The organism is Streptomyces sp. bgisy159 (assembly GCF_965341775.1).
Classification (GTDB): Bacteria; Actinomycetota; Actinomycetes; order Streptomycetales; family Streptomycetaceae; genus Streptomyces.
Genome location: NZ_CBDQZH010000013.1, coordinates 1 through 57671 on the forward strand (window position 1 = coordinate 1; position 57671 = coordinate 57671).

Annotated in this window: 48 protein-coding genes and 1 pseudogene; 18 read left to right on the plus strand and 31 right to left on the minus strand. The window is 73.2% G+C overall.

Features of this window, described 5'->3' with window-relative positions; translation table 11 throughout:
• Positions 1–3775 (minus strand): type I polyketide synthase (locus ACSLTV_RS15115; protein ID WP_435612300.1); only part of this gene is annotated, 3775 nt, incomplete at its 3' end.
• Positions 3776–4134: 359 nt separating this feature from the next.
• Here ACSLTV_RS15115 and ACSLTV_RS15120 point away from each other — a divergent pair.
• From ACSLTV_RS15120 to ACSLTV_RS15135, 4 genes are all read left to right on the plus strand, one after another.
• Positions 4135–5511: an NDP-hexose 2,3-dehydratase family protein gene (locus ACSLTV_RS15120; RefSeq protein ID WP_435612301.1), complete on the plus strand. Its 1377-nt coding sequence runs from the start codon at positions 4135–4137 to the stop codon at positions 5509–5511.
• Positions 5508–6506, plus strand: a complete 999-nt coding sequence (locus ACSLTV_RS15125) for a Gfo/Idh/MocA family protein (RefSeq protein ID WP_435612302.1) — start codon at positions 5508–5510, stop codon at positions 6504–6506. Before ACSLTV_RS15120 ends, ACSLTV_RS15125 begins: the two co-directional genes overlap by 4 nt.
• Before the next feature lie 100 nt (positions 6507–6606).
• Positions 6607–7227: a TetR/AcrR family transcriptional regulator gene (locus ACSLTV_RS15130; RefSeq protein ID WP_432136529.1), complete on the plus strand. Its 621-nt coding sequence runs from the start codon at positions 6607–6609 to the stop codon at positions 7225–7227.
• Between the two features lie 46 nt (positions 7228–7273).
• Positions 7274–8026, plus strand: coding sequence for a VC0807 family protein (locus ACSLTV_RS15135; RefSeq protein ID WP_432136528.1), 753 nt, complete (start codon positions 7274–7276; stop codon positions 8024–8026).
• Between the two features lie 137 nt (positions 8027–8163).
• Here ACSLTV_RS15135 and ACSLTV_RS15140 read toward each other — a convergent pair whose 3' ends face one another.
• The 11 genes from ACSLTV_RS15140 to ACSLTV_RS15190 form a co-directional block, all read right to left on the minus strand.
• The gene (locus ACSLTV_RS15140) at positions 8164–8928 is read right to left on the minus strand and encodes a class I SAM-dependent methyltransferase (RefSeq protein WP_432136527.1); all 765 of its coding nucleotides are present in this window, start codon (positions 8926–8928) and stop codon (positions 8164–8166) included.
• Positions 8929–9020: 92 nt separating this feature from the next.
• Entirely contained in the window at positions 9021–10235 is a 1215-nt protein-coding gene (locus tag ACSLTV_RS15145; protein ID WP_435612303.1) for an aminotransferase class V-fold PLP-dependent enzyme, read from the minus strand.
• A 6-nt stretch (positions 10236–10241) separates the two neighbouring features.
• Positions 10242–11561, minus strand: coding sequence for a pyridoxal-phosphate dependent enzyme (locus ACSLTV_RS15150; RefSeq protein ID WP_435612304.1), 1320 nt, complete (start codon positions 11559–11561; stop codon positions 10242–10244).
• Positions 11558–13069: a Y4yA family PLP-dependent enzyme gene (locus tag ACSLTV_RS15155; protein WP_432136524.1), complete on the minus strand. Its 1512-nt coding sequence runs from the start codon at positions 13067–13069 to the stop codon at positions 11558–11560. The genes ACSLTV_RS15150 and ACSLTV_RS15155 overlap by 4 nt, the downstream gene beginning before the upstream one ends.
• Before the next feature lie 367 nt (positions 13070–13436).
• Positions 13437–13910, minus strand: coding sequence for a hemerythrin domain-containing protein (locus tag ACSLTV_RS15160; RefSeq protein WP_432136523.1), 474 nt, complete (start codon positions 13908–13910; stop codon positions 13437–13439).
• Positions 13911–13928: 18 nt separating this feature from the next.
• Entirely contained in the window at positions 13929–15170 is a 1242-nt protein-coding gene (locus tag ACSLTV_RS15165; RefSeq protein WP_432136522.1) for an MFS transporter, read from the minus strand.
• Between the two features lie 659 nt (positions 15171–15829).
• Positions 15830–17278 (minus strand): argininosuccinate synthase, encoded by a 1449-nt coding sequence (gene argG / locus ACSLTV_RS15170; RefSeq protein ID WP_432136521.1) that lies wholly within the window; start codon positions 17276–17278, stop codon positions 15830–15832.
• A 90-nt stretch (positions 17279–17368) separates the two neighbouring features.
• Complete coding sequence (locus ACSLTV_RS15175; RefSeq protein ID WP_435612305.1) at positions 17369–18655, minus strand: TIGR04053 family radical SAM/SPASM domain-containing protein; 1287 nt, start codon at positions 18653–18655, stop codon at positions 17369–17371.
• A gap of 184 nt (positions 18656–18839) precedes the next feature.
• Positions 18840–19352, minus strand: coding sequence for a hypothetical protein (locus tag ACSLTV_RS15180; RefSeq protein WP_432136519.1), 513 nt, complete (start codon positions 19350–19352; stop codon positions 18840–18842).
• Between the two features lie 71 nt (positions 19353–19423).
• Entirely contained in the window at positions 19424–19696 is a 273-nt protein-coding gene (locus tag ACSLTV_RS15185; RefSeq protein ID WP_435612306.1) for a DUF2249 domain-containing protein, read from the minus strand.
• A complete protein-coding gene (locus ACSLTV_RS15190; RefSeq protein ID WP_432136517.1) occupies positions 19693–20355 on the minus strand; it encodes a hemerythrin domain-containing protein in 663 nt (220 codons plus the stop codon). Before ACSLTV_RS15190 ends, ACSLTV_RS15185 begins: the two co-directional genes overlap by 4 nt.
• Before the next feature lie 455 nt (positions 20356–20810).
• On the opposite strand from ACSLTV_RS15190, the gene epsC reads away from it, so the two are divergent.
• The 5 genes from epsC (at position 20811) to ACSLTV_RS15215 (ending at position 24747) form a co-directional block, all read left to right on the plus strand.
• On the plus strand, positions 20811–21380 hold the full coding sequence (gene epsC, locus ACSLTV_RS15195; protein ID WP_432136516.1) for a serine O-acetyltransferase EpsC: 570 nt from the start codon (positions 20811–20813) through the stop codon (positions 21378–21380).
• A complete protein-coding gene (gene cysK / locus ACSLTV_RS15200) occupies positions 21377–22309 on the plus strand; it encodes a cysteine synthase A (RefSeq protein WP_432136515.1) in 933 nt (310 codons plus the stop codon). The genes epsC and cysK overlap by 4 nt, the downstream gene beginning before the upstream one ends.
• The gene (locus ACSLTV_RS15205) at positions 22306–22971 is read left to right on the plus strand and encodes a vitamin K epoxide reductase family protein (RefSeq protein ID WP_432136514.1); all 666 of its coding nucleotides are present in this window, start codon (positions 22306–22308) and stop codon (positions 22969–22971) included. Before cysK ends, ACSLTV_RS15205 begins: the two co-directional genes overlap by 4 nt.
• 78 nt (positions 22972–23049) lie before the next feature.
• The gene (locus tag ACSLTV_RS15210) at positions 23050–24222 is read left to right on the plus strand and encodes a YihY/virulence factor BrkB family protein (protein WP_435612307.1); all 1173 of its coding nucleotides are present in this window, start codon (positions 23050–23052) and stop codon (positions 24220–24222) included.
• 9 nt (positions 24223–24231) lie between these two features.
• Positions 24232–24747, plus strand: coding sequence for a molybdenum cofactor biosysynthesis protein (locus tag ACSLTV_RS15215; RefSeq protein ID WP_432136512.1), 516 nt, complete (start codon positions 24232–24234; stop codon positions 24745–24747).
• 19 nt (positions 24748–24766) lie between these two features.
• Here the strand turns inward: ACSLTV_RS15215 and ACSLTV_RS15220 are convergent, their stop codons facing one another.
• The 3 genes from ACSLTV_RS15220 to ACSLTV_RS15230 are packed head-to-tail and all read right to left on the minus strand — an operon-like array spanning position 24767 to position 26531.
• Entirely contained in the window at positions 24767–25546 is a 780-nt protein-coding gene (locus ACSLTV_RS15220; protein WP_432136511.1) for a metallophosphoesterase family protein, read from the minus strand.
• Positions 25543–25830, minus strand: a complete 288-nt coding sequence (locus ACSLTV_RS15225) for a BON domain-containing protein (protein ID WP_432136510.1) — start codon at positions 25828–25830, stop codon at positions 25543–25545. Before ACSLTV_RS15225 ends, ACSLTV_RS15220 begins: the two co-directional genes overlap by 4 nt.
• Entirely contained in the window at positions 25827–26531 is a 705-nt protein-coding gene (locus ACSLTV_RS15230) for a nucleotidyltransferase family protein (RefSeq protein WP_432136509.1), read from the minus strand. Before ACSLTV_RS15230 ends, ACSLTV_RS15225 begins: the two co-directional genes overlap by 4 nt.
• A 180-nt stretch (positions 26532–26711) precedes the next feature.
• On the opposite strand from ACSLTV_RS15230, the gene ACSLTV_RS15235 reads away from it, so the two are divergent.
• Positions 26712–27602 (plus strand): trypsin-like serine protease, encoded by an 891-nt coding sequence (locus tag ACSLTV_RS15235; protein ID WP_432136508.1) that lies wholly within the window; start codon positions 26712–26714, stop codon positions 27600–27602.
• Between the two features lie 72 nt (positions 27603–27674).
• On the opposite strand, the gene ACSLTV_RS15240 is transcribed toward ACSLTV_RS15235, so the two are convergent.
• Positions 27675–29738: a galactose-binding domain-containing protein gene (locus ACSLTV_RS15240; RefSeq protein WP_432136507.1), complete on the minus strand. Its 2064-nt coding sequence runs from the start codon at positions 29736–29738 to the stop codon at positions 27675–27677.
• A 235-nt stretch (positions 29739–29973) separates the two neighbouring features.
• Here ACSLTV_RS15240 and ACSLTV_RS15245 point away from each other — a divergent pair, with 235 nt between their 5' ends.
• Positions 29974–31641 carry a serine/threonine-protein kinase gene (locus ACSLTV_RS15245; protein WP_435612308.1) on the plus strand — a complete coding sequence of 556 codons (1668 nt, stop codon included), beginning with the start codon at positions 29974–29976 and terminating at the stop codon, positions 31639–31641.
• Positions 31638–32303, plus strand: coding sequence for a hypothetical protein (locus tag ACSLTV_RS15250; protein WP_435612309.1), 666 nt, complete (start codon positions 31638–31640; stop codon positions 32301–32303). The genes ACSLTV_RS15245 and ACSLTV_RS15250 overlap by 4 nt, the downstream gene beginning before the upstream one ends.
• On the opposite strand, the gene ACSLTV_RS15255 is transcribed toward ACSLTV_RS15250, so the two are convergent.
• From ACSLTV_RS15255 to ACSLTV_RS15265, 3 genes are all read right to left on the minus strand, one after another.
• Positions 32278–33753, minus strand: coding sequence for an MFS transporter (locus tag ACSLTV_RS15255; protein WP_432136539.1), 1476 nt, complete (start codon positions 33751–33753; stop codon positions 32278–32280). The two genes, ACSLTV_RS15250 and ACSLTV_RS15255, sit on opposite strands and share 26 nt — an antisense overlap.
• A gap of 196 nt (positions 33754–33949) precedes the next feature.
• Positions 33950–34990, minus strand: coding sequence for an MASE1 domain-containing protein (locus ACSLTV_RS15260; protein ID WP_432136504.1), 1041 nt, complete (start codon positions 34988–34990; stop codon positions 33950–33952).
• Positions 34991–35192: 202 nt separating this feature from the next.
• Entirely contained in the window at positions 35193–36020 is an 828-nt protein-coding gene (locus tag ACSLTV_RS15265; RefSeq protein ID WP_432136503.1) for a PP2C family protein-serine/threonine phosphatase, read from the minus strand.
• A 154-nt stretch (positions 36021–36174) separates the two neighbouring features.
• Here ACSLTV_RS15265 and ACSLTV_RS15270 point away from each other — a divergent pair, with 154 nt between their 5' ends.
• Complete coding sequence (locus ACSLTV_RS15270) at positions 36175–37620, plus strand: glyceraldehyde-3-phosphate dehydrogenase (protein WP_432136502.1); 1446 nt, start codon at positions 36175–36177, stop codon at positions 37618–37620.
• Positions 37621–37656: 36 nt separating this feature from the next.
• Here the strand turns inward: ACSLTV_RS15270 and ACSLTV_RS15275 are convergent, their stop codons facing one another.
• Positions 37657–38163: an HAD domain-containing protein gene (locus ACSLTV_RS15275; RefSeq protein WP_432136501.1), complete on the minus strand. Its 507-nt coding sequence runs from the start codon at positions 38161–38163 to the stop codon at positions 37657–37659.
• 21 nt (positions 38164–38184) lie between these two features.
• Entirely contained in the window at positions 38185–38694 is a 510-nt protein-coding gene (locus ACSLTV_RS15280; protein WP_432136500.1) for a hypothetical protein, read from the minus strand.
• A 150-nt stretch (positions 38695–38844) separates the two neighbouring features.
• On the opposite strand from ACSLTV_RS15280, the gene ACSLTV_RS15285 reads away from it, so the two are divergent.
• The 3 genes from ACSLTV_RS15285 (at position 38845) to ACSLTV_RS15295 (ending at position 40711) form a co-directional block, all read left to right on the plus strand.
• Positions 38845–39387 (plus strand): hypothetical protein, encoded by a 543-nt coding sequence (locus ACSLTV_RS15285; protein WP_432136499.1) that lies wholly within the window; start codon positions 38845–38847, stop codon positions 39385–39387.
• A complete protein-coding gene (locus ACSLTV_RS15290; protein WP_432136498.1) occupies positions 39384–39941 on the plus strand; it encodes a hypothetical protein in 558 nt (185 codons plus the stop codon). The genes ACSLTV_RS15285 and ACSLTV_RS15290 overlap by 4 nt, the downstream gene beginning before the upstream one ends.
• Before the next feature lie 134 nt (positions 39942–40075).
• Entirely contained in the window at positions 40076–40711 is a 636-nt protein-coding gene (locus ACSLTV_RS15295) for a GNAT family N-acetyltransferase (protein ID WP_435612310.1), read from the plus strand.
• Between the two features lie 301 nt (positions 40712–41012).
• On the opposite strand, the gene ACSLTV_RS15300 is transcribed toward ACSLTV_RS15295, so the two are convergent.
• The 5 genes and pseudogenes from ACSLTV_RS15300 to ACSLTV_RS15320 all read right to left on the minus strand — a co-directional run.
• Positions 41013–43823: a hypothetical protein gene (locus ACSLTV_RS15300; protein ID WP_435612311.1), complete on the minus strand. Its 2811-nt coding sequence runs from the start codon at positions 43821–43823 to the stop codon at positions 41013–41015.
• A 178-nt stretch (positions 43824–44001) separates the two neighbouring features.
• The gene (locus tag ACSLTV_RS15305) at positions 44002–45114 is read right to left on the minus strand and encodes an ATP-binding protein (protein ID WP_435612312.1); all 1113 of its coding nucleotides are present in this window, start codon (positions 45112–45114) and stop codon (positions 44002–44004) included.
• A 29-nt stretch (positions 45115–45143) separates the two neighbouring features.
• Positions 45144–46655, minus strand: a complete 1512-nt coding sequence (locus ACSLTV_RS15310; RefSeq protein ID WP_435612313.1) for a VWA domain-containing protein — start codon at positions 46653–46655, stop codon at positions 45144–45146.
• Positions 46652–48106, minus strand: a complete 1455-nt coding sequence (locus ACSLTV_RS15315) for a hypothetical protein (RefSeq protein ID WP_432157672.1) — start codon at positions 48104–48106, stop codon at positions 46652–46654. Before ACSLTV_RS15315 ends, ACSLTV_RS15310 begins: the two co-directional genes overlap by 4 nt.
• A pseudogene (locus ACSLTV_RS15320) lies at positions 48083–48583 on the minus strand (hypothetical protein); the annotation flags it as partial. The gene ACSLTV_RS15315 and the pseudogene ACSLTV_RS15320, both read right to left, overlap by 24 nt.
• Before the next feature lie 324 nt (positions 48584–48907).
• Here ACSLTV_RS15320 and ACSLTV_RS15325 point away from each other — a divergent pair.
• Positions 48908–50428, plus strand: coding sequence for an NlpC/P60 family protein (locus tag ACSLTV_RS15325; RefSeq protein ID WP_435612314.1), 1521 nt, complete (start codon positions 48908–48910; stop codon positions 50426–50428).
• Between the two features lie 11 nt (positions 50429–50439).
• On the opposite strand, the gene ACSLTV_RS15330 is transcribed toward ACSLTV_RS15325, so the two are convergent.
• The 5 genes from ACSLTV_RS15330 to ACSLTV_RS15350 form a co-directional block, all read right to left on the minus strand.
• The gene (locus ACSLTV_RS15330; protein WP_432136492.1) at positions 50440–50610 is read right to left on the minus strand and encodes a hypothetical protein; all 171 of its coding nucleotides are present in this window, start codon (positions 50608–50610) and stop codon (positions 50440–50442) included.
• Positions 50611–50805: 195 nt separating this feature from the next.
• Complete coding sequence (locus ACSLTV_RS15335; RefSeq protein WP_432136491.1) at positions 50806–51435, minus strand: phosphatase PAP2 family protein; 630 nt, start codon at positions 51433–51435, stop codon at positions 50806–50808.
• 94 nt (positions 51436–51529) lie between these two features.
• On the minus strand, positions 51530–52972 hold the full coding sequence (locus ACSLTV_RS15340) for a diacylglycerol/lipid kinase family protein (protein ID WP_432157648.1): 1443 nt from the start codon (positions 52970–52972) through the stop codon (positions 51530–51532).
• Between the two features lie 166 nt (positions 52973–53138).
• Positions 53139–54851, minus strand: a complete 1713-nt coding sequence (locus tag ACSLTV_RS15345) for a tetratricopeptide repeat protein (RefSeq protein ID WP_432136489.1) — start codon at positions 54849–54851, stop codon at positions 53139–53141.
• An 84-nt stretch (positions 54852–54935) separates the two neighbouring features.
• Positions 54936–56762: a DUF1996 domain-containing protein gene (locus tag ACSLTV_RS15350; protein WP_435612315.1), complete on the minus strand. Its 1827-nt coding sequence runs from the start codon at positions 56760–56762 to the stop codon at positions 54936–54938.
• A gap of 273 nt (positions 56763–57035) precedes the next feature.
• Between ACSLTV_RS15350 and ACSLTV_RS15355 the strand changes: the two genes are divergently transcribed.
• Positions 57036–57539, plus strand: coding sequence for a hypothetical protein (locus ACSLTV_RS15355; protein ID WP_432136487.1), 504 nt, complete (start codon positions 57036–57038; stop codon positions 57537–57539).
• Positions 57540–57671: the final 132 nt, after the last annotated feature.

Genomic DNA, 57671 nt, shown 5'->3' on the forward strand with positions numbered 1-57671 from the left:
CCCAGTTGGTGCCGTCCGCGTCGGCGGAGAAGGGCTTGCAGCGGCCGTCCGCGGCCAGTCCCCGCTGGCGGCCGAACTCGACGAACATGCCCGGTCCGGACATCACGGTGGCGCCGGCCGCGACGGCCAGCGAGCATTCGCCGGAGCGCAGGGCGCGGACGGCGAGATGCAGAGCGACCAGGGACGAGGAACAGGCCGTGTCCACCGTCACCGCGGGGCCCTCCAGCCCCAGCGCATAGGCGATGCGCCCGGACGCCACACTCACCGTCGTGCCGGTGAGGAGGTGCCCCTCGACGTCTTCTTCCGCTTCGTGCAGGCGGGGTCCGTACTCGGGTGCGGTGGCGCCGACGAAGACGCCGGTGGCGCCGGCGTGCAGGCTGTGCGGGTCGATCCCCGCCCGTTCGATGGTCTCCCAGGTGGTCTCCAGCAGCAGTCGCTGCTGCGGGTCCATCGCGGTCGCCTCACGCGGCGAGATGCCGAAGAAAGCCGCGTCGAACTCGGCGGCGTCGTGCAGGAATCCGCCTTCGCGGACGTAGGTGGTGCCGGTCCGGGCGGGGTCGGCGTCGTAGAGGGCGTCGAGGTCCCAGCCCCGGTCGGTGGGGAACGCGGAGACCGCGTCGGCCCCCTCGCCGACCAGGCGCCACAGGTCGTCCGGAGTACGCACCCCGCCGGGGAAGCGGCAGCCCATCGACACGATGGCGATCGGTTCGTCGCCGGGGCCGCGGCGGGTGAGGGGGGCGGCGTCGGTGGCGGCGGGCGCGGTGAGGTGGGCGGCGAGGCGTCGGGGCGTCGGATACTCGTAGACGGCTGTGGCGGGGAGTCGGGCGCCGGAGAGCGTGTTGATCCGGTCGCGCAGTTCGACGGCGGTGACGGAGTCGGCGCCGAGTTCCTTGAAGGTCCGCTCCGGGTCGACCCGAGTGGGGCCGTCGTAGCCGAGGACGACCGCGGTGGACTCGCGGACCAGGAGAAGGGCACGCTCGTGGTCGAGCACGGCGTCGGCCGCGCCGGTGGCGGCAGGGACGGTTCCGGTGGGGGCGGTTCCGGTGGGCGCGTCGGCGGCCGGTGCGGCGGGGGTGACTGCCGTGTCCGCCGGTGTGTGCCCGCCGGTGCCGGTGATCCAATGGCGGCGCCGCTGGAACGCGTAGGTGGGCAGGGAGACCCGGCGGGGGGCGAGATCCGCGAAGGCGGGGGTCCAGTCGACGTCGGCGCCCCTGGTCCACAGGGCTCCCAGCGAGGTCTGGAAGCGGGCGGGGCCGCCCTCGCCGCGGCGCAGGGTTCCGGTGACGACGGCATGCCGGGCGCCCGCGGTGGACTCGACGGTCTCCTGTACCGGGCCGGTGAGCACGGGGTGCGGGCTGACCTCGACGAAGGCGCCGTGGCCGGCGCGGGTGAGGGCGCGGACGGCCGGTTCGAGGAGCACCGGGTTGCGGAGGTTGTCGTACCAGTACCGGGCGTCGGTGTCCGGGCCGTCGATCCAGTCGCCGGTGACGGTGGACAGGAAGGGCATGTCGGGCCGGCGCGGGACGATGGTGGCGAGGCGGCGGAGCATGTCGTCGCGGACGGGTTCGACGTGCGGTGAGTGGGAGGCGTAGTCGATGCCGACGCGGCGGGCGCGGACGTTCTCGTGTTCGGCGGTGGCGAGGATGTCGGTGACGGTCTCGATACCGGCGGACACGACGGTGGAGGCGGGGCCGTTGAGGGCGGCGACGGTGACGCGGTCGCCCCAGCGCGCGACGAAGCGGCGCGCCTCGTGTTCGGCGAGGGCGAGCGAGACCATGCCGCTGCGGCCTTCCAGCGGGACGAGAATCCTGCTGCGCAGGGCGACGACCAGGGCGGCGTCCTCCAGGTCGAGGGCACCGGCGACGCAGGCGGCGGCGATCTCGCCCTGGGAGTGTCCGACGACGGCGGCGGGACGGACGCCGTGCGACTGCCAGAGGGCGGCCAGGGAGACCATGACGGCCCACAGCACGGGCTGTACGACGTCGGAGCGGTCCAGGGGCGGGGCGTCCGGGTCTCCGCGCAGCACGGCGGAGAGGTTCCAGTCGACGTGGGGGGCGAGGGCCTCACCGCATTCGGCGAGGCGGGCGGCGAAGACGGGCGCGGTGGCGAGGAGTTCGGCTGCCATGCCGGCCCACTGGCTGCCCTGGCCGGGGAAGACGAACACGGGCCGGTGGATGTCTCCGGTGACCGGGCCGCCCGGAACGGCGGTGGCGAGGCCGCCGAGCAGGGTGGCACTGTCTGCTCCCACGACCAGGGCGCGGTGTGCGAGCGGGGTGCGGGTGGTGAGCAGGGACCACGCGGTGTCGACGGGATCGGCGTCGGTGGCGCGGACGTGCGCGGCGAGGCGGTCGGCCTGGGCGCGGAGTGCGTCGGGATCGGCGGCGGACAGCAGCCAGGGCACGGTGTCGGGGGCGGTCCGGCGCTCCTGCCGCGGATGCCTGTCGGCGGCGGGGGGCTCTTCGAGGACGAGGTGGGCGTTGGTGCCGCCCATGCCGAAGGAGGAGACGCCGGCGCGTAGCGGGGTGCCCGGGATGTCCGGGGTCCACGCGGTGGTCTCGTGCTGGACGCGCAGTCCGAGGCCGTCGAGGTCGATGGCGGGGTTGGGTTCCCGGTGGTCGAGGCTGGGCACCAGCCGGCGGTGGGAGAGGCACAGCACGGTCTTGAGGAGCCCGGCGATGCCGGCGGCCCCTTCGAGGTGGCCGATGTTGGTCTTCACGGAGCCGACGGCGAGCGGGGTGCGGCGGCCCTCGGCGGTGCCGAGGACGGCGCCGAGGGCCGTGGCCTCGACCGGGTCGCCGACGCGGGTGCCGGTGCCGTGGAGCTCGACGTAGCCGATGTCGGCCGGGGCGAGACCGGCGCGCTGGACGGCGGCGCGCAGGACGGCCGCCTGGGCGTCGGCGTCCGGGGTGGTGATGCTCGTGCCGGTACCGTCGTTGTTGAGGGCGCCGCCGCGGATCACGGCGTGGATGTGGTCGCCGTCGGCGAGGGCGCGGGACAGCGGCTTGAGCACGACGAGACCGCCGCCCTCGCCCCGCACGTAGCCGTTGGCGCGGGCGTCGAAGGTGTGGCAGGCGCCGTCCGGGGAGAGGGCGCCGAACCCGGCGGCCGCCAGGGAGCTTTCGGGGCTCAGGTTGAGGTGGACGCCGCCGGCGAGGGCGAGTTCGCAGTCGCCGGCGCGCAGGCTGTCGCAGGCCAGCTGTACGGCGGTGAGGGAGGAGGACTGGGCGCTGTCGACGGTCATGCTGGGGCCGCGGGTGCCGAGCGCGTAGGACAGCCGGTTGGCGATGAGGGAGCGGTTGAGGCCGGTCAGGGTGTGGTGTCCCGGACCCTGTCCGGCGGCACGGACGACGTCGGCGTAGTCGCAGGTGTCCGCGCCGAGGAAGACCGCGGTGGCGCGCGGGACGTCGGCGACGGGGATGCCCGCGTGTTCCAGGGCCTCCCAGCCGAGTTCCAGGGCGAGTCGGGCCTGCGGGTCCATGGCGTCGGCCTCGCGGGGCGAGATGCCGAAGAACGCGGCGTCGAAGTCGGCGGGGGCGGTGATGTAGCCGCCGCGCAGGGGTGCGGTGCCGCCGTGCGGGGTGGGCCAGCCGGCGGCGGGTACGCCCGTGCGGCGGTCCTCGGGGAGGTCGGTGACGGCGCTGCGGCCCTCGGTGAGCAGGTCCCAGTAGGCGGCCGGGTCGTCGGCCCCCGGGAGCCGGCACGCGAGGCCGACCACGGCCACGGGCTCATGGCCCGGGGCGCTGTTCCGGACGTCGGTGGGCACCGGCTCGTTCATCGATGGCACTCCAGATACCGAGGGCGGGAGGGAGGGGAGCGATGCACACGTTCGCACGCGGGCGGGAGCCGTCCGGCGCTCCGATGAAACGCTCTAGGGGAATCTCTAGGCACGTCGTGGCCTTGGGCGGCGACGTCGGCCGGGACGCCGTTTCGTGGTCCGGCGGGGAGCGGCGGCGGATCGTAGTCAGCGGGAGGAGCGTCCGCAAGGGGTGGTGATCTAGGCGAATGCCGGAACTCGAGCGGGCACCCTGGGAGGGCGGCGATCGGCTGTGCGTCCTTCCGCGCGGTGTGCCTGTGGGGCACCGGTCCGGTGAAGCGTGTGCGATGCCGCGTTCCCGACTCGAGAAGGGCGGATCCATGACTCCGACGACCGCGCTCGCGTCGTCGCGCGGCGAGGAGGCCGGCACGCCGGCGGCGCTGGCCGTGTCGGCGGCGGCCGACGGCGGTGTGCTGAGCGACGCGGAGGTCGCCGCATGGCTGGAGGACCGGCGCCGCGCCCAGCACCAGCGGGTGGAGCGGGTGCCGTTCGCCGAGCTGGACGGCTGGCGGTTCGAGGAGGGCAGCGGCGACCTGCGCCATGCGAGCGGCGGCTTCTTCGCGGTGCACGGGCTGCGGGTCCGCTCGGACTTCGGCCCGGTGCCCGCGTGGGAGCAGCCCGTCATCGACCAGCGGGAGATCGGGATCCTGGGCATCGCCGTGCGGGACTTCGACGGCGTCCCGCACCTGCTCATGCAGGCGAAGTCGGAGCCGGGAAACGTGAACGGGATGCAGGTGTCCCCGACCGTGCAGGCGACGCGGAGCAACTACATGCGGTTGCACGGGGGTTCGGCGGTGAAGTACCTGGACTGTTTTCGCCGGCCCGCACCGGGCTCGGTGGTGGCGGACGTGCTGCAGTCGGAGCAGGGATCCTGGTTCCTCGGCAAGCGGAACCGGAACATGATCGTGCGGGTGGGTCCCGAGGTGGAGGCCGACGAGGACTTCGCCTGGCTGACTTTGCGTCAGGTGAACGCGCTGCTGCGGCAGGACAACGTCGTGAACATGGATGCGCGTACCGTGCTGTCCTGCCTGCCGGACTGGCGGGAGGACGTCACCGGACCGGCCGCGTCTGCGCACACGGACACCGAGATCCGCAGCTGGATCACCCGGCGCCGCGCCGAGCACGAGGTGAGGGTGACGCCGATCGGGCTCGCGGAGACCAGGGACTGGGACCGTGACCCCTACCGCGTGTCCCATGTGAGCGGGCGCCACTTCAGCGTCGTGGCCGTCGACGTCGTCTCCGGGCGGCGCGAGGTGGCGGCGTGGTCCCAGCCGCTGGTCGAGCCGCACGGCACGGGCACGGCGGCGTTGTTCCTCCGGCGGGTGAACGGCATACCGCACGTGCTGCTGCGGGCACGCGCGGAGGCCGGGTTCCTGTCCGTGGTCGAGCTCGGCCCGACGGTGCAGTGCACCGAGGAGAACTACGCGGACCTGCCGCCCGCCGCGCTGCCGCCGTATCTGGACGAGGTGCGCGGGCGACGCGACTCGGCCGTGTACGACGTGCTGCTGTCGGAGGAGGGCGGTCGGTTCCTCAACGCCCAGAGCCGCTACATGATCATCGAGGTCGACGGCGACATCCCCCTGCTCTCAGACGAGTTCCGCTGGGTGTCGCTGCGTCAGGTCGACGAGCTGCTGCGCTACGGCCACCATCTGAACGTGCAGGCCCGCACCCTGATCGCCGCGACGAGGTCGCTGTGACGGCGCCCGCGGCACGGCCGCTGCGTCTGGGAGCGATCGGTACGTCGTCGATCGCCTGGCGGCGGGTGCTGCCGACGGTGACACGGATGCCGCAGTGGGATCTGGTGGCGGTGGCCGGGCGCACGGCGAAGAAGGCGGCCCTGTTCGCCGAGCACTTCGAGTGCGCGGCCGAGGACGACGCCGAATCGCTGCTGGCCCGGCCCGACATCGACGCGGTGTACGTGTCGACCCCGACGGCCCTGCACCACGCGTGGGCCGAACGGGCGCTGCGCGCGGGCAAGCATGTGCTGGTGGAGAAGCCGATCGGGACCACTGCCGAGGAGGCGCGCTCCCTGTGCGCCCTGGCGGCGGAGCGGGGCCTGACGCTGCGGGAGAACTTCATGTTCCTGCACCATCCGCAGCATGCGAGGGTGCGTGAACTGGTCGACGGGGGCCGGCTGGGGCGGCCGGCCGCCTTCCGGGCCGCGTTCTGCATACCGCCGCTGCCCGACGAGGACATTCGCTACGACGCCCGCCTCGGCGGTGGTGCGCTGCTCGACGTGGGGGTGTACCCGCTGCGGGCCGCAGCGCTGCTGCTCGGGCCGGGTCTCGAGGTGGCCGGCGCGACCCTGCGCACCCGGGCCCGGGACGGGCTCGACCTGTCGGGGCAGGTGTTGCTCGTCTCCCCGTCGGGAGTGCTGGCCGAGCTGGCCTTCGGCTTCGAGCACGCCTACGCGTCGGTGTACACGGTGTGGGGCGACCGGGGGCGGCTGACGGTGACGCGTGCCTTCACCCCGCCGCCCGCCCACCAGCCGTTGCTGATCCTGGAGGAACAGGACCGCGAGGAGCGGCTCACTCTTCCCGCGGCGGACCAACTGATGTTGTTGTTGGAGGAGTTCGCCGCGTCCGTGCGCACGGGTGGAGAGGCCGCCACCGGGCCGCACGCCGCGGACGTCGCCACGATGGAACTGGTGGACGCGATCCGCACCACGGCACGACGGGTCGAGGTGTGCTGACAGACAAGGAGCCGCGAGGTGAACGGGCACGGATCTCCACGTGGCCACGGACTTTCGGACTTTAGGAAAATCCCGATCACGATCCGGCTAATCTGAGGCCATGATGGCCAGGACAGCCAATCCGAACAACCGGACTTTCACGCAGAATGCACGGCGGGCACAGATAGTTCAGGCGGCTATCGAGACACTCGCCGAATCCGGATACGCGAAGACGTCGTTCACGAGAATCTCCCGACAGGCCCAACTGAGCAGTACCGGGATGATCTCGTACCACTTCTCCGGTAAACCCGAGCTGTTCGCGGAAGTCGCCAACACCATCGTCGAGAAGGCCGAAACAATAGCGGGCGCACGCATGGGTGACGAGCACACCTATCGCGGCAAGCTCAGTGCGTACATCGCGTCGAGTTTTGAATTCGTAGCCCGCTATCCGGTGCACACACAGGCCTTGACGGAGATCACCAGAATGGTCCGGGACCAGCGGATCACCGGACTGGAGAGCCTGGAGCACGGCATCATGTCGGTGGAGCGGCTCGTCTCTCTGCTCGAACAGGGCCACAAGGCGGGTGAGTTCGCCAGCTTCGACTGTTTCACCATGGCTCTGGCCGTGCGCGGCGCCATCGACAGCGTTCTGGGCCACCACCTGTGCCACATGGCGTTGGACCTCGATCGGTGCTCCCGCGAGCTGGCCGACCTGTTCGATCGCTGCACCCAGTCCGCGTAGTACCGGCATCGCAAGCCGTCGGTCCATCACCCCGGGAGCACACCGCATGACCTCCCCCACCCCCGGCTCCGAGCCCACGGCACCCTCTCCGGTGCACCCCACGACGACTCCCCCCACCACGCCCGCGCCCCCCTCGCGCTGGGGGTTCGTGATCACCGTCGTCTGCGACATCGTGCTGCCCGTCGGGCTCTACTACGGGCTCCGCGCGGCCGGAGCGAGCGAGATGACGGCCTTGCTGCTCAGCGGATCCGCGCCCGCGCTGCACACGCTGCACACCGCTGTGCGCCACCGCAGACTGGACTCCATCGGCGTCTTCACGCTCGCCCTGCTGGTGGTGAGCGCGCTGGCCTCATTGCTGACCTCGGATCCCCGCATCGCCCTGGCCCGCAACGGTCTGTTCACCGCCCTGGCCGGCGTCTGGCTGCTGATCACCCTGTTCACCGCGCGCCCCTTCACCTACCAGGCACTGCGCACGCTGATGCCCGGGCGGTCGGCGAAACTGGAGCGACTGTGGGAGTCGGACGCCGTATTCCGCCGTGTGTGGCGCGTCCTGACCATGGTGTGGGCCGTCGGGCTGCTGTGCGACGCGCTCCTGCGGGTGGTCATGGCGTACAACCTCCCCGTGGACACCGTCCCGGCGCTGGACGGCGTCCTGTACGCGGTCTCCTGGATCCTCCTCCAGGTGATCACGCAGATCATCCTGTTCCGGTCGAACACCCTGACCAAGATCCTCGGCGAGCGCGGGCCGCGACGACGCCCCTTCGCCCCGGCCGCCCAGCAGCCGGAAGCGGGCGACTGACCCCTCCCCCGCCCGGCGCCCCTCGTGACCTGAGCGGCGCAAGGACCGGCATCGGTTCGGCACTGCTGTGGTGAAGTCCCGCCGCGTCGGATCACCATGGACGGGCGGCCGGGTTCCGTGGAGGCGGCGCGGGGGTGTCAACGCACGGCGACCAGGACCGCGCTGTCGCCGTACTGCCACACCGCGCCGGCGTGGCCGAAGCCCGCCCGGCGCAGCAGGTCCACATGGCCGGGCAGGGACAGCCGTACGGCGCTGTCGGTGCCGGTGGCGGACTGCCGGTGGCGGCGCTCGGCGAGCAGGTCGGCGCATTCGGGGTCGTCGGCGACGGCCGACCACCAGGCGTTCCAGTCCTCGTGCGCCTGGGTCCGCTGCCGTTGGGCGCGGCGGGTGCCGACGGCCGTGGTCAGCTCGGCCAGCGCGGGGTCACCGGGCGGGAAGTGGTCGCCGTTGACGAGGACGCCGCCGGGGCGCAGCAGTGCGGCGAGCTGCCGGTAGGTGCGGAGCAGGGCGGGGGGTTCGAGGTAGTGCAGGGCGGTCGTGGAGACGGCCGCGTCCAGCGGGCGGTCCAGGAACAGGGCGCGGGTCCAGCCGTCGGCGCCGATGACGGTGTCGACGTAGCGGGCGGCGTCGGCGTGGTGGGTGCGGGCGAGTTCGAGCAGCAGCGGGTCGCAGTCGACGGCGACGATGTCGGCCGCGGGGAGCCGGCGTGCCAGCCGGGCCGCGAGCGAGCCGGGGCCGCAGCCGAGGTCGACCACCAGGGGGCGGCCGGGGCGGCCGGCGGTGGTGTGTTCGACGAGGTCGGCGATGACCGTGAAGCGGTCCTCACGGTCGACGGCGTAGTGCCGCTGCTGGTTCTCCCACCGTTCCACCCATTTCTCCGCCGTCGCCAGACTGAGCCCCATGCGGTCGTGCCACCTCGTCGTCGCTCTCCGGTGTCTGTCGGCCCGAGAGCTTACAGGTGGAAACGGTTTCCATTACGGGTTTTGGGCCGGTGTCACCCGAGGTCGGCAAGGACGGTCAGCAGCCGGTCGATCTCCTCCACGGTGTTGTACAGATGCGCGCTCACCCGGACCGACGCGTCGAGCTCGCCCTCGCCGCCCTGGCAGTGGTGGTCGGAGCGGACCATGAAGCCGCGGTCGTACAGCACGAAGCCGAGGTCCCCGGAGGGGATGTCGCGGTGGCGGAAGGTGACGATGCCCTGGCGCCGCTGGACCGGTGAGTCCGCGGCCAGACTGGCCCGGCAGCCGATGACCTCGTAGGCGTCCAGCCGGCGCAGTCCGTCGGTGAGCCGGGCCGCCAGGGCGGTGGTCCAGCGGGCGACGCGGTCGGTGCCCGCGCCGTCCAGCCAGTCCAGGGCGGCTGCCAGGGACACGATCCCCACGGTGTTCGGGGTGCCCTGCCAGCCGCCGGGGGCGAACCCGGGCCCGCGTTCCTGACGTGCCCAGACGGCGCCGGAGCCGGGCAGGGCAAGGCACTTGTGGCCGGAGAAGACGACGAAGTCGACGTCCAGCTCGGCCACGGACACCGGCATGTGCCCGATGCTCTGGGCGGCGTCCAGGCAGATCACCGCGTCCGGGCCGACGGCCCGGCGGACCCGGTGGATGTTCATGTCGGCGCCGTAGACGTGGTGGACGTGGGTGACGGCGACGAACCGGGTGCGTGGACCGGCGAGTTCGGCGAGGGCGTGGTGGTCGTAGTCGCCGGAGGAGCGCTGGTACGGCATCGGCAGGACGTGGATGCGGGTGCCCTGGCGGGCGAGGTGCCGCTGGACCTCCAGCCAGGGTTCGATGTTGGCCCGGTGGTCGGCGTGCGGGACGACGATCTCGTCCCCGTCGCAGAGCAGCGCGGGCAGCCAGTCGCGGGCGACGGTGCGCAGTCCCTCGGTGGTGCCGCCGGTGAAGTGCACGGCGGACCGCTGCGGGGCGGGGTCGCGCAGGAAGCCCCGGACCCGGTCACGGGCCTGCTCGACGAGGGCCGTGGTGCGGTTGGCCCACGGGTAGGTGCCGCGGCCGGCGTTGGCATTGGTGGTGGTGAGGTAGGTCCGCACGGCGTCGAGGACCGCGCGGGGCTTCTGCGCGGTGGCGGCGCTGTCCAGGTAGGCGAGGTCGGGGTGGGCGGTGAGGATGGGGAACTGGGCGCGCAGGCCGGCCTGCCAGTCGGTGAGGTCCCACAGGTCGTCGCGGTGCCGGGGGCCGCCGGGTGCGGTCACGGCGGTTCAGTCCCGCACCAGGGGCGCGCCCGCGTCCCGCCAGGCGACGATGCCGCCGGCCAGGCTGCGCACGTCGGGGTGGCCCATGCGGGTCAGCAGGGCGGCGTAGCGGGCGGACTTCTCGCCGACCGGGCAGGCGAGCAGGACGGGGCGGCTGCGGCTGAACGGCAGGCCGCCGTGCAGGATCTCCTCGAAGATCTCGTCGACGATGTTGACCGATCCGTCGATGTGGAGGGCCGCGTAGGCGAAGGGGCTGCGCAGGTCGACGACGAGCGGGGCGCCGGTGGCGATCCACTCCTGGGCGGCCGGCACGTCGACGGTCGGCGCGATGCGGATCTCGGCATCCGGCACGTCGGCCGGTGAGTTGCGGCGGCGGGGCCGGCCGAACAGGTCCGGGCGCCGGCGGCGGACGTAGCTGAGGTAGCTCTCGACGCGGTCGCACACGATGAAGACGGCGGACTGCCGTTCCGTCAGTTCGGCGTCGATTTCCCGGAGTCGGCGCACGGCACCGAAGTAGGCCGCGCCGCCGGTCGGTCCGGCGAGGATGCCGCAGCGCCGGTTCAGGGTGAGCATGCCCTCGATGGCGTCGTCGGCGCCGACCGCCTCGATCGTCTCGTAGGTGCCGGGGTCGAACAGCCCCACCTCGTGGGCCTCGTCGATGGTGCGGATGCCCGGGATGAAGTCGGACTTGGCGGCGACCAGTCCGACGACCCGGACGCCGGGCTGGTGTTCGCGCAGGGCGCGGGCCACACCGGTGGAGGATCCGGCGGTGCCGACGCAGGCGATGAACCAGTCCGGTGCCCGGCCGTCGAGGTCCTTGACGATCTCCGGGCCGGTGCCGGTGAGGTGGGCTTCGGTGTTGCGCGGGTTGAAGTACTGGTCGGTGTGCACGTAGGTGCTGCCCGGCTCGGACAGGGTGCGGTGGAAGAGGGTCAGCGGGTCGTCGGCGGCCGTGGGGTCGAGGCACTCGCTCTGACCGGGGAGTTCCTCGATCTCCGCACCGAGCAACAGCAGCAGGTCCTTGATCTCGGGGACGCGCATGCGGTTGGTGACGCTCTTGAAGGTCAGTCCGTGCATGCCGGCGAGGACGGCCAGGGCCTTGGCGGTGTTGCCGCTGGACAGTTCGACGACCTGGCCGCCGGGGCCGGCGGCGGACTCCAGGTGGGGGCGGGCCATGTGCCAGGCGGCCCGGTCCTTGACCGACCCGAAGGGGTTGAGCAGTTCCAGCTTGGCGTACAGGTCGATGTGGCGCAGGCCGTGGACGGCCGGGTCGATGCGGACCAACGGGGTGTTGCCGATGGCGTCGGTGATGCTGTCGTACCTCACTGCGCTCCTCCCACGGAGGCGGTCGGCCAGTAGCGGTCGTCCAGGCACCAGCGCCACGCGCCGCCCTGCTGCCAGGCGGCGACCTTGCGGGCGACGGGCCGGCGCTGGGCGTGGGTGGCGTGGAAGTCCATGCAGTAGCCGGCGGTGTTGACGAAGGCCAGCAGGTCGCCCGGGCGGGGGCGGCGCGGCAGGAAGACCGTCCGGCGGGTGATGAGGTCGCTCTCCAGGCAGAGGCCGCCGACGAGCCGGACGGCGACCGGCCCTTCGTCGTCGCGCTCGGGGTGCCGCGGGACGAGGACCGGGTCCATGAGCACCCCGTGCTCCTCCAGGGCCACGTCGTGGCCGGTCGCCGCGAGCCGGACGAGGAGTTCCCCGCCCGCCTCCTGGGCCTCCGCCTCGACGACCCGGGTGAGGGTGAGTCCGCACTGGTCCAGGAGGGCGCGGCCGGGCTCGACGTGGAGGTCGTAGAGGTGTTCCAGGAGCAGGGAGGCGAGCGGACGGCCGTCGAAGGCGGGGGCGGGCTGTGCGAGGAGTTCGTCGAGGTAGCGGGGTCCGGCGACGGGCCGGTGAGCGGGATAGAGGCCGAGGGATCCGCGCAGGGTGCCGGACTCGTTGCGCAGGCCGTAGCCGTGGCCGTCGCGGGTCAGCGGCGGTCGGGTGCCGAGGACGGCGGCGGTGAGTTCGGAGGTGTAGCGCTCCCACTGTCCGCCGTCGGCCAGGTAGTCGACGCCGAATCCGCCGCCGATGTCCACGGCGGTCGGTCGCAGGCCGCGACCGCGGCACTCCTCCAGCACGGTCAGGCACCCCTCCAGCGCCGTCGCCTTCTCGGCGAGCCCGGTGGTGTCCAGGTGGTAGGCGACGCCGGTGAGATCGAGGGTGTCTGCGTGGTGCTCGACGGCGTCCAGCAGGGACCCGACCTCAGGCACCGGGGTGCCGAAACGGCTGGGCCTGCTCAGCACGCGCACCCCCCGCGTCTCGAAGCCGGACAGGCGCGGCATGATCCGGACCCGGGGCAGCGCGTGGGCGCGGACCAGGCGGGCGAGCCGGTCCAGTTCGCCGCGACCGTCGACGACGACGGTGACGGACGTACGGGCGGCCAGCCACAGGAAGTCCGGGTCCTTCGGCCCGGTCGCGGTGATCCGGTCGGGAGTGAATCCGGCGCCGAGGGCGTGCTGCAGTTCGCCGAGCGAGGCCACGTCCACACCGGCGTCGGTGGCGGCCAGGCGGCGCAGCAGCGCGCTGGACCGGTTGGCCTTGTGGGCGAAGTGGACCTGGCCGGACAGGTGGTGGCCGGCGTACACCGTCCGGAAGCGCGCCAGGTTGTCCGCGACGCGGTCGGGCAGGACCACGTTGAGCGGGGATCCGAGGGCGTCGGTGAGGGTGTGCAGGAGGGTGCCGCAGTCAAGGAGCGAGCGCAGCGGCCCGTCCGTCCGTGGTTCGAGATACAAGGGCTGCCCGCCGATGTCCGACCCCTCCCCCACCTGTGTCGGGCCCGACCTCGCGGGCACGGCGGAGCGCTCCCCACGCTTCGCCGTATAACGCTCTTCCCACCCTCCGGGCGGTTTATCCCGGCCCCGACCGGGCTGTCCTGATCTCCTCGGTGGGGCGCGGGACGGCTCATCGGTGCGCGGACGGCGGTGCCGTGGGCCGGGACGGTGGGCCGGGACGGTGTGGTGGGCGGGCGTCGCCGCAGCTGGTGGTTTCCCGGTGCGGGAGGCGCTGGGCGCACCGTCGGTCGGAGACACCTAGGTCGGCGGCACATGGTCGCAAGGCGCCGGGACAGAACGGGCGGTGCGCCGGGGCACGGGTAGTGCGGCAGGGACGGCGGTGCGGCAGGAACCCGGGCCGGCGCGGACGGGGGCCCTGGCTCGTGGGTCAGGGTGAGGACGCCGGCTGGCGGGTCGCCGTTCGGGCGCGCACCGCTTCCACGGCCTCCCACTGTTCCGGGGCGAGAAGGGCGAGGGCGGCCGGGAAGACGCCGTCCTGTTCCTTGAGGATGTGGGCGCGCAGGAGGTCGAGTGCGCCGATCAGGCGGTCCGGCCAGGTGGGGTCGGTCAGGAAGGGGCCGTTGGCCTCGGCCAGCACCGTGTCGATGCGGCGGTGCTCGTCCTCCAAGGCCGCGATCTGCTCGGGGAACTCGTCGGCGAGCGCAGGGAAGAGTCCGTGTTCCTCGACCTCGGTGTGGGGGGCCAGGACGGTGGCGATGGCGCGGGCCAGCTCCGCCATCCGGGCCACCGCGCCGTCGCGCCGGGCGTCCCGGACGTGGCTGATGAGTGTGACGACGCGGTCGTGCTCCCGGGTCAGTTCGTCGACGGCCGTGAGCGCCTGGCAGCCGCAATACTCGCACATGGGTGATGTCCTCCGGCCTCAGAGCTGTGCCGCGACGCGGCGGGCCACCGCACGGCGCACGCCGGTGCGGGTGAACGTCAGCGCGGCGCCGGCCACCAGCCCGAGCAGCACCAGCCCGATCGCGTAGGAGCCGTACGCGCCGTACACCGACCCCATCAGCAGGGGCGGTACGAAGCCGCCGAGGCCGCCCGCCGCGCCCACGACGCCGGTGACCGAGCCGACCATGTTCGCCGGGGACAGCAGGGCCACGAGGGCGAAGACGGCGCCGCTGCCCGCGCCGAGCGCGGCCGCCATGGCCAGGAAGGTGATCGTGCCGACCGGCGCGAGGGGCGGGCCGAAGGACTGGGCGAGGGCTCCGGCGAGCACCACGGCCATGGAGCCGGCCAGCACCCGGACCGGCCCGACGCGGTCCGACAGCCAACCGCCGACCGGGCGCATGGCCACCGCGAGGATCACGAAGCCGGCCATGCGGTCGGCCGCGTCGGCCTGGGTGAGGCCGTAGTCGGTCTTGAGGTAGGTCGGCAGGTACACGGAGAAGGCGACGTAGCCGCCGAAGGCGACGGCGTAGAGGGCGGACGCCTGCCAGGTGATGCCGAGTCGGAGGGTCGCGGCCAGCCGGTGGGTGAGGGGCTCGGTGGGGACCGTACGGCCGGGCGCGTCGCGCAGGACGACCGCGGCGACCACGGCGTACGCGGCGAGGACGGCCGCGGTGAGCAGGAAGGGGTCGGCCATGCCGTGGGCGTCGACCAGCTTCACCGTCGTCAGGGCGCTGATCGCGGTGCCGCCCATGCCGGCGCCGAAGACGCCGATGGCGAGGCCGCGGCGGGCCGGCGGGAACCAGGCGCTGACGAAGGGGACGCCGACGGCGAACGCGGTGCCGGCGACGCCGAGGAAGAAGCCGCCCATCAGGAGCGCGGCCAGCGAGTCGTGTCCGGCGAGGCCCAGGTAGAGCACGGGGACGATGGTGGCGCCGGAGACCAGTGGGAACATCACCCGCCCGCCGAAGCGGTCGGTGAGGGCGCCGACCGGGACGCGGCCCAGTGAGCCGACCACGACCGGCACGGCGACCAGCAGCGACTGCTGGAACGAGGTCAGGTCCAGGGTGTCCTTGAACCGGGGGCCGAGCGGGCTGAGCAGCGCCCAGGCCCAGAAGTTGAGGGCGAATCCCAGTGTGGCGAGCGTCAGCATCAGCCAGGGCCGACCGGGGCGGAACGGTTCTGCCGATGGTGCCTCGCCGGGTTTCGTCGACGGCTGGTCCATGCCACCCGGTCCTTTCCGGTGAAGGGGCGGCGCCGGTGGTCAGGGCCGGGCCGCGGGCCCTGGGCGCGGGATGCGCGCCGGGGCCCGATGCCACTATCCGTCGCCGACGACCACCTGGTGGTGGGGCCGACGGTCCTCCGCCCCCGGTCCGGCGGTCCCCGGTCCTGGGGGCCGCAGCAGGGCGGAGGGTCCCCTTCCGACCCGATCTCCGGGGAGGTCGCGGGTCGGTCAGCCGGGGTTACGGGCGGGTGGTGGGCGGCCCGGGACGGCCGTCAGGGTTGCTCGCGAGGCGGACAAGGCGAACAGGCGGCGAGGGGGCGAGGAAGCGGGTGGGGCGGAGAGGTGGGGGCGCGCGACGACCGGCCGGACTTCGGTCGGGCGCGGGGGCGCGATGACCGGCCGAGCTTCGGCCGTGCCGGGCAGGCGACGGGTGCGCACGGCGGCGAGACGGTGCGGGCGGGCGACAGGTGCGCGAGTGGCGAAACGGTGCGGGCGAACGACAGGTACGCGGGTGGTGACACGGTGGGCGGCGAAAGGCACGCGGGGCGGTCGGTCGGTGCGGGCAAGCGCGCGGCCGGGGCCCCGGGAGCGCGCCGACGGGCCCCGGCGGAAGATGTCCGTCGGGGCCCGTCGGCGGTGTCCTGGCCCGGGAGCGGGGGTCAGTCGGTGCCCGACTCCATCGCGGCACGGTCCAGCATGGTCTCCTCGTCGCCGGCCTCGCCGCGGGAGGCGATGGCCTCGGCGCCGCCCGCGGGCATGGAGCCGATGAGGCCGGTGGCGGCGGCCTGGGCGGCACCGATCGGCGTCGGGTGCTCGGTGCCCACCAGGCCGAGGCCCGAGTACTGCTCCAGACGGGCCCGGGAGTCGGCGATGTCCAGGTTGCGCATGGTGAGCTGGCCGATACGGTCGACCGGCCCGAACGCGGAGTCCTCGGTGCGCTCCATGGAGAGCTTGTCGGGGTGGTAGCTGAGCGCGGGGCCGGTGGTGTCGAGGATCGAGTAGTCCTCGCCGCGGCGCAGCCGCAGGGTGACCTCGCCGGTGATCGCGGTGCCGACCCAGCGCTGCAGCGACTCGCGCACCATCAGCGCCTGCGGGTCCAGCCAGCGGCCCTCGTAGAGGAGCCGGCCGAGACGGCGGCCCTCGTTGTGGTAGGCGGCCACGGTGTCCTCGTTGTGGATGGCGTTGACGAGGCGCTCGTAGGCGATGTGCAGCAGCGCCATGCCCGGCGCCTCGTAGATGCCGCGGCTCTTCGCCTCGATGATCCGGTTCTCGATCTGGTCGGACATGCCGAGGCCGTGCCGGCCGCCGATCGCGTTGGCCTCCATGACGAGGTCCACCGCGCTCGCGAACTCCTTGCCGTTCACGGTGACCGGGCGGCCCCGTTCGAAGCCGACCGTCACGTCCTCCGCGGCGATCTCCACCTCGGGGTCCCAGAACCGCACGCCCATGATCGGCTCGACGATCTCGATGCCGGTGTCGAGGTGCTCCAGGGTCTTGGCCTCGTGGGTGGCGCCCCAGATGTTGGCGTCCGTGGAGTACGCCTTCTCCGTCGAGTCCCGGTAGGGCAGCCCGTGGGCGAGCAGCCACTCCGACATCTCCTTGCGGCCGCCCAGCTCGGTGACGAAGTCGGCGTCCAGCCAGGGCTTGTAGATCCGCAGGTGCGGGTTGGCGAGCAGGCCGTAGCGGTAGAACCGCTCGATGTCGTTGCCCTTGAAGGTGGAGCCGTCGCCCCAGATCTGGACCCCGTCCTCCAGCATGGCCCGCACCAGCAGCGTGCCGGTCACGGCGCGCCCGAGCGGAGTGGTGTTGAAGTACGGGCGGCCACCCGACTTGATGTGGAACGCGCCGCAGGCGAGCGCGGCCAGCCCTTCCTCGACCAGCGCGGCCCTGCAGTCGACGAGCCGGGCGATCTCGGCGCCGTAGGCGAAGGCACGCCCGGGCACGGAGGCGATGTCGGGCTCGTCGTACTGGCCGATGTCGGCGGTGTACGTGCACGGGACGGCGCCCTTGTCGCGCATCCAGGCGACGGCGACCGAGGTGTCGAGGCCGCCGGAGAAGGCAATGCCGACGCGCTCGCCGACGGGGAGGGAGGTGAGGACCTTGGACATAGAGAAATTATGCATCACCTCGCATGGTCATGCAACGTCGGGCATGTCGGGGCTCAGGTCGGCCGCCGCGCGGTGACACCGCGGCCGCTCTCAGGACGCCGGCCCGATCCTCCCTCCGGCCCGGTCGGCGCCCGCGTTGTCGACCCCCGCCCTGGCAATGCCCGCCCCGCCGGTGCCCGTCCTCGGTGTGTGGTCCAGAAGGGCGGCCAGTTCCCACTGGTACGGGAAGGACCCCGGCTGGTAGCCGCACCACGGTTCCTCGGCGTAGGGGTCGCCGGTCACGCCGTACGCGCGGGAGCGGGAGCCGCCGCAGATCCGGCGGAACTCGCACGTCCCGCACCGGCCGCCCAGCCGGTCGGCATCGCGCAACCCGGTGAACAGGGCCGACGTCCGGTAGATCTCCGGCAGCGGGGTGCGGCGGACGTCGCCGGCGCCGAGCGGCAGGAAACCGCTGGGATGCACCGTGCCGGTGTGGGAGACGAAGACGAAACCGCGCCCGGCGTTGACGTCCAGCGGTGGGCGCCGGACCCGCCGTCCGCCCTCGTGGAGGCCGAGTTCGGCCGCGCGGGCGGTCAACTCCCGGTACAGCGGCCCGAGTCGCAGCGCGGCGACATGGTCCTCGCCGGCGTCCGCGAGGATCCTGCGCTGGAGGGCGACCCGGCGGAAGTGATGGGCCTCGGTGGTCTTGGCGGGCACCGTCGTGCCGACGTCGTGGACGAAGTTCAGGACGTCCTCGGTCTCGGCGGGGGTGAGGAGTCCGAGCTGCCTGCCCCGTCCGGTGGGCACCAGGAAGAAGGCGCTCCACAGCATCGCCCCGTGCTCGCGGACGAGCCGGACGACGTCCGGCAGGTCGCGCAGGTTGCGCCGGGTGACGGTGGTGTTGATCTGGACCTTCATGCCGAGGGCGCGGGCGGCGTCCCAGGCGTCGAGGGTCCAGCGGTAGACGCCCGGAACCCCGCGGAAGCCGTCGTGCAGCTCGGCGGTGGAGCCGTCCAGGCTCAGTGACAGTCCGACCGCGCCCGCGTCGTGCACGGCCCGCAGCCGCTCGGGAGTGAGGGTGGGCGTCCCCGAGGGCGAGACGGCGACCCGGACGCCGGCCTGTTCGCCGTGGGAGATCAGCTCCTCCAGGTCGGGCCGTTGGAAGGGGTCGCCGCCGGTGATGACGAAGAGGGGTGCGGGGTGGCCGAATGCCGCCACCTGGTGCAGCAGGTCCTTGGCGGCCGCGGTGTCCAGTTCGCGCGGGTCGCGGTCGGGCACGGCTTCGGCGCGGCAGTGCAGACAGGCCAGGGGGCACGCCCGGGTGGACTCCCAGATCACGATGAACGGCTTCGCCCCGACGTCCTGGTGCTGCCGTCGCACCACGCGTACGGCGCTCATCGGGGCCTCCGTGCGGGGCAGCGGTCGGGGGTGCGTCCGGCCGCCGGCGAGTCGGGGCAGACCGTCCGGGCGCCCGGACGGTGACCGGACCGGGCCGCGCGGCGGAGCCGCCCGGCGCAGGGTCGGCGGAAAGGGCCGGCCGGTCGGCCGTCGCGTTCGTGCACCTCGTACACCTCCGGTCCGGTCACGGTCGCCGCGGGCCGGCGCCCAGCGCGTCGGCGGTGACCAGCAGGGCGGCGCCCACCCCGGTGAGCAGCGTGCCGAGGCCGGTGACCAGGGTGGTCAGGTGCCATGCCTGATAGGCGGAGAGCAGGGAGCCGCGCAGCGTCTCGCCCATGAAGGCGGTCTGGCGCAGTTTCGTCAGCTTCTCGTCGTCACCGCCGCTCGCGAAGAGTTCGTCGGTGATCTCGGCGTAGGTGCGGCCGCCGGTGGCGTGCGCCAGATGGTCCTTGATCAGTTCGGCGTAGGCGTGGGCCTGCGGGCCGGTCTCCACGGCGGCACCGGCGTGCCGGGCGAGCTGCGCGGGCAGCCCGGTGTCCGGGAAGGTGATCCGCTGTGCGGCGAGTTCGCCGCGGATCTCCTTGCGGCCGCCACGGCCGCGTACGACCATGACGGGCCCGGCAGCCAGCAGGGCGGCTCCGACGCCGGTGACGACGCCGGTGAACAGGGCGGCGTTCCGGCGGGGGGCACCATTCATGACGGGTCTTCCTTCGGTACGGGGGTGGGTGGGCGGGCGGACGCCGGTCAGTGGTGGCTGAGCGGCGTCCGTCAGGTCTCGGGGCCGCGCTGGAGGTCTTCCACGGCGAACGCGTCCGGCCGGCGGTCCTCGACCTGCGCGAGCAGCGGCGTCGGGTCGTGCGGGGCGACGAGCGCCATCGGCCGGCCGGCCTGCACGGCGTCCAGGGCGCCGACGACGACGGCGGCGTGACGCCGGGCGTGGGCCACCTCGCCCACGTCCGGTTCGGGCCCCGCCTCCTCGTCGGCGCCGCCGCCGCGGTCACAGGCTGCGCCGCAGCCGCCCCGGGTGTCCAGGTGCCTCACGGGGCCTCCTCCTTGGCGCCGACACGGTTCCCGGCGTGCTGACCGGCGTCGTGACGGTGGTCCTGGCCGGCGCCGTGGCCGGCGCCGTGGCCGGCGTCATGGCCGGCGCCGTGGTCGTCCTCGTGACCGGCGCCCCGGTGGCCGTTGACGCCGTGTCCGGCGGCGTGGGGGCCGTCGAGGGTGCCGAGCCGGTCGTCGGCCTCGGCGAGCAGGGCGGCCAGCGAGACGTCGGGGGCCATGGCGAGCAGGGACAGCAGCAGGCCGTTCTCCTTGGCGGCGTGCTCCTCGTACAGCACCTGCAGGGCGCGCGCGTCGGCCGCCGCGGCCGGGCCGGACGCGGAGCGCAGCGCGTCGGTGAGGGCGGTGAGGCAGCGGTGTTCCGCGACCAGGGCCTCGATCAGCAGACGGGCGGCCGGAAGGCGGTACGCCGCCGGGTAGAGGACCGTTTCCTCGGCGGCGGCGTGCGGCAGGAGATCGCGGTCGCAGAAGGTCACGAGACCGGCTCTCAGGGACTCGGCGGCGAGCGGGTCGCGGTCCGCGGCGGTGAGCAGCAGGGCGACACGTCCCGCCAGTTCGGCCGCCAGCCGGGCGTGGTGGGCCTCGGCGGCGGCGAGGGCGGTGGCGTCCTCCGCGGCCGAGGCGAGGGTCAGAGCGCTCAAGGTCGTGGCTCCAGCGGTTCCGGGCCGGTGCTGGACCGGCAGGTGCGGGGCGCCGGCCGCCGCCCGGCCGGACGCCGACCGGGCGGGGAGCACACCGTGCCCGCTGCGACCGCCGGTACGGGAGAGGGCGGCCGGTCCGCGGGGTGCGGCTGTCCGTGTCGCTCCCCGCCGGTCAGAAGTCAGCATCGCCGGGCCGCGGAGGGCGGCGCCTGGGCCGTACGGGCCCGACCGCCCCGCTCGGGGGCCCTGGATCACGGCTCCGCGCAGGGCCCGACGGCCGCCCGAGCCGGGACGTACGGCCCAGGCGCCGACGCCCGCCACCCGTCTAGCGTCCGGCCCCATGGATCACGGCCGCTTTCCGGACGCCCGGGCCGGCCGCGCCCGGTCCGGGCCGGTCCGCGTCCCGCGGACGGGGCGGCCGTACGCGCCCGGCAGACGCCGGAGAAAGACGCCACATGCTGCTCGAAGACCTCCGGACCGCCTGCCGCAAGGACCCGGCACTGCACGGCGCGCACGTCGTCGAGGCCCTGCTCTACCCGGGGTTGTGGGCGATCTGGGCGCACCGGGTCGCACACCGCCTGCACCGGGCCGGTGTGCCGCTGCTGCCCCGCCTGATCTCCCAGGTCTCGCGAGGGCTCACCGGTGTCGAGATCCATCCCGGTGCCGTCATCGGGCGGCGCTGCTTCATCGACCACGGCATGGGGGTCGTGATCGGCGAGACGGCGGTCGTCGGCGACGACGTGATGCTGTACCACCGGGTCACCCTGGGTGGCACCGGCTGGTGGGCGGACACTCCGGGCGCCCGGCGCCACCCGGTCGTCGGCGACCGGGTGGTGCTCGGTGTCGGCGCCAGCGTGCTCGGGCCGGTGCGTGTCGGGCACGACACCGTCGTCGGCGCGCACGCGCTCGTGCTGCGTGACGTCCCCGCCCACTCCCGTGTCCGCGTCGCACCGCCGGACGTGGTCACCCGCTCCCGCGGCGCCGCCGCGGTCCCCGTCCAGGAACAGAAGGAAGTACGACCGTGAGTGCTCCCCAGCCATCGATCCACCCCTCGGTCACGGCGCTGATCGGCCGCACGCCCCTGGTGGCCCTGCGCCGGTACGGCGGGGACCTGCCGGTGCGGCTGGTCGCCAAGCTGGAGTCCGCCAACCCCGGCGGCAGCGTCAAGGACCGGATCGCCCTCGGCATGATCGAGGACGCCGAGGCCACGGGAGCACTGCGTCCCGGGCAACGGATCATCGAGGCGACCAGTGGCAACACCGGTGTCGGGCTGGCGATGGTGGCGGCGGCCAAGGGGTACGACGTCACCTTCACGATGCCGGAGAGCATGAGCGTGGAGCGGCGGGCGCTGCTGGCCGCGTACGGGGCGGAGCTGATCCTGACGCCGGCCGCCGAGGGCATGACGGGGTCGGTGGCGCGCGCCACCGACCTGGCGGAGCGTCACGGCTGGTTCATGCCGCGGCAGTTCGACAACCCGGCCAACCCGGACGCCCACCGCCGGACCACCGCGCAGGAGATCTGGCAGGACACCGCCGGGGAGGTCGACGTCCTGGTGGCCGGGGTCGGCACGGGCGGGACGGTGACCGGCGTCGGGCAGGTGCTGAAGGAGAAGAAGCCCGAGGTCACGGTGGTGGCGGTGGAACCGGCCGAGTCGGCGGTGCTGTCCGGCGGTTCAGCGGGCCCGCATCGCGTCCAGGGCCTGGGGGCCGGCTTCGTCCCGGCCGTCCTGGACGTGTCCGCCTACGACGCGGTCCACCGGACGTCGCTGTCCCAGGCGCAGGCCGAGGCGCGTCGGCTGGCGCGCACCGAGGGCATCCTCGTCGGGGTGTCGGGCGGTGCCGCACTGCACGCCGCCCGCACGGTCGCGGCGTACCCGCGGCATGAGGGCGCGCTGGTCGTGGTGGTGCTGCCGGACACCGGGGAGCGCTACCTCAGCACGGACCTGTTCGCGTGAGCGGCGCCGACCGCGGGGGACTCGTGGAGATCGCGGGAAGCGTGCCGTCAGCCGGGCGGGCCGCGCCGGACGGCACGGGGCCGGGCCGGCGCATGGGTGTGCTGCTGACGGTGACCGGCGTCATCGGTCTGCTGGCCTCGTTCCGGCTCGCCGTCGACGACTGGCATGTGCTCAAGGACCCGGCGTACCAGCCGTCCTGTGACATCTCCCCGGTGGTGGGCTGCGGCAGCGCCATGGCCAGCCCACAGGGCAACCTGCTGGGCTTTCCCAATATGCTGCTGGGTATCGCGGCCTTCGCCGTGGTCGTCGCCCTCGGGGTGGCCCTGCTCACCGGGTCACGGCTGCACCGGGCGGTGTGGCTGGGGCTGAACGGCGGTGCGCTGGCCGGGGTGGTGTTCACGCACTGGCTGATCCAGCAGTCGCTGTTCGAGCTGGGCCGGCTGTGCCCGTACTGCGCCGTCGTCTGGACCGTCACGATCGCCCTGTTCTGGTACGTCACGCTGCGCAACCTCAAGCACGGGGTCCTCCCCGTCCCGCCGCGCGGCCGGGCCGCGCTGTCGCTGGTGCTGGAGTCGCACGCGCTGTTGCTGGCCGCCTGGTACGGCCTGATCGTCATCTGCGTCCTCACCCGCTTCTGGAGCTACTGGAGCGGGCTGCTGTGACCGGCCGTCGGCGTGCGCGGGCGCGACCGCCGCCGCGGCGGTCTGCTTGAGACGGCATCGAGGGGTTACCCGGGGCGCATGACCAGGCTACTCAGACTCGGACACCGGCACGACGAGGACGAACGCGCCCGGGAACGTCCCGCGGACGAGCCCGCAGCCGAGCGTGCCGCTGCCACGGACGAGGGCGCTCCGCCTTCCGCGGACGCCGAGGAACGCACCGGCCACGGGGACGCCGACGATCGGTACGGCCCGGGCGAGGACGTCGAGGAGGCCGCGCCGGACACGCCGACCAGGCTGCCCAAGGGGGCCTGGGGCAAGGCGGTCAAGGGCTCGCTGCGGGAGTTCAAGGACGACGAGCTGACCGACCGCGCGGCGGCGCTCACGTACTACAGCGTGCTCTCGCTGTTCCCGGCGCTGCTGGTGCTGGTCTCCCTGCTCGGCATGACCGGCAGGTCCACGACGGACAAGGTGCTGGACAACCTGAAGGAACTCACGCCCGGCGCGGCGCAGGACATCCTGACGCGGGCCGTGCAGCAGTTGCAGGGCAACGCCGGTGTCGGTTCCGTGATGGCGATCGTCGGCCTGGTGCTGGCCGTGTGGTCGGCGTCCGGCTATGTGGCGGCCTTCATCCGTTCCGCCAACGCGGTGTACGACATGCCCGAGGGACGGCCGGTGTGGAAGGTCCTGCCCGTCCGCGTCGCGGTGACCGTCGTACTGATGGTCCTGGCGGTCCTCAGCGCACTGATCGTGGTCTTCACCGGCGGCATCGCCCGTCAGGCCGGCACGGCGCTCGGCATCGGCGACACCGCGCTCACCGTCTGGTCGATCGCCAAGTGGCCGGTGCTCGTGCTGCTGGTCACCGTCATGATCGCGATCTTGTACTGGGCTACGCCGAACACCAAGGTCAAGGGCTTCCGGTGGATCACACCGGGCAGTCTGCTCGCGCTGCTGATCTGGATGGTGGCCTCCGCCGGGTTCGCCTTCTACGTCGCGAACTTCGGCTCGTACAACAAGACGTACGGCACGATGGCCGGTGTCATCGTCTTCCTGGTGTGGCTGTGGATCAGCAACCTGGCCATCCTGCTGGGCCTGGAGTTCGACGCGGAGATCGCCCGTCAGCGGGCCGTCGCCGGGGGCTACCCGCCCGACGCGGAGCCGTACACCGAGCCCCGGGACACCACGAAGTGGGACGACGAGGACCGGCGGCGCATGGACCGCACCGACGGGGCCTGGCCGACCGCGCCCGCCTAGGGTGGGTGCATGACACAGGTGGAGGTCGTGCAGCTGCTGGTCTCGCCGTCGCACCGGTTCGCGGGGCGTCCCGCCGACGGCCCGGCGGCGGGACCGGACGACGAGCGGGTGGACCGGGTGGAAGTGCGCGAGGGGCTGGGGTTGGTCGGGGACCGCTACTTCGGACGGCCGGCACACGCGGACGCGTCCGTGACCCTGATGGCGGCGGAGCGTCTTCCGGCGGATCTCGCGCCGGGCGTCGACCTGCGGCACACCCGCCGCAACGTGCTGCTGCGGGGCGTCGACATCGACGCGTACGTGGGGCGCACCGTGTCACTGGACTGCGGCGGCGGTCCGGTGCTGCTGTCCGTGAACCGCCCGGCCCGGCCGTGCGCGTGGATGGACGCCACCATCGGGCCAGGAGCGCAGCGTGCGCTGCGGGGCGGAGGCGGGGTGCGGTGCAGGCCGTTGTCGGGCGGTGTGCTCCGCGTCGGCACGGCCCTCTTCGAGGTCGTCGGCACGTCGGCGCGGGGTGCGGGCGGCTGAGGACCGCGGTGCGGGGCGGTCAGGGGCGCCTCGGACGCCCGCCGTCGGGGGCGTCGGTGCCGTCGGCGGTGGCGTCGGTGTGGAGGCGGTAGACGTGGAAGGCCCGGCCGATGACCGGCTGGGCAACGTTGCGGACCCGCACCCCGCCGCTCGTCATGCCGTGTTCGGTCCCCCGGTGGGCGTGCCCGTGCACGGCGAGGTCGGCGCCGGCGGTGTCGATCGCCTCCGCGAGCAGGTAGCTGCCGAGGAACGGATAGATCTCCAGGGGTTCCCCGGCCAACGTGTCGGCGACCGGCGAGAAGTGGGTGAGCGCGATCCGCGCGTCGCAGTCCCGCTCCCGCAGTTCCTCCAGGGCCTCGCGCAGTCCGTCGGCGCGGCGGCGCGAGTAGGCCACGAACTCCTTCATGACGGGCTCGCCGAACTCGCCCGCGCAGCGTCCGACGAAGCCGCCGCCGAAACCCTTGGTGCCGGCCACACCGACCCGGGTGCCGTCGGCGCACGTCACCACGGTGGCCTGGCCCTCCAGCACCTGGGCGCCCGCTTCGCCGAGCAGGGCGGTGACCTCGTCGGGGTGACCACCGTGGTGGTCGTGATTGCCGAGCACCGCGACGACGGGTACCGGCAGGTCCTTGATCTCGCGGGCCACGACCTCGGCCTCCGGCACGCTGCCGTGCCGGGTCAGGTCACCGGCCAGCAGCAACAGGTCGGCGCACTCGCCGAGGGTGTCGAAGGAGGGGCGGAGCAGCCCCTGGCTGTCCGGGCCCATGTGGATGTCACCGACGGCCGCGACTCGGATCACGACAGTTCCTCCGCGTGGTCGGGGGCGCCGGCGTCCGCCACGCAGACGTCGCTGTGGACGTCGATGCCCGCCAGTTCCTCACGGGCGAGGTTCAGCACGGCGTCACGGCACTCGGTCGTGGGCACCGTGCCCGACAGCAGGACCACGTCGCCGTGCACGTCGACGTGGACGCCGAGTTCGCCGAGCGGGCCGCCGGCCAGCCGCTCACCGAGACGGGCGACACGGTAGTCGAGGCCGCGCGGCGGCGGCTGGGTCCCCGGGTACCGAGGGTGGTGGCCGGTCATGACGGCTCCTGCGGCGGGGCGACGATGTCCAGCCGCTCCAGCAGGAAGAGGAAAGCGGCCGGCATGGGCTCCCGCCCGCAGCGCCGCCGTACGTCCGCCCAGTCGACCTTCTCCCGCAGCGCCCGGGCGACGGGCAGCGCGGCGCCGAAGTCGCAGTGGTGCTCGGAGAACGCGGCCAGCAGGCTCCACACCAGGTCGGTCGGGGCGAGAACGGGCATGTGCACCGAATCGACGGGCAGGTCGTGCGCGCGGTCCAGCAGCTCCGGGGTGACGGGATGGTGGGCCAGCTCGAAGATGAAGTCGATCTCCTGGCCGAAGCAGGTCGCCTTCAGCAGCCAGTCCTCCGGCGGCACCCGCACGTCGAGGCCCGCCTCCCGCAGGGTGGCGGTGACAGCGTCGGCGTCCTCGCGCAGGACACAGAAGTCGGCGTCGTGACGGAGGCTGGAGTTGCCGCCGTGCGCGTACACGGCGACGCTGCCGGCCACGGCGAACCGGTGGCCGTTGCGCTTGAGCAGGCTGCCGACCTGCTTCGCGGCCTCCAGGATGGCCTGGGTGCGGTCTCCCGCCGGGGCGTCGGGGGCGGGCGCCGGGAGCTGCGGCCCGCCAGGGGGTGCCAGCGGGTCGGGGGTCTTTGTCGCCAGGCGAAGGTCCGGCGTGGTACTGCCACGGGGCAGCGACGTCCCCTCACCGCTGTGCGCCATGAGCCCTCCGCTCTCCGTGGCGGCCCCGTCGGCCGCCATCCGGCCCGGGTACCCCGGTGGCGCCGCCGCCACACCGTGCGCCGGACCGGGCACCCTTGTGGCGTACCACCGGGAGGGGATTCAATGCGGCTCACCTCCCACAGGAGAACACCCGTCCCACACCTGCCGAAGGGGTTCTTCTTGACTGCCGTACGCGCCCGAGCCGCCACCGCGGCCACCGCCGTCACCGCTGCCGTCTGCGCCGCCGTGCTCGCCACCGCGCTGCCCGCCTCCGCGATCAACTCCTACAACGCCACACCCGCCCCCGAACGCACCGAGGTCGGCGCTCTCGTGGCGACCTGGGATCACGACGACGACCCGGCGACGCCGGACCGGGTCGACTGGGTCTGCTCCGGCACCATGGTCGACACCGACACCTTCCTGACCGCGGCGCACTGCACCACGGACTGGCCGGACGGCGTCCGGTTCTACGTCTCCCTCGACCAGGACGTGCAGGCGGGGCTGGACGCGGCGGCTCTGGATCACCCGGGGGACCCGGCCGCGCAGGCGGCGGCCGTAGCCGTCGAGGGCACGGCCCACAGCCATCCCGCGTACCCGGGCCCGGCAGCGGACCCGCACGACATCTCGGTGATCGAGCTGCCGGAGCGGAAGGTGGCGGCCCGCTGGTCCTTCACCCCGGCCGCGCTGCCGGCCGCGGACGAGCTGGGAGCCCTGGGGTCGCGGGGGCTGCGCTCCACGGACTGGACCGTCGCCGGGTACGGCACCCGGGAGGCGGTGAGGGGCCCCGGCGGCCAGACCCACCCGGGCGGCGGGGTGCGGATGAAGGCGCCGGTGACGTTCGACGCGCTGAACGACGCCTGGGTGCGGCTGGCGATGACCGCGCCGCAGGGCAACGGCGGTGCCTGCTACGGGGATTCGGGCGGCCCCAACTACACGGTGATCGGCGGGCGGCGGCTGCTGGCGGCGACGACCGTCACCGGTGACACGCCGTGCTACGCCACCAACGTCGCCTACCGACTGGACACGCCGGGCGCCCGGGCGTTCCTGGCACCGTTCGTGCGGCTGCCGTAGGCGAGCGGGACCGCGCCCGCCCCGCCGACGGCCCCGAGGGGGCGTCGGCGGGGCGGGCGTGGTGACCGGCGGTCAGTCGCTGTGGACGCTCACCTCGTGGAGCGAGTAGCCCCAGTCGGTGCCGCGGGCCAGGCCCTGGACTCGGATGTAGCGGGCCGTGGTGCCGGGGAAGCGGGCGGTGTCGAGGCCGCCGTCGCCGGTGGTGGTGGACCAGACGGTGCGCCAGGTGGTGCCGTCGGTGGACACGTCGATGCGGTACGACCTGCCGTACGCCCGTTCCCAGTCGAGGGTGACGCTGCCGACGCGGTGGGTGGCGCCGAGGTCGACGCGCAGCCACTGGTCGTCGCTCCAGCCGCTGGCCCACCGGGTGCCCCGGTCGCCGTCGACGGCCCGCCCGGGGGCGTAGCTGGTGAACGGGTTCCACTCCGCCGAGCTGGCGGTCGCCGCAGCGCCCCGGGCGAGGTTCGCGGCGGCCTGGTGGTGCTCCGTGCCGCCCCAGGTGTCGAGGTAGGACTCGGCGCCGCGCAGCAGGTCGTCCACCACGCCCTGCCCGCCGACGAGCCGGATGTCCTCGATCCAGTCGGGGATCAGGCCGGCGTGGGCGGCACCGTCGGTGTTGATGTCCCAGGTGCGCTGCCCGGTGGTGAGCCGGTCGACGACGGAGCCGCCGTCGGCACTGCGGAAGGGGTAGGTCACCGGGTTCGTGGTGTCGGCGCCGCGCGGGGCGGGATGGTCGCCGATGCCGTTGAAGTCGGTCCCGTAGCCGTAGCCCACGCCGTACTTGTCGCGCAGTGCCTCGGTGCGCCTCGCCTCCGCGGCGAAGCCCTCGGAGCCGTGCATGTACTGGGCGACGAAGCCGCCGAGGCGGTAGATCCGCTCGGTCCAGTCGAGGTCCATCCAACTGTGCGAGGAGATGACGCCCGGGTAGGACTCGGCCTCCAGGATGTCGAGGACCCGGCCGGTGGCCTTGACGCTCATGTGGTCGATCTCGACCATCATCTTGCGTTTCATCATGCCGCGCAGGGCGTACTCGCCGAGTCCGGTGAGGCCGCGCACGTTGCACCGGGCGCCGTCGTCGTACGCGGGCACCTCGACGCCGGCGGGCAGGGCCTGTTCGGCCTGGGTGGCCGCGGTCAGGCCGATCGGGTTGTCCTTCTGCGGGCCGGTGCACTTCTCGGTCTGCCAGAAGGTGCCGGTGGACAGGAACTGCCCGACGTTGATGGCCGTTCCGAGGCCGCCCGAGTCGAAGCGCACCCCGCACAGGGCGTTGTCGAACTTGTGGCACAGGAACATGCTGCGCACGCCCAGGGCGTAGAGCTCGTCCAGTCCCTTGTCGATGTCGGCCCTGCTGCACTGGGCGATGTCCAGGATCTGCTTGCAGCCGAACGGTTCGGAGGTCTCCACGCCGAGGACGACCGCCAGTTTGCCCTGCTCGATGACCTGGCGTGCCTGGGCGCTGTCGGTGACGATGCGGAACCAGCCCTTGCCGGGGCCGCCGTACATCGTGTCGATGAAGTCCTGCATGTCGTAGGTCAGCTTCGCCTGCAGGCGGATGGAGGTCATCTCGTCGCAGCCGCGGTCCTTGAAGAAGTAGACCGAGCAGATCATGCCGTTGGTGACGAGGTCGTTGACGAGGACCCGCTGGCCGCCGCGCCAGGCGCGCTCGATCCAGGCGTAGTAGTCGGCCTGGTGGGTCATCGAGTCGTACGCGGGCCAGTCCTTGAAGGTGGGCCAGCCGGTCGGGTCGTGGCGGCCGTCGCCGCCGTGGGTGATGTAGTCGAAGACGGCGAGGGTGCCGTCGGGGTAGTGCTCGGGGCAGTCCTTGAGGGCGTCGGCGACTCCGGCGGTGGAGAACGGCCTGCCGCAGATGAGGCGGCCGCCGAAGGCCTCGTTGGACATCAGGTGGTTGTGGGCGTCGACGAAGCCGCGGACGTCTCCGGTGGCGTCGGTGCCGGTGAACGGCTCCCCCGTGACGTCGATCCCGCTGTCGGGAGCGGGCCGGGCGGTGGGGGTCCACCAGTCGGTTCCGGCCGCGGAGCTCGGCGCGGGGCCGAGCACCATGGCCAGGACGAGCAGGAGCAGCGACGTGATGGTGACGTGTCTGCGTCGGCGGTACGGGCGTCCGGCCTGGTTCACTGCCCACGTCCCTCGGTAGGCGGGATGGCGCGGTCGACGGCGGGTCCTGCGGGAACCCGTGCGATTGTCATGACCTGCGCAAGATGACGCGACGAGGATCCCGGCCCCGGCATGCGCCGTCAAGAGCGGTGTACCGACGAGTAGCCGCCCGATGGCCCCGATTGCCGCATCACCGCAACCGGCGTGGCCGAAAACGTGTCTACGTCCGCGTGGGCCAGACGGCAGGGAGTCGGCGATGAGCGGATGGACGGTACCGGGGTACGCCGAGTCGGCGGAGCTGGGTTCCGGGGCGAGCGGGCGGGTGGTGCTCGCCGTGCACGAGGAGACCGGTGTGCCGGTCGCCGTGAAGTATCTGGGCGACGAGCTGCGCACCCGCCCGGACTTCCTGCACGGCTTCCGCGCCGAGGCCGAGCTGCTCGGCGGACTCACCAGCCCGTACGTGGCCGGCTTCTACGAGTACGTGGAGGCGGACCGGGGCGCCGCCATCGTGATGGAACTGGTGGACGGGCTCTCGCTGCGGATGCTGCTGACCGGGCAGGGACCCCTGACCCCGGAGGCCGCGCTGACCGTGCTCAAGGGCTCGCTGCTCGGTCTGGCCGACGCGCACCGGGTCGGCGTGGTGCACCGCGACTACAAGCCGGAGAACGTGCTGGTCACCCCGGAGGGCCTGTCCAAGCTGGTCGACTTCGGCATCGCGGTGGACGCCGGGATCAGCGCGGGCGTGGCGGGCACCCCGTCCTACATGGCGCCGGAGCAGTGGTCCGGCGCGCCGGCCTCGCCCGCCGGGGACGTGTACGCCGCCACCGCCACGTTCTACGAGTGCCTCACCGGCCGCAAGCCGTACAGCGGGGAGAACCTGGCCGAGCTGGCGCTGCAGCACGTGGAGCGGCCGGTACCGGTGGCGGACCTGCCCGAGGCGGTACGGCCGCTGGTCGTGCGCGGGATGGCCAAGTCGGCGGCCGAACGCCCGCAGGACGCCGCCGCGTTCGTGGCGGACCTGGAGTCGATCGCCGTGGCCCGCTACGGCGCCGGCTGGGAGAAGCGAGGCCGGCGCCGGCTGGCCGCGCTGGTGGCCCTGCTGCTGGTGCCGCAGCCGCTCGGCGACGGCACACCGCCCGGTCCGCCCGCCGACCACGCCCGCACCGTGCTCACCCGCGCCTCCGGCCGGGACGGCTGGCGCGCCTGGCTGCCCACGGGCCCGGGACTGACCGTGGCGGCCGTGGCCGTGCTCCTGGCGGTCCTGCTGGCGCAGGGCATGAACGGGGGCGGCGGGGCGAACCCCGGAGAAGCGGCGCAGGCCCAGGACCTGGCCACCACCCGGGCCACGCCCGGGTCGGCGGAGCCGTCGCCGGACACGAGCGGGACGGCCGCCCCGGCGTCGCCGACCGCCACGCCCTCCGCGGGTCCCACCTCCACGTCGGCCTCCGCCACGGCCACGCCGACGGACACCTCCGACGCCACCACCCCCGAGGCCACCCCGACCACCTCCTCCTCGTCGACGCCCACGGCCACCGCCACGAGCACGGCGACCGACGGCACGAGCACGTCCCCGGCCCCGTCACCGCCGTCCTCACCGCCCTCCGTGAAGGACGTCACGGTGTCCGGCTTCCGGCAGACCGGGACCGACACCGCCACCGCGACGATCACCTTCGTCACGGACGGCACCGGTCCGGTCGCCCTCACCGTGGGCTGGTTCTCGGGGAACACGGAGGGTCGGCCGGGAGCCGCGGACGGCGCGGCGACGACGTACCGGCGCAGCGGCGCCGAGCAGTACACGATCACCGTCGAGCACACCTTCACGACGCTCGGCTGCTACTGGACCGTGCGGGCCACGACCAGCCCCGCCGCGGCCGGTGGCGGTGCCTCGCAGCAGCTGCTGACCCGAAGGTGCGTGCTGACATGAACGCACCTCACGACCGCCGGCCTGCGTCCGCGGGGGAGGACGACGACCAGTACAGCGCCACCGTGCTGGGCAGCCAGTGGATCCAGCGGCCGGGACCGGACGAGCCGGGTGCCACCCTGGTGGACACCACCCCCCTGTCACCGGCCGCGCCGACCGTCCTGCGCTTCGGCCCCGGCGTCACCGCCGCGCTCACCCACGGCCTCCCCGCCGGCGTCGCGGCGCCGCGACCACCGGAGCGCCCCCGCCGCGGACCGCGCCGGCACGCCCTGCCGGCCCTGGTACTGATCGCCGCGGTCCTGTTCGTACTGTGGCGGCAGGGCCCCGTGGCGCCGCTGTCCGTGCGCGAGGTCACCGTCACGGCCGAACGCGGGACCGTCGGGTGCGGTGAGACCGCCGTCGTCGCCGCGGTGGTGCACACCAACGGCCGGAGCGGCACCCTCACCTACCGATGGGTGCGCAACGACGGCACGTCGTCGGGCGTCCTGCGCACGGACGTCGAGAACGGTCAGCGCTCCACGCGCCTGCGGCTGCTGTGGTCCTTCGAGGGCGAGGGACGCTACTCGGCCGTGGCGCGACTGCGGATCCTCTCCCCCGGCAGCGGCACGGCGGACGTCCCCTTCTTCTACGACTGTCCGCTCAGCCCGGACCCAGCCCGCCCTTGAGCCGCTCCAGGTCCGAGGCGCGCACCTGGATCACCACGAGGGCGATCAGGGCGGCCAGCGCCGCCAGGATCGCCGCGGTGACGAAGGCGCTGGACACACCGGCCGCGAGGATCTCGTCGGACCACGGCTCGGGGAGGTCACCGGTGCGTTCGAAGCGCAGCCGCTGGGCGGGGCTCGCGTGGGCGAGGAAGTCCGGGATCTGCTGTTCGGCCTCGGTGTCGCTGGCCGTGCCGAAGACGGTGACCAGGATCGACAGGCCGAGCGAACCCCCGACCTGCTGGGTGGCGTTGAGCAGGCCCGAGGCGGCTCCGGACTCCTGGACGGCCACGTTCGACAGCGCCATCAGCGTCAGGGACACGAACTCCATGCCCATCCCGAAGCTGAACACCAGCATCGGGCCGAGGATGCTGCCGGCGTAGGTGGAGTCCACGTCCGTCAGAGTGAGCCAGGCCAGACCGGTGGCGGCCAGCGCCGCCCCGACCACCATGAACGGTTTGGGACCGTACTCCGGCAGGAACCGCGAGGTCAGCGCTGCGGCCACGGCGATCACTGCGCTCACGGGGAGGAACGCGAAGCCGGCCTGCAACGGGCTGAAGTCGAGGACTCCCTGCACGAACAGCGTCAGGAAGAAGAACATGCCGAACATCGCGGCGGCCAGGCACAGCATGATCGCGTAGGTGCCCGCGCGGTTGCGGTCGGCGAACATGTGCAGGGGTGTGATGGGCTGCCGCGAGCGCCGCTCGATCAGGACGAACGCGGCCAGCACGATGATCGCGCCGGCGAACGCGGCGAGCGTCAGCGGATCGCCCCAGCCGTCCTGCGCGGCCCGGATGAAGCCGTAGACCAGCAACACCATGCCGGCCGTGGAGGTGAGCGCGCCGGTCACGTCGAAGCGGCCCGGATGGCGTTCGGACTCGCGGATGAAGCGCGGGGCGGCCAAGGCGATGAGCAGGCCGATCGGGACGTTGACGAAGAGCACCCAGCGCCAGTTGAGCCACTCCACCAGCACACCGCCGGCGAGCAGACCGATCGCGCCACCGCCCGCCGAGACCCCCGCGAACACCCCGAACGCGCGATTGCGCTCCGGGCCCTCCCGGAACGTCGTACTGACCAGCGAGAGCGCGGTCGGGGAGGCGATGGCGCCGCCCACGCCCTGCAGAGCACGGGCGGCGAGGAGCTGCCCGGCGTTCTGGGCCAGGCCGCCCAGCAGGGAGGCGAGCACGAACAGCAGCACACCGGCGATGAAGACGCGCCGCCGGCCCAGGATGTCGCCGGCCCGGCCGCCGAGGAGCAGCAGGCCGCCGAAGGTGAGGGTGTAGGCGTTGACCACCCACGACAGGCTGGTGGTGGAGAAGTCCAGGGAGCGCTGGATGTGCGGCAGCGCGATGTTCACGATCGTGATGTCGAGGACCACCATCAGCTGGCAGGAGGCGATGACCAGCAGGGCCATCACGCTGCCGCCGTCCCGGCCCGTCTGCGGGGCGGAGGTGGCGGTCGCGGAGGTGGGTCGCTGGCTGCTGCTCATGGCGGATCCCACTCCCGGGGCGGGCCCCGGGACGGGTCGGGGTCGGCTGCGTGCGCCGCCGGTCCACCGTTCGACGGTACGTCCGGTCCGGGGACCCCACCACTCGGAGCTGCACAGGGGGTCAGCGCGGGGGCGGCTCGCCGGGGCGGGGGCCGGTGTCCGTCGGCGTTCGCGACTGCGGAGGCCGGACGGCCGGCGGGGGGTCGCCCGCCGTGAGGTGTTCCAGGACCTCGACGAGTTCCTGGCAGGCGTTCTCGACCGAGCGTCTGGTGTTGCGCTGCTCGGTGATGACCGCCGACAGCAGCAGCGCGGTGAGAGCCATCGCGCCGTTGAACGCCTGGAGTTTGATCATCACCTCGATGCGGGTCAGGCCGTCGAACGGACCGGTGCGGTCGGTCGCAGCGATCGTCGCCATCACCGAGGCGAACAGGGCGCACAGCATGGTGCCGGTCAGCTGGAAGCGCAGCGCCGCCCAGATCAACAGCGGATAGACCAGGAACAGCACGCTGACGTCGTAGTGGGTGCCCACCGGCACGAGAACCGCGGTACTGACGGCCAGGGCCAGCGCCTCCGGCCAGCGCCAGTGGGACGGGTGCGGGGGCCAGCGGGCGCGGGTGAGCAGGAGCAGCAGCGGGGTGACGATCAGGACACCCATGGCGTCGCCGACCCACCAGGCCAGCCAGACCGGCCAGAACGAGTGCGCGGCGATCTTGCCGGTCAGGACGAGCAGTCCGGCGCCGGTGATCGAACTGATCAGCATCGCGGTGAACGCGCCGAGGAAGACCAGGGCGAGGCCGTCCTGCAGTCGGCTGAGGTCGGTGCGGAAGCCGGCACGGCGCAGCAGCAGGTAGGCGCAGACCGGGGCGGCGGTGTTGCCGAACAGAGTGCCGATGACGGCCGGGGTGAGGTCCGTGGTGATCGACAGGATGACCAGCAGCACGCCGAGGGCGATACCGGCCCAGCAGCGCAGTCCGAGGAGCAGCAGAGCGGCGACCGCGACGCCCGTGGGCGGCCAGATCGGGGTGAACACGGCTCCCTCGACCACCAGCTGCCGCGTGAGCCCCAGCCGGCCGGCCGCGTAGTAGCAGCCGGCCACGGCCAGTGTGTCGAGGACCAGGACGGCCGGTCGATGCAGATCCCGGGAAGCCACCACACCTGCCATCACACACCGCCCGCGGCCCGGCGGCGAGGCGAGGGACCCGGAGTCCCGCCCTATGGCTGAACGGGTGCGGCCCGGTCGGCGCTGCAGCGGGCCGGGCGGGCGGTTCGGGTCGGACGGGAGGAGGGCGGGGCGGGCGGTTCGGGTCGGGCGGGGGCGGGGAAGGGGAAGGGACGGCCGACGGCAGGGGGCGGGCCATAGGTCGCTAGTGGCCCTCACGGCCATCATGGCCGATGACCAGGACCGCCGCGTCGTCCTCGTGTCCCACGCGCTCGGCGCCCTTGATGACGGCGGCGGCCAGCGAGGAGGCTTCCAGACCGGCCACGGCGGCGATGCCGGCGAGGCGCACCACCTGGTCGAGGCCCTCCTCCAGGGGCATCGACGGGCCCTCGACGACACCGTCCGTGAGGAGGACGAAGACACCGCCGGTGGTGAGCCGGTAGCGGGTCACCGGGTACTCCATGCCCGCCTGCACACCGAGCGGCGGGCCGCCCGCGTCGTCGGCGACGCCGGACTTGCCGTCGGCGGTGGCCCAGACGCAGGGTATGTGGCCCGCCCGCGCGCTCTCCAGCAGCCCGGTGGCCGGGTCGAGCCGCATGAAGGTGCAGGTGGCGAAGAGGTCGCTGCCCAGTGACAGCAGCAGGTCGTTGGTGAGGGCGAGAAGCTCCCCGGGCTCGCTCGTGACGGAGGCCAGCGCGCGCAGACCGACCCTGACCTGCCCCATGAACGCGGCCGCCTCGATGTTGTGCCCCTGGACGTCCCCGATGGACAGCCCGATGCCACCGTCGGGCAGCTCGAACGCGTCGTACCAGTCGCCTCCGACGTTGAGCCCGTGGAAGGCGGGCGCGTAGCGCACGGCCAGGTGCAGGCGCGGAGCCGTCGGCAGATCTCTGGGCAGCATGCCGCGCTGCAGCGCGATGGCGAGTTCGACCTGGGTGCGCTGCTGCTCCGCGCGCTCACGTGCCTGGGCGGTCAGCGAGCCGAGCCTGGTCAGCAGCTCGTCACCGTCGTCCATGGGGCGCTTGCGGGGCATCGGTCAACTCCGGCGAGGGCGGTCGCCCCATTATGGGCATATCACTCGATATTACGTAGACCTGATCATAGCGAGACGCCGACCACCTCCCCCTGCTTGGCCAAAACGATGATGTGGTTACATATGAGCGCCCTCTAGCTCGAAAGATGGATCCGTGACTGTCAACGACGACTCGTTCACCAACTGGAAGAACCGCGAGGAAACCGCGGAGTCGATGATCCCGATCATCGGGAAGCTGCACCGCGAGCGGGACGTGACGATCCTGCTGCACAGCCGCTCCCTGGTGAACAAGTCGGTGGTCAGCATCCTCAAGACCCATCGCTTCGCCCGCCAGATCGCCGGCCAGGAGCTGTCGGTCACGGAGACGATGCCCTTCCTCCAGGCGCTCACCACGCTCGACCTCGGGCCGTCCCAGATCGACCTCGGCATGCTCGCCGCGACCTACAAGAGCGACGACCAGGGCCTGTCGGTCGCGGAGTTCACCGCGCGAGCCGTGGCGGGCGCGACGGGCGCGAACAAGATCGAGCGCGCTGGTGGCCGCGACGTCGTCCTGTACGGCTTCGGCCGCATCGGCCGCCTGGTGGCGCGGCTGCTGATCGAGAAGGCCGGTTCCGGCAACGGCCTGCGGCTGCGGGCGATCGTCGTGCGCGGCGGCGGCGAGCAGGACATCGTCAAGCGGGCCTCGCTGCTGCGCCGGGACTCCATCCACGGCCAGTTCCAGGGCACCATCACCGTCGACGAGGCGAACAGCACGATCGTCGCCAACGGCAACGCGATCCGGGTGATCTACGCGAACGACCCGTCCGAGGTCGACTACACCGCGTACGGCATCAGGGATGCCATCCTCATCGACAACACCGGCAAGTGGCGGGACCGCGAGGGCCTGTCCAAGCACCTGCGCCCGGGCGTCGACAAGGTGGTGCTGACCGCGCCCGGCAAGGGCGACGTCCCCAACATCGTGCACGGCGTCAACCACGACACCGTCAAGCCGGACGAGCGGGTGCTGTCCTGCGCGTCCTGCACCACCAACGCGATCGTTCCGCCGCTGAAGGCGATGGACGACGAGTACGGTGTGCTGCGCGGGCACGTGGAGACCGTCCACTCGTTCACCAACGACCAGAACCTGCTGGACAACTACCACAAGTCCGAGCGCCGCGGCCGGTCCGCGCCGCTGAACATGGTCATCACCGAGACCGGGGCGGCCTCCGCCGTCGCCAAGGCGCTGCCCGATCTCAAGGCGAAGATCTCCGGAAGCTCCATCCGCGTCCCGGTGCCGGACGTGTCGATCGCCATTCTGAACCTGCAGCTCGCCCGCGAGGCGACCCGCGAGGAGGTCCTCGACTACCTCCGCGAGGTGTCGCTCACCTCTCCGCTGCGCCGTCAGATCGACTTCATCAGTGCCCCCGACGCGGTCTCCAGCGACTTCATCGGCTCGCGCCACGCCTCGATCGTCGACGCCGGCGCGCTGAAGGTGGACGGCGACAACGCGATCCTCTACCTCTGGTACGACAACGAGTTCGGCTACTCCTGCCAGGTCATCCGGGTCGTCCAGCACGTCTCCGGCGTGGAGTACCCGACCTTCCCGGCCCCGGCGGTCTGACCCCGGGCCACCGACCCGGAACGGTCCCCGGTGGGCTCACCCCACCGGGGACCGTTCGCGCAGCCATCCTTCCACCGCGGCGAAGTCCGCCTCGGTCAGACCGGCCGTCGCGTCGACGCGGTGCAGCAGCGCCGGCCCCCGATGGTGAGCGGCGACCCACTCCCGGTCGCGGTCGGTGACCTCGTCGTCGATCCAGACGAACGGCCGCCCCCGCGCCGCATCGACCACCGTTCGCGTCTTCCAGTGCGCCCCGCCCGCCTCAGCCGCCTCCGGCTCCTCGGGCAGGGCCACCACGGGGAGGTCCGGCAGCCCGAGCAGCGGGCCGATCACCTCGTTGGCGTCCGCCATCCACGCCGTTGCCCACACCAGTTCGCAGGGCAGGGCGAGCAGGCGTGGGCCGTGGGCGGGGTCCAGGCGCGCCAGCAGCGGGTTCGACGTGGGCTGCCGGAGGTGCCGCTCCGCGCGGGACACCGGGCCCGGGGACCCGCCGAACGGCAGAAGCGTTCCGTCCACGTCGAGGAAGAGCAGGGGGTCACCTGTCATGGTCGTACGCTACCGGGTTCGTCAGCCCGTCGACGGATGCTTCTCGGCGGTCGGCTCGGCGGCCGCCCGGGCGCGACGTCGCTCCCGGCGTTCCGTCACGAAGCCGCCGGCCACCAGCGAGGCGGCGCCGCCGACCAGGCAGCCGGCGGAGAGGCGGTTGAACCAGGTGTAACTGCCGTCGCTGGGATAGGTACTGCCGTCGTCGAGGACGCAGTCGAAGGCCAGGGGGAGATACGACGGACGGGAGCCCACGAGATGCTTCCTGGTTTCGGAAGGTACGTCGCGGCACTCCTGGGACGGTGAGGAGTCGGCGCCGGACTTGCTCTCGTGGTCGACCAGCGAGACGGCGCCGACCCCCACGAGGTACAGGCACACCCCGGCGGCCACCCCCAGACCGGCCACCCAACGCAGCAGGTCCACCGCCCAGTCGGGGCGTCGGCCGGGCAGGGCCGCGGAGGCCAGTTTCACCACCAGTGCGACGGCGATGACGACGAGCCCGAGCAGGGCCGGCAGGGCGAGCAGGAACGCCACGGGATGGACACCTTCCGTCGGGCGGGCGATCAACCGATCTTGGCGACTGCGACGGCCACCGGCTGTGACGGGGACCACAGCCGGTGTCACAGCCCCGTCACGGCACCACCCCGGGTCCGCTTGTCGGTGGCCCGGCCTAGGGTGCCTGTCATGACCGACTGGATGCCGGCCTGCGGACCGGGCGACGAAGTGAACGTGGTGTTCGCTCGGGGGCTCTCCCCCGACGCGCTCACCGAGGGCCTACGCAACCTGCGGCGCGAGGTGCTGGACGAGGGTGCCGCCGACGGATGGGCCTGGGCCACGCACCGCATGCATGACTGGGAGTCGGAGGACTACGAGGACGCCGACTACCCGCGGCTGTGCGCGGACGGCACGGAGCTGGTCGTCTTCGCGATGGAGCCGTGCTCCGCCAAGGCGTTCCCCCCCACCTTCTCCTACTACCGGGACGGGCGTCTCGTCCTCCACTTCGGTTTCGAGGACCTCGGGCAGCGGCTGGGTGACAATCCCGACCACCTCTCCCCCGAGTTGCTGGCGGCGGGGCTCATCGGCCCCGCCTCCGCGTGCGACTGGAAGGCGGAGGGCCACGACTGCTCGGACCACGCCGATGACGACGAGCGCCGGCTGGTACGCACCCTCGCCACCCACTTCAGGCTGCCCGCCCCGCCGCTGTCCCCGGAGGTGACGGCCCGATGAGCCTGCCCGCCGACGTGCACGCCACCTTCGTCCGCGGCATGGACCTGCCCACACTGTCCGCCGTTCTCGGCGAAGTGGGCCTCACCCCGCTGGACTCCGGCGTCTCGGAGGACTGGGCGTGGGTGACCCATAGCGCGGAATCCGCGCCCGAACGCCCGTCGCCGTGGGAGCTGGCGGGACATCTCACCGGGTTCCGCTACCAGGACCGGGTGCCCGACCCCGAGGCCGTGGAGTCCGTGTTCCTGGCCGGCACGCCCGCCTGCGCCTGTCCCCACGGTCAGCACTACCTCGTACCACACTGCCCCGACCACCCCTTCCAGTTCACCTACAGTCAGGGCGGTTTCCAGGAGTGCTACTTCAACGTGGGCGCGGGACGGGAGACCCGGCGCGGCGGCAGCAAGGCCGATCTGCTGGTGGGCGAGCTGCTGGAGGCGCGGATCGTCGGCCGTGACACGCCCTACGCCACGGATCCCGGCTTCAACGCGGACGGCACGCTGACCTGGCGCATCATCGTCGACCACTTCGCCCTGCCCGCACCGCCACTGACCCTCTGAGCCGTCTGAGACCCTCTGAGGCCGTCTGAGCCGCCCGCCGGGGCCGCCTCGTGCCGCAGCGCGCGACAGGGGGCGGCGGCTCGAGCGCACCGCTTCTTGTGGGAGCGCTCCCATACATGGGATCATGGTGCGTCATGACCCCAGTGCCCTTCGTCCGCCCGTACCGGCCGTCCGACCGCGCCGCCGTCGGGGACATCTGTGTGAGAACGGCGCACAACGGCGGGGACGCCTCCGCGCTCCATCCCGACCCGGAACTCATGCCGACGATCTTCGCCTATCCCTATGTGGACCGGGAGCCGGAGCTGGCCCGGGTGCTGGACGACGGCAGCGGACGGGCGGTGGGCTACATCCTCGGCACGGCGGACACGCACGGTTTCGTGAAGTGGTTCCGGGACCGGTGGCTGCCCCGGGTCGCGGACCGCTACCCGCTGACCGAATATCCGCTGTCCGATGGTCCGGCGCGGACGCCCACCGAGGAGATGACCGGGCTGCTGCACGACCCGGAGCGCATGGTACGGCCGGAGCTCACCGGCTTCCCCGCCCATCTGCACATCGATCTGCTGCCGAGCCGACAGGGCCAGGGACAGGGCCGCGCGTTGATGTGGGCCTTCCTCGACGCGCTCCGGGCCGCCGGGGTGCCGGCGGTCCATCTGTGCATGGCCCGGGCCAACACGGGAGCGCGGGCGTTCTACGAGCGGGTCGGATTCAGGGAGCTGGACGTGCCGGATCCCGGGCCTGTGTGGTACCTGGGACGCTCGACGACGCGCTGAACCGCACGGCGGTCCGGCCCGCGACGAGCCGACCGTCACCCCGCCCCGCCCCCGCCGCCCCGCTCCGGGGGCGGGGCGGGGTGGCGGGGCGGCGGGGTTCTCCGCTCGGTGTGGGCGTTCCCGGTCTGTGGCGGCTTTCCCGGTCGGCCGGGTTCCTCAGGCGAGGGGGTTCCCGGTCCGCGGGATTCCCGGCCAGGCGGAGCCCCCCGTCAGGCGGACTTCGCCGTCGGGCAGGCCTCCCGGCCGGGCGGAGTCCCCCGTCAGGCGGGCTTCCCGGTCGGCGGGGCTTCCCGGGTCCCGGTCAGGAAGGGGCGAGTAGTTCCTCCAGGGCGAGCGCCGTCGCCGGGTGGGCGGCCAGCAGCGGGGTGCCGCCGTCGGCGGCGGCCGGGGCGGGCTGCCAGGGGTCGTCGCAGCCCAGCAGGGCGGCCAGGGCGTCGCAGGTGCCCGGGTGGTCCGCGAGAAGGGTGACGCCTCCCGGGGCGGCCGTCGCCCGCGGCGTCGTGTCCGGCTGGGCCGGGCGGTCCCAGGGCGGGGTCCAGGCGTCGAGCGCCGGGAGCCTGCCCGGGAAGACGCGCCCCGCCTCGCGGATGAGCAGCGGCGCGAGGTCGCCGCCGTCGGCTCGCAGCGTGGTGATCAGCGTGGGCAGCCAGGGCAGCAGCACCGTGTCCGGCAGCCGGGCGAACGCGTTCGACACGGCTTCGACGACGAAGTCGGCCAGCGCCGGGACCGGCTCCAGGGCGTGCAGGAACCCGCTCAGGTAGCGCGGGTAGGCCGGCACCACCAGGGGGTTGGCGAGCAGTTCGGCGCACCGGCCGCGCAGCTCGGCCCGGGGCAGCGTGCCGAGGTGGGTGCGGGCCGCCCACAACAGCGCGGTCTTCGACGGGTCCTCGGGGTGCGACTGGGCGACGGCCAGTTCCAGCTGCGTGCGGTCGCAGCCCAGGGACAGGGCCAGGCTCTCCATGCCGAACAGGAAACCCAGCATGGCGGCGACCTGCCGGACGGTGGCGTCCTCGTCGTTGAACGCGGTCGGCAGCAGGGTGCAGTAGTGCGCGTACCCGGTTCTGACGAAGGACTCGATCCACGGCGGCAACGCCGGTTCGCCGGTGCGGTAGTGGGCCAGCAGGCGGCGTACCCGGTGGAGGACCTCGGGTGCGCCGTCGACGGTGCGCTCGCGGGCGAGGACGTCGAGGGCGTGGCCGCCCAGTTCGTCGGCGAGGCGACGACTGCGCAGGTAGCGGGTGGCGTCCTCCACCGCCTCCAGGACGGTGGCCGTGGTGGCCTGCGGGTCGTAGGCGGTGCGCCGCAGGCGCTGTTCCAGAACCTGTTCGAGGGTGACGCCCTCGTAGCCGAGCTCGATCAGCGCGCGCTGGTGGGTTCCCAGGGCGAGGTCCCAGGATTCCTGGATGGAGCGTTCGCCGAGCCGCCGTTCGCCCATGATCGGCCGGGCGGCGCCGTGCGGCAGGAGACGGTGCAGCATCCACAGCACGTCGGAGCAGGCCGCCAGCTCCGGCCGGGAGGCGATGTCCAGCAGGGCCCGCCGGACGCCTCGCTGTTGCAGGGGCAGCTCCAGCGGGGCGAGACGGTCGTGCACGTCACGGGCGAGGGGCGGCAGCGCCTCGTAACCGACCTGTCCGACGCGGTCGCCGCCCATCATGATCTCGACCAGTCGCCTCACGTCCCGGCGGCCGGGCACGGCGTCCTTCTCGATGCAGGTGACGGCCGCGTCCAGGAAGTCGTACGGCGTCGGCTTGGCCCGGTCGCGCATGCCGGCGAGCAGGATGGACGTCTCGAACACGGCGATGGCGTCGGCGGTGGAGGCGAGGTAGCCGTTGCGCCGGGCGGCGCGGACGATGTCCACGGACCAGCCGAGGAGTTCCGCCTCGTCGAGCCGGTCGAGGACGGGAGGGCGCTGGAGGAATCCGGACAGCCGGTCGGCCGGTTCGCCCGCCGGGCCGGGGGTGGCCGGGAGCGGTGGGGTCTTCTTCCTCGGTTTCCTGGTGTCCGCCTGGCCCATCAGGCGGAAGGGGCGCACACCGCTGCGCCGGACGTTCTTCGCCCATTGGGTGGCGGCGATGGAGACCGAGCCGCCGGCCAGACCGAACTGCGCCTCGATGGCGCTGTGGCTGGAGGGGATGAGCCCGTGGCGCCACTTGGTGCCGGTCGGCGGGCTGATGGTGAAGGTGTCGCTGCCGCCCACCCCGAACTCCGCGACGCGGCTGGCGGCGTGGAAGGCGCCGCAGACGTAGAGGCAGTCCGCCGGGTCGGTACCGGTCGCGGTGAGGTGTTCGCGTATGCGGGTCCACATGTAGCGTTCACGGTCCTCGTCGACGCGCAGCCGGTGCGGGTCGCCGGGGGCCAGCCGCCGGAAGAGGCTGCCGATCAGCAGCATGACCTGGCGGTAGGTGTCGTGGTCGCCGTCGCCGAGCGGCACCTCGACGTACTGGTGCCACCACTCGGACCAGTGCCGTACCCGGCCGTGGCGCAGGAGGTGTTCCTCCAACTCGGCGAAGCGCGGGCGCAGGTCGCCGATCTCCACTCCGACCGCGTCGCCGTGCAGGGTGGCCTCCTGCTCGGCGGCCGGGGTGTCGGGGTCGGCGGGCCGCTCCTCGCGGGTGTCCCACTGGAAGACGTGGTCGGAGGAACGGTCGACGAGGACCAGTTCGACGCCGGGGGCGTCGAGGGCGTAGGCGATGGCCTGGTACTCGGCAGAGGCCTCCGTGACGGGGGCGACGACCGAGAGCGGGGACCAGTCGGCGGGGAAGCCCTCGACCTCGCTGGCGAACGCCTGGAGGGCCACCGGGAGCCGGCAGTTGCGGAGCTCGGTCAGGAGCGGGGCCATGTCCTCGCACAGCTCCAGGTAGACGACCTTGGGCTGCTTCTCGCGCAGCCGGCGGGCCATGGCGAGGGCCGAGGCCGGCGAGTGGTGGCAGACCGGGAAGATCTCCAGAGGTTCGGCAACCGCGCGGTCGACGTCGTCGACGATGCCGCGCAGGATGCCCTCGAGCGCATCCGGCCCGTCGGCGAACTCGTTCGCCGCCTGATGGAGTTGGCCACGCAGGGCGGCGAAGGGGCCGGGGCCGTCGGCCGGGGTGGTGGGGTCGGGGTGGGGCATGGGGGCCTCGTTCAGCACGGGCTCTCCGGAAGGGCGGGGTCGGGGGTGGCGGGCTCGCGGACGGCTGGTCCGCGCGGGGTCAGGTCACAGGAGGCCGACTTGGACAGGGCCGACTCGGACGAAACCGGGTCAGACGGCGCCGTCTCGGACGAGACCGGCTCTCTCACTGCAGCGTCGTTCACGACAGCGTCGCGACGGCGTCACGGCCGCCCTCGAGGAACTCCGGCCAGGAGCCGCCCTCGTCCTTGCTGCGCGGTTCGACGACGCCGTGCAGGTACTTGTTGAGGATGGCGAGGTCCTCCGGGTCGCGCCGGGCGAGCGAGCCGACCAGGGAGGAGGCGAGGGTGCGGGCCGTCAAAGCGCGCTCGCCGAAGAAGTTGCTGTGCAGGATGGCGTCCTCCAGAACACCGATCTGCTCGGCGGTGGACAGCGCGGACTCCAGCTTCTCCTCGTCGCTGCCCGCCGCCGCCGCGGAGGCCCGCAGGTCGGCGAAGCTGCGCAGCAGCACGTCCAGCAGGGTGGGCGGGACGTCCAGTTCGATCCGGTGACGGCGCAGCAGTTCCTCGGTGCGGAAGCGGACGATCTCCGCCTCGCTGTTCTTGTTGGTCACCACGGGGATGCGGACGAAGTTGAAGCGGCGCTTCAGCGCGGACGACAGGTCGTTGACGCCCCGGTCGCGGCTGTTGGCGGTGGCGATCACCGAGAAGCCCGGCTTGGCGAACACGATGTTGTCGCTGTCGAGTTCGGGCACGGAGATGTACTTCTCCGACAGGATCGAGATCAGGGCGTCCTGGACGTCGCTGGTGGAGCGGGTGAGTTCCTCGAACCGGCCGATGCCGCCGCCTTCCATGGCGGTCATGATCGGTGAGGGGATCATCGACTCCCGGGACTGGCCCTTGGCGATGACCATGGACACGTTCCAGGAGTACTTGATGTGGTCCTCGGTGGTGCCGGCGGTGCCCTGCACCACGAGGGTGGAGTTGCGGCAGATCGCGGCGGAGAGCAGTTCGGCGAGCCAGCTCTTGCCGGTGCCGGGGTCGCCGATGAGGAGCAGGCCGCGGTCGGAGGCGAGGGTGACGATGGAGCGCTCGACGAAACTGCGGTCGCCGAACCACTTCTGGGAGATCTCCCGGTCGAGGCCGTCGGCGCGCTCGGAACCGAGGATGAACAGGCGGACCATCTTGGGGGACAGCCGCCAGGAGAACGGCTTGGGGTTGTCGTCGATCGACTCGAGCCAGTCCAGCTCCTCCGCGTACTTGATCTCGGCGGGGGCGCGCAGCAGGTCGGACATGTGATCGGGCCTTTCCGGGCTGGTTGTCGTCAGGTGAGGAAGGTCTTGAGCTCGTGGACGAGCTTGTTGATGTGGCCGGAGATCACCGGCGTACCGAGGGCCTTGAACCGCTCCCGGAACCAGGGGTTGACCTCCTGGCGTCCGGAGCTGGTCACCGAGCCGACGGGGATGAACTTCACGCCCGAACGGTGGACGGCCTCGATGCCCTCGAACAGCGGCTGCGAGCGGTGGAACTCGTAGAAGTCCGAGATCCACACCATGACCGTGTTGCGCGGTTCGGCGATCTTCGGGCGGGCCATGGCCATGGCCACCGGTCCGTCGTTGCCGCCGCCGAGGTTGGTGCGCAGCAGGGCCTCGAAGGGGTCGTCGACCCAGGGGGTCAGGTCGATGACGCGGGTGTCGTAGGCGATCAGGTGGACGTCGACCTTCGGGAGCCCGGCGAAGATGGACGCCAGGATGGTGCAGTTGACCATCGAGTCGACCATGGAGCCGGACTGGTCCACGACGACGATCAACCGCTGCGGCGTCGTCCTTCGGGCGGTCTGGCGGTAGTAGAGCCGGTCGACGTAGAGGCGCTCTTCCTCGGGACTGTAGTTGGTGAGGTTCTTCCAGATGGTGCGGTCGAGGTCGAGGTTGCGGAAGACCCGCTTGGGCGGGACCGAGCGGTCGATGGTGCCGACGGAGGCCTTCTCCACCTGGGTGCGCAGGACGTCGGCGACGTCGTCCACGTAGCGGCGGATGAGCGACTTGGCGTTGGCGAGGGCGACGCCGGACAGGTTGCTCTTGTCCCGCAGGAGTTGTTCGATCAGCGACATGCTCGGCGTCAGCCGCGCCGCCAGCTCGGGGTCGGCGAGGACCTCGCGCAGGTGCATGCGTTTGACCAGGTCGGCTTCCAGGGAGCCGAGTTCGGGTCCCAGCGCGGGGATCAGGGAGCCCGGTGCGTGACCGCCGGCGCCGGCTCCGCGTCCGCCGCGCAGTTCACCGGGCCGGCAGCCGAGGGCGCGCTCCAGCCAGTCGGCGTCGGACTGCCAGCGGGCCAGTTGCCCGGCGGTGACCGTGCCCGAGCCGGTGGCGAAGACGTTGAGGAGGACCTTCGACACGAGGGCGGCACGGCGGACCTCGGCGGCCCGGTCGCGGGCGGAGGCGGTGTCGTCACCCTCGCGCGCGCCGTCCCCGCCCTCGCGGTCGGCGGTGTCGTCACCGCCCCCGCCGGCCTCGGCCGCAAGGGCGGGGGGAGCGGCGTCGGCCGACTGTCGCTCGTCGTCGGCCGGCTGTCGCTCGTCGTCGGCGGGCTGTCGTTCGTCGGACGTCAGCAGGCCGTCGAACTCCGCGGCGAGCTCGGGGTGGCGCTGCACGATGGAGTCGACGGAGGTCTGCGGGTCGAGCAGCCCCGGCGGCAGGCCGATGTCCTCGACGACGGCCAGCGCGGCGGATTCGAGCGTGGCCTGCTCCTCCGGGTCGAACAGTCGGGCCAGCAGGCGCCAGTACAGAACCTGGCGGCGGCTGTCGTGGGCGTTCGTCAGGGGCGTGGTGTCGGTCATTTCCGCAGCAGCCTTCCGGCGCGCTCGCGCAGCACGGTCACGGCGTCGGAGGCGGCCTTCTCCGCCTTGGCGCCCGCCTTGTCGGTGGTGCCCCCGGCCCAGGCGCCCGCGTGCACGGCGACGGTCTTCCTGCGGACGGTGGTCTCGACGGCCAGCGGCTGGATGCTGAACGTCCCTGCGTCCCAGCGCAGCAGCCCTATGCAGGCGCTCGACGCCGCGACCGCTTCGGGGGTGAGCGGGCTCGCGACCGGCATCCGGTCGAGGTCGACGGGCAGGCTGTGCGCGGGCAGGACGAACGTCACCGTCTCCTCGTCCCGTCGGACGGTGTAGCCCTCCAGGAAGATGGGCGCGGCGATGCCCGCCGGGTGACGGTCCAGAGGGGCGGTGAGCCGGTCGCCTGCGGTGGACAGGGCGACCCGGGCGGTGGCGAGGGGATCGGCGGGCGCCCCCGTCCGGGCGTGTGCGTCGTCCCAGACCAGGTCCCCGTCGGCGGTGAGGGGCATGTCGGTGAGGTCCATGGCGTGGCCCTCGCCGGCGGCGGCCAGCAGGCTCATGTGCGGGCGCAGCAACTGCCACACACCGGCGCCGACGACGGTGTCCGGCTTGGGCGCGGCGACGCCGGCCCGGACCAGCCGGGGTGCGCCGCCGTCCTCGGGTTCGAACACCGCGTGCACCTGGGCCTGTACTGCGGTGGCGTGCTCCTGCAGGTCGACCCCGAGGGGCAGCAGTCGGCCGGTGACGGGCATGGACGGAGCCGGCTCGGCGGCGCCGGGCAGGGTGAGGAGCAGGGCGCGCGCCCACAGGTCGCCCCAGCGGCGCACGGGGATTCGGTCGAGACCGGAGCCCGGGCAGGAGGCTGCCAGTTCGGCGGCGAACCCGTCCAGGAGGGCGGCCGGGCGGCGCAGCGCGGGGTCGGGCAGCATGGCGGAGACGATGGGCGCGGCTCCCGCGACCAGGTCGTGGTCGATGCCGCGCCAGCCGCTGCGGGCCAGGTCGCACAGCCAGGTGCGGGCCGCGGCGAGCACGTTGACGGGCTGTGACGGGCCGGGGTGCGCGGGTGTGTCGGCGCACCGGGTGCGCCCGAGTGCCTCGTCCAGACGGCCCGTCAGCGCGTCGTGGACGGCGCCCAGGAGGGCGCCGCGGGCGGCGGCGAGGGCGATGTAGTGGTCCTCGCCCGCGCTGCCGGCCGCGGCCTTCTCGGCCGCCTCGGCGACTCGCGTGGCCAGCGGGGAACCGGCGACGGCGTGGGCGAGTGCGGTCAGGTCGGCGGCCTGCTCCGGCTGCGGGCGCAGCAGGCCGGCGACGAGCGCGCGGTCGAGGGCGTCGACGGCGTCCAGCGCCTCGTCGACCCCGGCGGCGGGCTCGGCCAGCGCATCGGTCCCCTCGCAGCGCGCGAGGACGCGGCCGGCCGGTTCGGCGTCCCCCGTCCTGGTCGGCGGGAACCAGTGCATCTCCGGCAACGGAGAGGTCGTGGGCGTGAGTTCGAGGTAGGACAGATGGCGCAGGAACCGGCTGAAGACACCGGCGGCGGCCCCGCTGTCGGCCTTCGGCGGGCGAGTGGCCGTCATGGCGGCGGTCAGGGCGGCCGCGTCCGGTTCGGCTGCGGTGTCGACGCGCAGGTAGCGGGCGACGCGCGGAGCGCCGTACTGCAGGACCGCCTCGGTCACCAGGGCACGGATGTGGTTGCAGAAGGCGCCGCGCGCGCCGCCGCAGGGCCGGTTGTTGTTGGTGCTGCACGCGAACGCGTACGTCCCGGCGGCGACCGAGGAGACGTAGACCCGCTCGATGTCCGAGCCGCTGGAGACCACGCCCTGCAGACGTCCGTCGGCCAGTTCGACGAAGGGAACCTTGGCGAGCTTGCGAGGTCGCGCGGGACGGACCACCCGTGCGGTGCTCGACTGCTCCCATTCCCTCTCCCAATCCGACAACGCACCAGCTCCTTTGCAGCCCGAGGGGACGTCACCGCCAGAGCGGCGGGACTGGTTCGAACTTATCGGCGACCACTGACAACGCCCTCCCCGGCGCGGGCGGAGGACTCCGGGAGGCGGCGCTTACGGCACTCAACGTCCGTGAGCGGTCCAGTACTTGGCGTGACAAGAGACGAAGGTCACGCACACGAGTCGGACATGTGAGGTTTCGATCTTCACACCGACGTCACAAGTTGGCTACGTTGACGCCCTGGCCGCATGACCGGCTCCGGTGGGATCCGCCGGGCCGTCGCGGCTGCCCCCGAGCGAAGGAGTGCGTCGTTCATGGCGACGGATCGAATCCAGGCCAGCGTCGGCAGCGCACGCCTCGACGAGGTCGACCGGCCGAGTCAGGCGGAGGTCCAGCGGAGGGTCAACGCGCTCTACGACCGAGCCGAGAGCGATTCCGGGACCTTCAACGCTACGCGCGCGATGTCGTCGGTGACGCGCCGGGGCGGCGGCGGGCGAGGCGCGGCCGAGGCCGCGCTCGGCACGATGGCCCGGCAGTGGTTCGACGCGGCCCGAGACCGGCTCGGACCGACGGCCCCGGCCGTGCTGCCGCGTGACCGGATGCCCGAGCGCCCGGCGTCGGCCCCTCGTCCGCCGCAGTCCGCGGACCGGTCGGACGGCGCGGGCTCGGACCGCACAGCGGTGGGGGGCGGCCGACGTCCGGCGGAGCTGACGTCCAGGACGCCTGCGGCACTTCCCCCGGCTGCAGAGGCACCGGGCACGTCCTCGGCTGCGGAGGCGTCAGGGGTGCCCTTGACTGCGGAGGCACCGGGGGTGCCCTCGGACCTGGCGCTCACGGCCGTGTACGACCGGGGGCGCGCGGCGGGGGCCGTGCCCCGGCCGGAGCCGGTCTCCGCGCCGGAGGCCGAATCCGCGCCGTCGGGCGCGGCGCCCGCCCGCCGTCAGGATTCGCTACGGAGCACCAAGGATCGGATGGGCGGCAAGCTGATGGCCGCCCGCGACTTGCTGGCGAGCGCCGCCACGCAGCCGCCGGCAGGCGCGACACCCGCCGCGTCCGCGCCGGCGACCCCCGCCGCCCTCACCTTCCCGGAACCGGCGCCGACGGCCACGGAGCTCTCCTTCCCGACGCCTGTGCTTGGCGAACCCGGCTGGGACACCGGCGAGTTGCCGCTCTACGGCGGCCATGGCACATCGGCGTGGCCGATGCCCGACCCGGTTCCCGGACCCACTTCCCCGGCCGTTCCCGTTCCGGACGGGTTTGCTTCACCGGCCCCCGTGGCGTCGACCGCGTCTGCGCCGTGGAGCGCCGCGCCGCTGACCGACGGTGTCCCTCCGGCCCCAGCCCCGGCCGCGTCCCCGGGCGGCGGGGCACCGCTCGCGCCGACGGCGCAGGGCGGCACGGCGGCGTTCGCCGCGACGCCCCAGGACGGCACGTCGGCACCGCCGTCGATGCCCGAGGACCCCGGCTCCCGTTATGCCCTGAAGGCGGAGAAGGCCGTCACCTTCGCGCGCGCGCAGATCGGCAAGCCCTGTGTGTGGGGTGCGAAGGGTCCCGGCTCCTACGACTGCTCCGGCCTCACCCAGGCCGCCTGGACGGCCGCCGGGGTGCCGCTGCCACGCTCCACCGCCGAGCAGGCCCAGTTCGGCACCCCGGTCGAACTGACCGAACTACGCCCCGGTGACCTGGTGTTCTTCTTCGACGGGCCGCACCACACGGGCCTGTACGCGGGCAACGGCACGATGATCCACGCGCCGGGCCCGGGCGCGTCCGTCCGGGAGGAGTCGATCTACCACGCGGGGCAGGAGACGATTCGCGGCGCGATACGTCCCGCGTGATCGCCGGGCCGTCAGCGCATCGCCGAGTTGGTGCGCGCTCCTCTTCTGGCGTTGTTGTACAGACGCAACAGGTGCTTGGCGGCCGCGCACGGCACCGTGTCGACGGCGCACTGGCGGCAGGTGCGCAGGTGCTCGTCGTAGGCGGCGCGGGCCTGGCGCAGCGACTCCTCGGGCGAGAGCATGACGGTCCTCCGGCTGGGGGGGGTGACGGGAAGGGCGGCGGCCACAGCAGTCGATGCATGACCCACCGAAAATAAGTGGATCATGTTACTGCCGGTAGGTGAAAGTCAGGAGACCATCGGCCCGCGCAGGCTCAGCGGACCTCATCCCACCGCCCACCGCCCGTCATCTCCCCTCCACTCAGGGAGAGTTGGGCGTCAGTCGGCGGCGCGGCCGAATCGGAACCGGCTGCTCGGTGGCGTTATGCCGGCCACCCCCGCGATCGCGAGGACCGTCGCGGCCGCGCCCGTGCCGAGGACGGCGCCCGCGATCACGTCGCCCGGATAGTGCACCCCGGTGTGCACGCGGGAGTACCCGACCGCGGCGGCGAGCAGTCCCAGCGGCAGTGTGGCCACCGGGACCATCGGACCGACGGCGGCGGCGAAGGCGGCCGCGGAGGCGGTGTGCCCCGACGGGAAGGACGCCGAGGCGGGCATCGGGACGTGGCGGCCCGGGAACGGTGAGTCCTCGGCGCGGTGCGGCCGCGAACGGCGCACCAGGCGCTTGCCGGCGAGGTTGGCGCCGGCCGAGGCGAGGCCGATGGCGGCAACCCCGAGCACGGCGGCCCGGCGGGGCCGTCCCGGCTTGAGGGCGAGCAGCGCTGCGGCCGCGAAGGACAGCTTGGAGTGGTCCGCCGCTCTGGACAGCCGGCGCAGCGCCGTGTCCAGCGTCGGGGTCCGGGTCACGGTCACGGCCTCGTACACCGCCTGGTCGAGGGCCGCCAGGTCGTGCACCAGGCGGAAACGCGACAGCGGGCTGGTGACGGTACTGGTCCGCTGGTCGGGCATCGCCCTCCTCCTTGTTGCTCCTTGTTGCTCTGGCCGCTTCCTTGTATCCCGGCCGTTCGGGCGGTCACTCCGGTACCCCCCGCGGAGAAAACGCTCACGCGCCTTCCGCCTCCCGGCGTCCGGCCGCCGGAGCATCCATGGTCGAGTATCCCCTCCCGTCCTGCGGATGCCGGTTCAGAGGGCGGCCGAGGGCGAGATCGACGATGCGGCGCCAGTCGACGCCGGGCGGGGCGTAGGTCGCCCCCGGCCGGTGGCGCGGGACCCGGACGCGCAGCGCTCGCGGACGCACGGTGCACACCACCGGTGTGGGCAGGGTGAGGGCCTCGCCGTCGATGGCGACAGGCAGCGGAGCCTCGTCGGCGGTGACCTCCACGCGGAGAGCGGGGAGTGCCCGGATGGCGCCGGCCCGTTCGCCCCGCAGGGCGAGTTCGGCGGCCTGCGCGGCGCTCTCCACCCGGATGCCGATGACACCGAGCAGCCCCGAGTCCAGTCGGGGTCTGCGGCCCCCGCCCAGCGGGTCCGCGCGCCCGTACGGGTTGTTGCTGACGAGGACCGCCTGCGGCGCGTGCAGCCTGGTGCCGTCGGCGTGGACGTCGAGGGTGGCGCCGGCTTCGCCGAGCAGCAGGTCGGGCAGATGGTCCAGGGTGGTGACGGCCTTGGCGTCACGGTATTCGGGGTGCTGGACGATCTCCGCGTACGCACCGAAGGAGACGGTGTTGACGAAGGGCCGTCCGTCGACGTCGCCGAGGTCGACGCGGAGTTCCACACCGTCGGTGAGGGCGTCGAGGCCGTGCGCCGGGTCGGTGCGGTCCAGGCCGAGGTCCATGGCGAAGTGGTTGCGGGTGCCGGCGGCCAGCACCATGAACGGCACGTCGTGCGCGGCGGCGACGCCGGCCACCAGCGCCTGGGTGCCGTCGCCGCCCGCCACGCCGAGCAGGTCGGCACCCTCGGCGACGGCCCGCGCGGCCTCGGCCTCGGGGTCGCTGCCGCCGTCCGGGGCGAGGAGGACCACCCGGGCGCCCAGTGCCTCGGCCCGGGCGACGAGGTCGTGGCGTTCCACCTTGCCCCCGCCGGACCGCGGGTTCATGATCAGGACCGGCCGTCGTGGCGGTGGTGTCCGCCGGCCACGCATCCCGCGCGGCCGGCGCAGGCGGCGCAGCGCCGACCGGGCGCTGGCCAGGGCCCCGACCCACAGGGCGAGCGCGCCCACCGCGATCGCCCACAGGCCCGCGGCGGTGTAAAGGATGATCACTCCGACCGGTCCGGCGACGGCGATGACGACACCCAGCAGGCGGGCCGGGCCGCGGTGCGCCAGCGCCCACCACAGTCCGGCGCCGGCCAGGGCGAGCCCGGCGAGACCGCCGAGCAGCACCAGCCAGCCGCCGGCCGAACCGGTGCCGGAGGCGACCAGCGCAGCCGTGCCGGCGAGCAGCAGGAGGGCCAGCCGGGCACGACGGCGCGCCGGGCGCACATCGACGTCCCGGGCGGCCTCGCCACGCCGTCCGGACCGGGTACCGCTCGCCGGTGTCCTCTTCATCGCCGCCCCGCTCCCCCGTTTCCGTCCGGCCGCCGGTGTGGTGGCGGCGGCCCGCTCAGGCCCGTGCGCCGGCCGGGTCGCTTCGGACCGTACCGGCTCCTCGTCGCGTCTTCCCCGTCCCTGGCCGTCTCAGCCACCCCGACCGGACAACGCGTCGCAACGCCGTTCAGTGCCCGGTCTCGCAGCACGATTCGTCCGCCGGGCCGTCCGGACCCGCGCTCGCGGGCATCCGGCAGAAGCAGGAGGCCTCGATCGGCACGTCCGCCAGGGCCCGCGCGAGCTTGAGCTGCTGGGCCACGATCTCCGCCTCGCCCTCCTTGCCCTGCCGGACCAGGCACTCGTGCAGCCCGTGCAGGGACCACACGTTGCCGGGGTGCTGCGAGGGGCGGGGCAGGGTGTCGTCGAGTCCGAGGTCGGCGCGGTAGACGGCCTCCGCCTCGGCGAGCCGCCCCTGTTCGAGCAGGAGCGCGCCGTACGCGTGGCGGGTGGGCTGCATCCACCCCCAGGGTTCGTCGTAGGGCAGGTGGTCGTCGAGCTCGATGGACCGTTCGAGTGCGGCGAAGGCGAGGTCGTGGTGGCCCTTGCGGTACTCCAGCTCGCCGTCGAGCATCGCGGACGCGACGGCGAGGATGTCCCGGCACGTGTTGTTGAAGAGGGTGCGCGACTCGGGGACCCGTTCGACCGCCGCGCGGAACAGCTCCCGTTCGGCCTCCGCCTCGCGGACCCGGCCGGTCGCGGAGAGGGCGACCCCGCGCGCGTAGTGCAGCATCGCGGTCGACACGCAGTACAGCCCGGGGTCGGCGGGCAGCGGCAGGCGCAGGATGTCCGCCCAGCGCCCGAACCGGATCAGCACATGGACCCGCATGGCGAGGAAGCCCTCCAGCCAGTCCGCCATGGGCGGACTCGCCACGCGCAGCAACTCCTCGGGGATGGACTCCTCCAGTTGCCGGGCGGTCTCCAGGGCGGTGCCGCAGCGGCCGAGGAACATCGCACCGTAGATCTTGAAGTGGTAGTTGTGCGACCGGTACAGCGTGTAGAAGTTCATCGCCCCGGAGCGCGCGCGGACCTTCTCGTCGGCGGCGACGGCGGCCGTGTTGTCCGACATCACGCGGCGGTAGTCGCCGCACAGGACCTCCAGGTGGGAGGGCATGTGCTGCAGGTGGCCGGCGTCGGGGACGAGGCCGCGCAGCCGGTCGGCGACGGCCAGGGCGGCCTCGGGGGCCGGGGACATCTCCATCAGATGGATGTAGAAGTGCAGGACGCCCGGGTGTTCGAGCCCCGCCTCGTCGCTGAGCGCGCGCTCCAGCACCTCCTTGGCCTCCAGGGTGCGCGCTCCCTCGGCGGGCCGCCCGGTCCGCAGGTCCCACAGCTGCCAGGGCGTGAGGTTCATGAGCGCGTCGGCGTACAGGGCCGCCACGTCGAGGTCGTCGGGGGCGAGGCGGTGGACGGCACCCATCGCGTCGGCGTACCCCTCGTTCCACACCGAGCAGTCCTCGGCGCCGCCCGGGGCCGTCGCCCTGGGATAGCGGGCGCGCAAGGCTCCGATCAGGGCCTTCTCCACCGCGGTGGCGGTGGCGGCCTTCTCGTGGGCGCGTTCGACGGCCGCGTGGGTGCGCTCCACGGTGCGCGTCAGGTCGTCGCCGTCGAAGAACTCCCAGGGCTTGTTGTAGTTGGGGCCGAGCGCGTACGCGATGCCCCAGTCGGCCATCGCGCAGTCGGGGTCCGCGCGGGCCGCCGCCTCGAAGCAGGCGACGGCCTCCTCGTGGTGGAAGGCGTACGACCACACCAGGCCACGGTCGAACCAGAGCTGGGCCTCGGGCGACGAGGTCGTGACGATCCTGCCGTGACCACCGAGGTCGTAGTACTCCGTGTGTTCCATGTCCTTCCGTATACCGCGCGGCGCACGGCCCGGAGGTGCTCCCGCAGGCGGGAGCACCCGAACGAGCCCCGGGTGCCCCCGGTGTCAGGCGTCGCGGCGCCCGGTGCGGCGCAACAGCATCACCGCCCCCACGGCGATCAGGACTCCCCCGGCGGCCGCGGGCCACAACCGCGCGCCCGTCGCGGCGAGGCCGCCCTGCACGGCCTGAGTGCCGGAATCGGCGGGGGCGCCGCCGGCGTCCGCGGCGGAATCGGCCGGCGTGGTGGCGGGCGGCGCCGACGGGGTGGACGCGTTCGCCTCGGTGCCGGTGTCCGCCTCCGGGTCGGCCGGCTGCGACGACGCGGCGGCCCGGGAACGGACCGGTGGCGCGGCCGGGGAGGACGCCTCCGGCGGGGCCGAGGTCCTGGGCGCGGACGGTGCAGCGGGCGCGCCGTCGACCTGCGGCTTCTCGGCGCGCGGCCGCTCGGCGGCGTCCGGGGCCTCGCCGCCGCCGGCGGCCGCGGTGCCGTGACCGGCGCCCGCGGTCCGGGGGGCGTCCTTGGGCTCGGTCACGTCCTTGGGCTGGGGGGCGTCCGTGGCGTCGGGGGTGTCCGTGGCGGCGGGGGCGCCGGTGGCGGCGTCCGACGGGGACGGGGTGCCTGCCGGCTCCTCCCCCTGTCCGGCGCCGTCGCCCTGCTCCGCGCCGTCGCCCTGGCCCGCACCTGCCCCGTCGTCAGCACCGGCTGCGCCGTCCTGGCCGGTCCCCGCGCCGGAGCCCGCCTCGGCGTCCTCGCCCGAGCCGGCTTCGGCGCCCGGTTCACCACCCGGCTCGGTCTCGGAGCCGTCCTGCGCCCCGGAGCCGGCTCCGCAGTGCCGCCCCTCGTTGATGCAGGCCACGGCCTCCGCCATCAGCCGCTCGTCGAAGACGTTGACGAAGTCGCCGTGGTCGGTGATCGGTTTGTGCCTCTGGTCCGGGAAGGAGTCCACCGCGAACAGCGGAGTCGTCCGGCCGCCGTCGTCGAGGCTCGGCGCGTCGACGTCGTAGACGATGCGCTGCACCAGTTGCGGGATGGCCCGGAAGCCGTCCGGGCAGCTGCCGTCGGCGGCCGTGAAGGCGACATGCGTGCGGTGGTTGGCGCTGTCGATGTTCCGGCCGTCCCAGCAGCTCTGGAAGCGGAAGCTGCGCACCACGTCGCTGCCGGGCGGACACAGCGGATACTTGTCGCGCAGTTGGCGGTCCTCGTACCCGGTGCAGCTCCAGGACGCGTTGGCGTTGGCGGGGCCGCCCAGGAACGCCTTGGCGTCGCCGGTGATGATGCGCAGCAGCCGGGGCATGGCGGTGACCTCGCCGCGCGGGTTGCCGACGAACGTGAGGGTGACGTCCTTGGGCGTGACGATCTCGCCGACGTTGCCCTCCGTACCGCCGCCGGGAGCGTCGGCGTCCTGCTCGCGGGTGCCGTTGCGCAGCCGCAGGACTGGCCAGTAGTACGAGGACCTGTCGCCCTGGTCGACACAGCTGGTGTCGGCCCGGGCCAGGTCCTCGTCGGAGGAGAAGGCGTTGTTGGCCTGGTTGCCGACGTAGTCGTGGACGTGGTGGGCGCCGTTGGCGACGCCGGGGGCCACGATGATGTTGTCGGAGTTGAACAGCCCTTCCTCGTTGACGCCGCAGCTCGTGGTGAAACTGCCCCTGGAGGCGTTCTCGCCCGGGGCGACCGCGGGCGGGGCCGCCGGGGCGGTGGTGATGTCGGCGTAGTCCGCCGCGACGGGCCCGTTGGAGACCTGGTCGCCGCCGCCCTCCCCGCCGGGTTGCTCCTCACCGGCGGATGCGTAGACGTTCACCCCCATCAGTGTTCCGCCGCCGAGGATCAGGGCGACGGCGGCGAAGGTCGCGCGTCGTCCACCGGTCGGGCGTCTGCGCCTGTTCTGTCTCAAGTCGTGCTCCTCCGCGTTGTGGGCGGGTCGGGCATGTGGTCCCCCGACCCCATACGGAGCAGAGCGCCGCCGCGTTCAACCGCTCGGCCGATTCACAGCGACCTCCCAGGAACGCCGCTCCCGCGCCGGGGTTTCGGCGCCGGGCCGACTGTCAAGGGTCCAAGGGACCCGGGCCTCGCCGACCGGCCTCTGGACCGCGTACGGCGGGGCCGTGATCATGGCTGACGCCAGGTCAGGAGAAGCCGGGCCTTCGGGCGGAAAGGAGCGAACCGGGTGATCGCTGTCGTGGGGCATCCCGATCTCAGCGCGGGGACCTTGGCTCTGTTGGAGGACGAACTGAGGGCGCGGCTGGCCGCATTCGCCAAGTCGGGGCGGGCGGGTCTGGTGCGGGTGGGGCGGGGGCTGCCCGTGGCGTTCGGGCGGGCGGCCCGCGAGGCCGGGCTTGGACTGGTGACCGTACTGCCGTCCCGGGACGGTGTGCCCGCGCGGCTCGCCGAGTCGGAGCGCAAGGCCGCCGGGGAGTTGCTGCTGCTGTCGCGCCACGTACGGCTGCTGGAGTACGACCCCGCCGACCGGGGGGCGTGCGTGACCGCGGACGAGCGCCTGGTGCGCTCGTGCACCGGGCTGCTGGCGGTGTGGGACGGTTCCCCCTCCAACGGCCGGGACGCCACGGCCCATCTGGTGGCCTACGCCCGCAGCCATGGTGTGGACGTGGAGGTGGTGTGGCCGAGCGGCGCCGAACACACGGCGCGGCGGCACGCGCGCGTGGACGGCTGATCTCCGCCGAACGGCCGCACCGCCCGGTGGCACCGGCCGCGCGTGCGTGCACGGCGCGGCTCCGCCGCGGAGGCCGAGGCGGACTCGGGTCCAACGGCCGCGCGCGGACGGCGGTCGCGGTGGCGGCCCGGC

Coding starts and splice junctions, on each gene's coding strand:
- ACSLTV_RS15120 (WP_435612301.1), top strand. CDS start 4,135: ATGACTCCGACGACCGCGCTCGCGTCGTCGCGCGGCGAGGAGGCCGGC.
- ACSLTV_RS15130 (WP_432136529.1), top strand. CDS start 6,607: ATGATGGCCAGGACAGCCAATCCGAACAACCGGACTTTCACGCAGAAT.
- ACSLTV_RS15135 (WP_432136528.1), top strand. CDS start 7,274: ATGACCTCCCCCACCCCCGGCTCCGAGCCCACGGCACCCTCTCCGGTG.
- ACSLTV_RS15140 (WP_432136527.1), bottom strand. CDS start 8,928: ATGGGGCTCAGTCTGGCGACGGCGGAGAAATGGGTGGAACGGTGGGAG.
- ACSLTV_RS15160 (WP_432136523.1), bottom strand. CDS start 13,910: ATGTGCGAGTATTGCGGCTGCCAGGCGCTCACGGCCGTCGACGAACTG.
- ACSLTV_RS15165 (WP_432136522.1), bottom strand. CDS start 15,170: ATGGACCAGCCGTCGACGAAACCCGGCGAGGCACCATCGGCAGAACCG.
- argG (WP_432136521.1), bottom strand. CDS start 17,278: ATGTCCAAGGTCCTCACCTCCCTCCCCGTCGGCGAGCGCGTCGGCATT.
- ACSLTV_RS15175 (WP_435612305.1), bottom strand. CDS start 18,655: ATGAGCGCCGTACGCGTGGTGCGACGGCAGCACCAGGACGTCGGGGCG.
- ACSLTV_RS15180 (WP_432136519.1), bottom strand. CDS start 19,352: ATGAATGGTGCCCCCCGCCGGAACGCCGCCCTGTTCACCGGCGTCGTC.
- epsC (WP_432136516.1), top strand. CDS start 20,811: ATGCTGCTCGAAGACCTCCGGACCGCCTGCCGCAAGGACCCGGCACTG.
- ACSLTV_RS15210 (WP_435612307.1), top strand. CDS start 23,050: ATGACCAGGCTACTCAGACTCGGACACCGGCACGACGAGGACGAACGC.
- ACSLTV_RS15215 (WP_432136512.1), top strand. CDS start 24,232: ATGACACAGGTGGAGGTCGTGCAGCTGCTGGTCTCGCCGTCGCACCGG.
- ACSLTV_RS15225 (WP_432136510.1), bottom strand. CDS start 25,830: ATGACCGGCCACCACCCTCGGTACCCGGGGACCCAGCCGCCGCCGCGC.
- ACSLTV_RS15230 (WP_432136509.1), bottom strand. CDS start 26,531: ATGGCGCACAGCGGTGAGGGGACGTCGCTGCCCCGTGGCAGTACCACG.
- ACSLTV_RS15245 (WP_435612308.1), top strand. CDS start 29,974: ATGAGCGGATGGACGGTACCGGGGTACGCCGAGTCGGCGGAGCTGGGT.
- ACSLTV_RS15250 (WP_435612309.1), top strand. CDS start 31,638: ATGAACGCACCTCACGACCGCCGGCCTGCGTCCGCGGGGGAGGACGAC.
- ACSLTV_RS15255 (WP_432136539.1), bottom strand. CDS start 33,753: ATGGCCCTGCTGGTCATCGCCTCCTGCCAGCTGATGGTGGTCCTCGAC.
- ACSLTV_RS15260 (WP_432136504.1), bottom strand. CDS start 34,990: ATGGCAGGTGTGGTGGCTTCCCGGGATCTGCATCGACCGGCCGTCCTG.
- ACSLTV_RS15265 (WP_432136503.1), bottom strand. CDS start 36,020: ATGCCCCGCAAGCGCCCCATGGACGACGGTGACGAGCTGCTGACCAGG.
- ACSLTV_RS15275 (WP_432136501.1), bottom strand. CDS start 38,163: ATGACAGGTGACCCCCTGCTCTTCCTCGACGTGGACGGAACGCTTCTG.
- ACSLTV_RS15285 (WP_432136499.1), top strand. CDS start 38,845: ATGACCGACTGGATGCCGGCCTGCGGACCGGGCGACGAAGTGAACGTG.
- ACSLTV_RS15290 (WP_432136498.1), top strand. CDS start 39,384: ATGAGCCTGCCCGCCGACGTGCACGCCACCTTCGTCCGCGGCATGGAC.
- ACSLTV_RS15295 (WP_435612310.1), top strand. CDS start 40,076: ATGACCCCAGTGCCCTTCGTCCGCCCGTACCGGCCGTCCGACCGCGCC.
- ACSLTV_RS15300 (WP_435612311.1), bottom strand. CDS start 43,823: ATGCCCCACCCCGACCCCACCACCCCGGCCGACGGCCCCGGCCCCTTC.
- ACSLTV_RS15305 (WP_435612312.1), bottom strand. CDS start 45,114: ATGTCCGACCTGCTGCGCGCCCCCGCCGAGATCAAGTACGCGGAGGAG.
- ACSLTV_RS15310 (WP_435612313.1), bottom strand. CDS start 46,655: ATGACCGACACCACGCCCCTGACGAACGCCCACGACAGCCGCCGCCAG.
- ACSLTV_RS15315 (WP_432157672.1), bottom strand. CDS start 48,106: ATGCACTGGTTCCCGCCGACCAGGACGGGGGACGCCGAACCGGCCGGC.
- ACSLTV_RS15325 (WP_435612314.1), top strand. CDS start 48,908: ATGGCGACGGATCGAATCCAGGCCAGCGTCGGCAGCGCACGCCTCGAC.
- ACSLTV_RS15330 (WP_432136492.1), bottom strand. CDS start 50,610: ATGCTCTCGCCCGAGGAGTCGCTGCGCCAGGCCCGCGCCGCCTACGAC.
- ACSLTV_RS15335 (WP_432136491.1), bottom strand. CDS start 51,435: ATGCCCGACCAGCGGACCAGTACCGTCACCAGCCCGCTGTCGCGTTTC.
- ACSLTV_RS15340 (WP_432157648.1), bottom strand. CDS start 52,972: ATGAAGAGGACACCGGCGAGCGGTACCCGGTCCGGACGGCGTGGCGAG.
- ACSLTV_RS15345 (WP_432136489.1), bottom strand. CDS start 54,851: ATGGAACACACGGAGTACTACGACCTCGGTGGTCACGGCAGGATCGTC.